The organism is Bacteroidota bacterium (assembly GCA_016718825.1).
Lineage (GTDB): Bacteria > Bacteroidota > Bacteroidia > J057 > JADKCL01 > JADKCL01.
The window spans coordinates 1-57,671 of sequence record JADKCL010000027.1 but is presented as its reverse complement, the minus strand read 5'-3'; the positions used below and the strand labels follow the sequence as shown (position 1 = coordinate 57,671).

The following is a 57,671-nucleotide window of genomic DNA, read 5'->3' as shown; positions in this document are numbered from 1 at the left end:
GTTGGGGCAAGTTTTGCCGGAATAATTCAGCGGAATGAAGAATGCGACAACATTGTTGACTCCAGCCAAATCCGATGAGGAAAGGGATCGCGTCGCGCAAGCATGGGAGGCCGCAGGTGGGCGCGTGCGACGCGTCGAGAAGTTTTGGGTGAAGCCGGACTTGGCCGACAATGAAGCTGTGGCGATTTACGGCAACGATACCTTTGCCCAAGTTTTGGCGCAGGTGTTGGGATTGAAATTGCTTTCGCCGGACGATGCCTTGATCGGGCGCATTTCCAAGGAATGGACGAAACGCACAGTATTGCAGCGCGATCTTGCCGAACTGGTGGAAAGCGATTTTCCCTTGTTTGTGAAGCCGGTCATTCCAAAACAATTCGTAGCAGCCGTGTACCAAAGCCTTTCGGAATTGCAGGCAGCTACTTTGGATTTGCCGGGCAAGGAAGCTGTTTTGACTTCTGAAAAGGTGGAGATTTCTGCGGAGTCACGGTTTTTTGTTTTGGATGGTGAGGTTCAAGCTTCCGCGATTTATGAAGGGGAAGGCGATTTGGCAGAAGCCGAATTGCTGGTCTCCGCCTTTGCGCAAGCGCATGCAAGCGACTTGCCTCGCACCTACGTAGTTGATCTAGCGTTCAATCCTGATTTGGGATGGTTTATGCTTGAATTCAATTCGGCATGGGGTGCTGGATTGAATGGATGTGATCCCCAAAAGGTCCTGCATTGCATTGCCGCTGCGACAGCGAAGACCTGAGCATTTTTGCAATCACTTGCGGAATAGGCTAGCCATTCATAAACCTCAACTCCACAACCGTTCCGACGCCCAATTCGCTGGAAATGAGCATTGTTCCGCCCATTTTATCGAGCGATTTCTGTACAAGGTAAAGCCCCAGACCTCCGCCGGGAACTTTTTCGGTTGCACGGAAAAACATCTCGGTGACACGGCCGATTTCTGTGGCTGGAATGCCGAGACCGTTGTCTGTGATTTGAAGCAATATTTCACCGTCTTCCTTAGTCGCTGCAATGCAAATTTCCGGCTTTCTTCCCGTTTTTGCGGAGTATTGGAGGGCATTGTCAAGCACATTTTCGAAGGCCACACGGAGCAAAAAAAACGGATCCGCATTGACCATGAGATCCGCGGAAATTTCAACCTGAAGGCCACTTTCTGACTTCTGGGTTTCCGTCATCCGGTCCGCGAGAATCGCGTTGCAAAAGTTCAGGACCTCAATGTTTTCCGTCGTGGATGTGCGACCGTCAATTTCGCTTACGAGAATGAGTTTATGCAACATTTGGTCCATCAGCGCCGTGCTGCGGTCGATATGGTCCTGCATCGCCAATGCTGTGGGGATATTCTCAGGCTCGGACCGCAAAATCGAAACCAGCCCCATAATCCGTGCTACGGGCCGCCGCAGGGCATGCGCAGCTTCGTAGAGAAAGGTATCAAGTTCCTTTTTAGCCTGCTGCAATTTCTCCGTTCGGGAGGCGACCTTCAATTCCAAGTTGGCGTTGGTGTTGACGATGCGGGTATTGCTCTCGCGCAATGCCTCCCTTTGCAGCTCCACTTCAAGCTTGCGGTAGGCAAGGTCGGCATTCAATTCGTCGAGCTGTCGAATGGTGCGTTCTCTGGAGACCTCATAAATCAGCAAAATCATAAAAATATAGGCCATCAGACCAAGCTGGACAATCAAATTCAGTAGCTGCGTGTATTGAAGGTCATATAGTCTGGGGAGCTCCATTCCCTTGGCCTTCAAAACGTAGAGTATGACTATTTCGATCAAGCAAACCAGTGACATCATCAAGCCGCGTCTCCAGCCGTAAAAGACAAATCCAGAAGCCGGGACGATCGCCAACCACGGGACGATGCTCGAATTGATGCCGCCCGTTCCGTAAATCAGGATGGAAAACATGACAATGGCATTGAAGTCGAAGACCGCCGTTGTGATGCCAAAACTTCCGCTGCGGTGAAAGACAAAAAGGAGCAATGGAACCACCGCGGCACCGTAGGTGCAGGCCCAAACGCCCAAAGAATACCCGACCAAATGGTACAAGGCCGCAAAGGCGCCCAAAAAAATCGCCGTCGAAAGGTAAAAGAGCACCAACAGCCGTGCCTTGCGGAGACTGCGTTCGTCGCTAAGGTAATTAACCGGAATCAGCATTTCTACCCAAAACTGAATGCCTTTTTGATTTTCAAGGAGTCGATCCATCTTTCAAATACTTTAATAATCCTACTTTCCGCAAGGTATTTACGCAAGCCACGGTCGTTTTGGATCACTGGGCAACATCATGAGCAGAATTTACAGAATCTTTAGATCAGCGAAGCTAATTTGCCGAATCAAGTTGCGTGTTGAATTCGTCTTTGAGTCCGCGGCATCCTGCCGCAGGACATCGAACATTTGCCTCCGGCGAAAAGCGTTCCTAATCAAAAACTTCATACCTCCTACGCCAAAGGCAAACGTTCAGATCCGTGCGGAAGTATGGCGCCGACTCCCCCGGATTGTTACACACCCAATCCCTTCGAATGCGAAACGGCGCAAAAACAGAGTTTTGACTCCATTTTCGCGCCGTTTTGTATTAGGATTTTTTACCAGGTAATGACGACCTGCCCGTGACCGGTGCGAACGCCACTGGTGCTGACGGGATTGGTTCCTGCATTGTAAGAGCCGCCACCGCCACCGACGCCAGCGGAACTGTTGCCACCGGAGCCACCGCCGGAATATCCGCCACCTGCGCCGCCGACGACGTAAGACGAACCCGATCCGCCGCCGCCAAAGCCGCCTCTTGCAAGGCTGTTGGCGGTGCCGCCGCTGCCGCCATTTACAAATGCCAATCCGCCTGTATTGGTCGTCCAGCCGTTCGTGCCATTCGTGAGCAAGCCACCGCCTGCACCCGATTGGAATCCGCTTGGGCCGATGGCCCCGCCGTTGCCGCCCGTGCCACCGGCGCCGCCACCAGCTGCGCCTAGTCCACCCGATTGGCCAGCTTGGCCATGCTTGTTGGGCGAGTCAGTCGTCTGCGCCGAACCGCCACCACCGCCGGCGATGATCAGCGGGGTATTGTTGGGAAGCGTGACGAAGGTCCCGCCGCCACCGCCGTTGCCGCCACCAAAGCTGGGCTTTTCGCCGACCAGAACTTTGAGTTTGCCGCCGGGAGCCAAGACAAATGTTCCCTTTTGGTAGGCACCCATGCCAGGTGCAACGGTTGAAGTCGTGTTGTTGCCGCCTTCGGCGCCCCAGACTTCGATCACCAACGAATCGGCGCAAGGGATCACGAAACTCGTGTCAATTGTGCCGGTGTAGGCGAAGGTCAATGTGCCATGGCCGCCACCTGCAACTGTGACGGTGACCGTATCTGTTCCGACGCAGCCATTGGAGTCGGTGACAGTGAGGCCATAAGCCGTCAATCCGCTGGGCGAAGCCCAAGGATTGGCAATCGCAGCATTGCTCAGATCGGTTGAGGGCGACCAGGAGAAGCTGTAAGGGGCTGCGCCACTTGTCGCTGCACCTGCCAATTGCGTCGAATCGCCACAAGCGATCGTGACGTCTGCACCTGCATTCGCGACCGGACTGTCATTGGCAGTCACCGTCATGGAATCGCTGCTGCTGCAGCCGTTGGTGTCGACGACAGTCAGCAAATAAGTCGTTGTGACAGCAGGCCCGGCATCGGGATTGGCGATGTTGGCGGCGGACAATCCTGTAGAAGGTGTCCAAGTATAGGTGTAGGGAGCAGTTCCGCCAGATGCTGCTGGACTGCCGCCAATGTTGACGGTGCCGCCTGCGCACAAACCATTGTCGGGACCCGCATCTGCAATTGGATTCGGATGAACCAGAATCTCAAGCGTGTCGGAATAAAAAGGGTTGCAGGTGCCTGAAGTCACCACGGCGCGGTAAAATCCGCTGCTATCCGGGAAAATGGAGGCACTGTCGCCCACCACGCCCGACAATGGCGTAAATGGGCCGCCGAGATTCGAGGAATATTCCCATTGGATCGTTCCCGTGTAACCGCTCAGGGTCAAAACCACCTCTTCGCCGTCACAAATTGCAGACTGGGAGTAGGCCTGCTGGAAAAGTCCACCCAGCAATATCCATCCGCATGTTATCCAAAATCCTTTGATATACTTTTTCATGTTGTTTCTTGTTGGATGTGGATGGATCATTGTGCTTTGACGATGCGACGGCTCATTTGCTTACCGTTTACCTCAAATACCAGTAAGTAGCTACCTGCAGCCAATCCGCTGCCGATGCGTTGCTGATAACTGCCAGCGGCCAGCGGGCCACTGACCACGGTCTGCATACGTGCACCGAGCAGGTTGTACACCGAAATGCTGATGTCAGCAGCCTCGGTCAGTGCATAATTCACCGCGGTCTGACCTGAAAATGGATTCGGCGCCACTTCGAAGGTCAATCCCGGAATCGCATTTTGCACGCCCACCACCAAGACCGAGTCGCAGCTGTTGCTCGTACAGTTGTTGATGTCGGTAATTCCCAGGCAGATGGTATAGTTGCCATCCGTCGCGTAAGTATGGGTGGGATTCTGAAGCGTGGACGTATTGCCATCGCCAAAGGTCCAACTGTAGGTGAGACCTGTACCCGAGCTCAGATCAGTGAAGGTATAGGTTGTGTTCTGAATCGTATAGGAAAACGACGAACTGGGTGCAGCAGGCTGATTGATGGTAAAGTTCACATAATTTTGGGCCTTCAACCCCGGCGAACTCATCAAACAGCCCAAGCAAAGTGCTAAAACGAAAGTAGAAATCTTCATGCGCTTTCTTTTTGGGTGAATGAACAATTGAAAGGTCAATTTACGATTTTTCAGCCCTGACAAGCCATTGTTGCCCCTTCGAATGAACTTTTAAGCTGACATTCATCCTTGGTTCTTCGCCCAAAGGATGATTTTCGAGTTGATAAGAAATGTTTGGACGTAAGATTTTTTTGTTCTAAAAGCATTCAGAATGGCATTGGAGAATGCTTTTGAGGATCAGTCCGCGTAAGAAGCTCGTAAGAACGCCCTTGCCGACCGCAAAAAGTCGCCTCATCTTTGTTTCAAGCAAGAGCAAGGGTTAGGGGACTCCCACAAGATGGTTGAGGCCCCTAATTTTTTTTTGAGCAGAATTTACAGAATTCTCAGAATCAGCCTTGGAGTTGAATTCTGCATGCTGATTGAATTCGATTCCAAACTAGATTCCGAAAATCGCGTGAATTCTTGCGGACCCCGCAAAAACAGCGCGATCAAGAGATTCTGGAAATTCTACAGTTTTGCAAGCCCAATCGCCCCAAAAACACCTTTGCCTTGAAGAATGGCGCGGTAGCTGCCGGTTGCTAGGCCTCCAAGATCCAATTCAGTTGTGGTTTCGTGGGCTGCCCAAGTCGATTGGTGTACGATGCGCCCTTGCAGGTCGATGATGGTGACCTGGAGGTCGGGTTTTACCGGCGATTTGGAATGGAGATGCAGCATTTGTCCCGGGCCGAAGGGGTTGGGAAAGGCGGTGACCACTTGGGCTATGTCCACGCCATTGGTTGTTTTCACAGCGTCAAGTTGCCCGAGCGTACTGTTGTAGCGGGTACCGAGAAACGGCTTGATCCCGTAGGGCGTATGTCCGTCGACCGTTCCGGTAAATCCCAATTCGAAGTCATTCAAATCATATCCGTAATCCAAGCTGCGAAAGGTGTCTGCCGGAACGAAGGGTAAAATCAATGCTTTCAAGGCGTCGATTTTGGGGAAAATGCTGTCGGGGCGCGTCACAAATCGGGTAATGCTGTCCAGTGCGGCATAATATTGCGCCCGAAAGGCCGGAACTGCCAGCAGTTTTGAAGCCAAGGGTCGCGGTTCGCTATGACTCAGCCAGTCAGCGCAATCGCGCGTCGCCCAGTCGCGATTCACCCAATCCACCCCAAACGTGTTGTCGGCGTCGTAGGTCACGAATTCGAATTGCCCGGAGGACTGTCGGTGATAGAGGTAATAGTTGTTTTTGTTGTAGCCGTAGCTGTCCCAATTGCCCGTCGCCACGTCGATTGCCAAGGCCTTCAGATAGCCCTGCACATTCAAATACTGCGGGATTTCGGCAGCGAATTGCGCATTGGGAATCCGGTTGAGTTGCGTGATCAATTCGACGAGATCGGTGTAGTCATCGAGGGTTTCATTGGTTTGGAGGTCGTAGGCGCGACCCGTGGAACCCGCAATATTTTTGTAGGTCTGCTGATTCCCGTTGATGTAGACCAGATCCGCCGGATAAATGCACTTGTAGAGGTTGCCCGTATTCTCTGCGAATGTCGTGGTCAGCCAGTCCTTGTCCATTTCTTCGAGGTTGGAATACAGACCGTAATAGACCTGGTTGATGTAAACTTGAACGAAGGTTGTGCGGCGTGGAGGCATCCCGCATTGGTTCCAGACATCGTAAAAGAGCTTTTGCCGCACCATCGTCGGATCGTTGTGCGAGGCGATCAGGTTGAGTTTTTTGGTTCCCTGATACCGTCTTCCGGGGAGATATTCGTTAAAGCTCACCTTGAACGACTTTTTGTCTGCGGCTCGGGAGGTGTTGCCGCGTAGGCGCATACCCACCTCTGTCACGGTATCGCGCACGACACCGTCGTCAAACACAAGTTCTGCCGAATAATAATGATCGGAATAGATATTGGTATAGATCGAATCGAGCGAATCCGGATGAATGGTCAAATAGATCGCCGCAACGCGGCTGTCGTCCCAAAGCGCCGTCGAATTTTGGGCCTTAGCCCCAAAATGGACCAAAATGGCGGCTATTGCTAGAATGTAAACGTGTATTCTCATACGTGGTTTTTCCCGAGGGCTTCCTGCAAAGATAGTTACAGCGGTCGGAGGCTGCTTTAAAATCTCGTTTCATTCATTTTTTCATGCCCAAAAAGCACCTGAATGCGTAAGAATTTGGAAGCCTGAATGGATTCAGATGATTGATTTTTCAAGAATATGGGGATGATGGCAAGTAAGAAGCTCGTAAGATCGGCCTTGTGGTGCCGAAATTGTCGCTGCATCTTTACATCAAGCAAGAGCAAGGGTTAGGGGACTCCCACAAGATGGTTGAGGCCCCTAATTTTTTTTTGCCCCTATTCATGCTGTATGCAGTTAGGGAGACTCTCCGCCGCGGCGGATTGAGGCCCCTAATTTTTTTTGAGCAGAATTCTAGATCAGAATTTCCAGAATTCACAGAATTTCCAGAATCCTGTGTTCAGCGCAGCTAATCAGCAGAATCAACTTGGTGTTGAATTCTGGATTTTCACAAATGCTCACGGTACTGTCTCCAACTATTTTTTCCGACAAACTGCATTTTTCCATTTGCTTACAAAGCTATCCCGATGTTCACAACCCTTCTCTCAGCGTTTCGGTTGACCTCCATGGTACAGACCTGCCAACCCGAATGTTTTGATTTTTTGCATGGGCTTGATTAAGTTTCGGGATGAATACGGATTGTGGAAGGATGATTCAGCGCGGTTTGTTGGTTGTTTTCGTTTTGTTGGTGGGGTGCCAAGTGGTCTATTCCCAATGCCCGGACTGCGGCTCCGGCACGGTCGATCCGGGTGAAACGAATGTAAATTGCCCCCAAGACGTGCCCCATGGGGCTACGTGTACCAGTCCTTGTGCGCAGCCGAATGCGTTTGAAGCGACCGCCGGCATCCGCACCGCCTACGATTTTGCTGGAACCACCACTTGGTCCACGAGCGGATTGCCTGCAGGATGGTCCTTTGCGGGCGGACCTTCCGCAACCACGGCCGGCCCGCTTCCTGCCGCAGATGCCTACGGCGCCAAGGCCGGCCTCATTCAGCCCAATTGCAGCGGTTCTTGCACCGCCACCAACGGCTTTTGCATCGGCAATCTTGCGAGTACACAAGCCGTCGGAGGCGGTGGCGCAAGTGGCAAACTCGGCGCCAACTTCGACGGGCGCCCCAATGTCCCCTCCAACCTCAGCTACGCTGTGCTGCGTGGGCAAAACAGCCCTACACTCGTGTCTGAAACCTTCAACATGAGTGCCGTGGAGGCCTTCAAGGTCCAATTCTGGCTCTTTCCTTCCGAGACATCTTGCGGACAAATGAACAGCTGGGGAAGTTGTGTGGGCAACATCGCATTTCTTGACTTCTCGACCAACGGCGGCACGGCTTGGTCACAAGTCTTGCAGATGAATTTGAGCAGCACAAGCTCAGACATGTGTTTCAACAACACATCCAATACCAAATGGCTCACCGAAAGCGCTTGGTCGCGGGTCTGTGTGACCGTCTTCAAAAACACCACCTCGCCAGGCAATTTCTATACCGCCGCGTCGGGCAGCACCGCGGCCTCCGGAATCATGGTCAACAGCGCCTTTTTTACATCCGGCTTCAAATTCCGCATTCGCTACAGCCAAACGGCCTCCTGCACCTCGGGAATTACCACGACCAATCCCGGACGCTATTTGGCCATTGACTACCCCGTCATCACATCCGGCGACGAAGTCATACCCTGTGGCATCAGCTTTGCCAACATGTGTGGCTACGGAGCAGATGCCAATGACGACGGCGTTGGGAGTTCAACACTGACGAGTTTTGCAACGGCTTATGGCACCGTCCGGCGGGGCGTCAATCAAGCCGAACGCGGCGTTGAGATTTTGACTTCGCAGAATGGAACCTATGCCTCCCAAAACCTGAGCGGTTCGACATTTGCCACCAACTTTGACCTCTGCAACGCCGAGGGCGGCGACAAACAATGCATCGACTGGCGCACCAACAACAATTTCTATACGGTTGTCTACGAATGTATTGCAGACTGGGAAGCGACTTCCGGGACGGGCATCAACGTGCAATACTACGAAGGAACCACACCGCAATCTGTAGGTATGACCAAGGTGACGGCCATCGGAAAAACGGCTTTGCTGGGTTGGCGCTATTCTGCGAACCGGTTCGTGAGTTGCGGCAGTTTGACAGATCTCAATCCCGGCTGCAACGGCTATTATTTCCTGAGCGGCAGCCTTCCGACACAATTCGCGCGCGGGTTTTATGCCTTGTCTCATAACAGCACCGGCCAAAGCTGGTCCTACTACGGCGCCTCCTCTTGCAACCACTATTACAATGGACCCTTTTTCGCGCCGATTGCCGTGCCCGATACGCTCACAGGAAGTGGAAACTATACGATTTGCGTCAGCGGAAACCTCCTTTTCACTGGATTAAGCAGGTTTTGTTCCGATGCCTCAGGACTTTCAGGAAGCGGAAGCATCACGGTGACGGGGCCGAATGGATTCAATGAAGTCATCACCTCCGGCGGACAGGGCAGTACGCCGATCATCGATCCGGGAACCTACGTCGTTACGGCCAATACCCCGGCGAGCCCGACGCAATGCCTGAATTGCGCGCGACGGGTTTGCATCACGGTAAGTCCGGCCGACTTGTCGGGCTGCGGCATCGTGGCTTATCCTGGGCTGACTTTCTGGACAAATCTTGCGGATGCGAATGGCGTTGATGTCCAATGGAACATGCAACGGGACGGCGACGCGGAGGCCTACACGGTCGAAAGGAAATTTCCCGGCGGAGACTGGACGCCGCTGACCGAGGTCGCGCACATTCAAGGCCAACAAAATTACGGCTTCACCGACCGCAGCCATTGGGGCGGCGTGCGGACTTACCGTTTGAAGCTTCAAAAACCCGACGGTGAAATGGCCTATTCGGATGCGGTGGAGGTGAATTTGCCTGCAAAACGGTGGGTGCAGGTCGCGCCCAATCCGGCGAATGAGCGCGTGCAAGTGCGCGTGAGCTTGGACGTGCAAGGCTTTGCCGTGGACCTGTACGACTTGGCCGGCCGCGCCTTGCGGCATTGGAACGTGGCAGGCGTCTCCGCCGAATTGAGCCTTGGCGGCCTGGCCAAAGGCATTTATCTCATGCGGGTGCAGGTCGCAGGCGAGGTAGAGGTGTTGCGGTTGAGTGTGGAGTAGGTGTTTGAAATCCGGCTTTTGTCTTTCCCCGCGATAATTCCGAATTTGCATGAATTCCAGCTTTTTGGGATTTGGCATTGACTTGATTTGAACTTCGAATGAAACACCTCCGGTTCCTCCCTTTCATTTTTTGCTTGGTTTTGGCAGCCTGCAGTGGCAAAGACGCCGGCACGACTGCTGCCGAGGGCACTGCACAGTCGGTCGCCGAAGTCCAATTTGACTTGGAAAAGGCCTTTTACAAAAAAATGAAAGGCACGATCGGGGATAACATCGCCATCACGATGGACCTGATCAAGGACGATACCGCCTTCGCCGGGAACTATTACTACGACAAGGTCGGCCTTCCCCTTTCGGTCGACGGCAAACTCACTGGCGAAAAGGCTGTCGAATTGCGCGAAATGAACGAGAAGTACGAGGAAACAGGCTCTTTTTCGGGAAAATTCACTGCGGCAGATGTCTTCGAAGGCACATGGACCAATCCGAAAAAGACCAAATCCCTGCCTTTCAAGCTGACCGAGACGAAAGAAGGCGTCGCCGGGATTACATTCGAAGACCACCGTCAGGAAAATTGCCGCAACCGGGACAACAACCTGAAAAAGAACAAGCCGGAGGAGGAACTTTGGCTCACCGACACGATGTGCTCCTACATCGACTTGCGCCTGATCAAGGTTGCGACGGGCGATGCCGCTGTGAGCCAATCGATCAACGAAGCCATTGTCGATGAAGTCGCGGTCGGCGAAAAGGACTACGAAAACATCAAAGCCTACATGAATTCCATCAACGATGTCGCCGAGGACGAATACCTCTCGCTCGAGCAATACTGCGGTGTCGTCACCAACGACCGCAACGTGCTCTGCATCAGCGTCGGCGCCTTCGAATTTGCGGGCGGCGCCCATCCCAACAGCTGGGTCGGCTATTTGAATTTTGACATCCGCACCGGCAAAGTGCTGAAATTGGCCGACTTGTTGGTGCCTGGCGGCAAAGCCAAATTGGACCGCATCGGCGAACGCCTTTTCCTGAAAGACAACAGTGAAGCCGATGGCGAAGAACTCATGTGGGACTTCGAACCTGGCAATTTCAAGCTGAATGAAAACTTCGCCATCTCCACGGGAGGCCTGTTGTTCACGTTCAATCCCTACGAAATCGGCCCCTACGTGATGGGCGCGCCGCAGGTATTCATACCCTACAAGGAAATGAAGGACCTGATCAACAAAAACGGGCTGTTGGCGCAGTTCTGATCAGCTGAAACAGCCTTTTGGGTTCAGATTTTGGAAATTTCCATGATGATTGGATGGCTTTTGACGTAAGATTTTTTCGATGCTAATCGATTTAGAATGCAGTTGGAAAGCGAAAACACCATTCGATCCAAGTAAGAAGCCCGTAAGATCGGCCTTGTGCATCCCTGAATGTTGCCCCATCTTTGTTTCAAGCAAGAGCAAGGGTTAGGGCTGTTCTCCAATAGGATTGAGCGCCCTAATTTTTTTTGAGCAGAATTTGCAGAATCAGGGTTGGCTTTGAATTCTCGCGCTTCCCGAAAATTCACCACATCAAGTGTTTCCGCTAATTCTGAGAACCGTAAGTTCAACGAAGCTCATTCTGCTCCTTGCAGCACCATGCAAGTGAAATTCTCGCGCTTCCCGAAAATTCACCACATCAAGTGTTTCCGCTAATTCTGAGAACCGCAAGTTCAGCGAAGCTAATTCCGCTTCCATTTTTGATGATTTGTCTGTATTTTGTTGCCCAATTGCCTTAATCGTCAGTCAACATGAAAGTCAACGCCCCGGAAAATTCGGTATCGAAGGTCAATTCTGGCTTGGAAATGGGAGGGAAAAACTCCACCACTTCCATGGCTCCACCAGCATTCGGACTTACGGCCAGCCCTGCCAATGTGTCCCAAACGGCACAATTGCAGGAAAATGACCAGGATACGGAGCCGGGCGAACCGGTCGCGGATTCCCTGAACTACTACGTCGACAATGCGGATGCGACCATTCGCAACAACAGCAATCCGGCGACCTTCACCTCGGGAAAAATACCCGCAGGAACCAAAGTCAAGCGTCTGCGGACCTTCAACAATGGCACCGTTGCGCAGGTAGAGGCACTGTCGGGCGCCAATGTTGGCACCAAATACTGGACAACCTTTACCAACGTCACCGCCTCCGAAGCAGTCAGCGACAGCGGAAACCGTTATGTTTCCTATGCAGATACCTGGTTGTATGACGGGCCGTTTGGGAAGGTCTTGACGACCACCACCGGCAGCCAAACAACCAATCAAAGCCTTGCTGCGAGCAATGCAACGGCCTATACGATTACCGAACGCTGCGGTGGCTTTGCAAAAGTGAGTCAGGGCGGCGCAGAAATGGGCTGGATTCAGGAGGGTGCCCTGATGAATCAGACCACCCGCGATCGCGCGCAATACATGGCGGACCTCAAAGTGTGGCTCAATGCCCGCTACGCCGAGGTCAACGCGCTTGCCGGGGATGCAAAAAAAGACCGCATCAAAGGAATTTTGTCCTTGATGGAATCGGTTTGTCATCAATTGGAGGGCGGAACGTTCCCTGAAATCGCCGGATTGAGTACCTCGCCAGCCTACGAAGCGCATACCTACACGTCATTTATGCCGCCGGAGTTGACGTTGACGGTTCGGCAATTTATCGTGGCGCTTGAGGCCGGCGAACCCGTAGAAGGTGCAACGCCCGCGGCGGGGGATGAGATCGACTGGAATGCAAGATTGGGCGTGTCGCAGTACCGCACACAAAGCGACAATTTGGCGCCACCCGAGGTGACCTGCGGGCCGACGTCCTTCACGATGGGTGCAGAAAGACTGGGCTACAGCCGCGCCGATATGATCCAAGCGATCGACGACAAACTGCGCGAAACCATGGCTGCCGAAGCCACACAGGCCGAAGTCGAGACAAAATTTGAAGAGAAGGCCGAAGAATTTCTGGAGTCATTTGCAACTGCATCCAACGGATATCAGAAACTGCGTGGCAACAATGAGAGCTTGGGTGGCCACGAAGACGACCTCGCAGCGGGATTCCGCGAATGGGGTCAATATGAGGATTTGACCTATTTTTTTGCATGGCTCAACAACATTGACCGTGGCAATGTGGCAAGTGGCTCCTCCCAAACAGTGTTGGATTCGCTGCACGATGCCCATACCGGTGTCGACAACGCAGCAGGATCAAATTCATCGATTGTGAGTTTTGGCACGGGTGAAAAACTGACACTTGCGCATCGTCAAAGGATTCAGGATACACTCGCCGCAGGCGGTGCCGTGGTTTTGAGCCTCTACCACAAAGGAAATCAGGACGGTACGCACATTACCACCGTGCGGGAAGTGACTTCCGAAGGTCTTGCCATGGACGATCCTTATGGGCAGGTCAATCCCGCTTACCGCCATGGTGTCGCCGGCGATGCCTTCAAGGATGTCGGCGGATCGGGTGGTCGCGGGGATTATGACTGGCGAAATGAACCTGATTACGATGCTTCGGATCCCGATTATGCCGACCGCGACTTTACGCGCGAGGCTGCTGAGGAATTGGAAGCGGATGAAAGCCGAGGTCAAAACGAGGTGCTCACCTGGGCCCAAATGGAAAACAGTACCCATTTGCTCAACTATCTCAGGTTTTATACCCGCAGATGATGCTGCGAATGCGAGGCAAAAATTGGCGCGATTGCCTGTCCTTTCTTGGATATGCTTGCCTGCTGATGCTGGTTTTGGGGATGGAAACAGGTTGCAAGACCCGGGCAAATCGACCGCTGATGGGATCCGATGAATTGCGTGATTTTTTCAGGCATTTGCCGGATTCGATGCGGGAAAACCCATTCGGAGAAAGGCAAGGAATGGAGCTAAGTCAGGCCGAATTGGACGAATTGGTAGCGAAGGGTTCACTGGAAACCGCGCAAGGCTATACTTGGCGTCTGGACTTTGCCGACAGTGCCCAAACGCACCTCAAAATCAGCCGATCGGGACCCGAAGAGGCACTTCGCTACGAATTGCTCACGCTGCCGGGTCCAAGGCCCACAAAATGGGTGCTTGTGTTGCAAGGCTTGGAAGATCACTGCTGCAGCCATGGACGTTGGGCGTTGTACCTTGGGAAAAAGGGTGAATGGTACGACCAAACCGCCATTCGGATGCCGCATTTGGGGTGGGAGAACTTTTTTACGCCTGCACAACTAGGCGCGTCGCCTCCGCCCAGGCCGCGAGAGAATCGTTATCCCTTTTCGATGAAGCTCACCACGGAACCACGCGGGATCGAAATCCAGCTGGTAGCCGATTATTTGGAACTGAACTATCCCGAAAATCAGGTGAAAAGCATGTTGGCCAATTTCCCGACAGCACCCCTGCAGTTCGTGTGGTGGAGGGAGCATTTCATTGGGCAGAATGAGCAGAATTCTCAGAATTAATAGAATCGGGGTTGGTGTTGAATTCTCGGTTTGGCTTTGAATTCAACGTCCCGAGTTTTTCTGGAAATTCCGTTCTGAAATTCTGGGAATTCTGCTCCTCGGGGGAATATTTCCGGTGCATCTCGGCGATACGGTGGGCGATCCGATTGCGTAGGGTTTGCGGGGCAAGTACCTCGATCGTTTCTCCGAAGCCGATGATTTCGCGTTCAAGTTCGTAGTTGGGACGAACCGTAATTTCAACGAGAATGGAGCCGTCTTCGTGGCGATCGGTGATGCTTTGGCTGGAATGGATCGGCTTTGTCTCCACATAAGGAGCGTTGCGACGGTCCACGCGCAACAGCACTTTTACCGGACGGTCGCCTGTGTTTTTGGTCACGCCGATGATGTCACTGAAATAGGCTTCGCCATCGAAGCCCGGAAAAAACCGAAATGTTGTTTCCGGGGAAGGCTGCATGGCGAGGATGCGGTCCAATGCCAGTGTCGTGAGAAACTTTTCACTGCCTTTCAATCCGAGTAAAAACCATCGGTTCCGGTATTCTTTCAGCAGGCAAGGATGGAACAAAAACCGGTTCGCGGCTGCTGCCTTGAAACTCTGATAGTCCAATTGCACGACTTGATGCTGTTGGACCGCCTTGTACAACAGGTCCAAATACTCCAAGCCACGGAGGTCGTCATTCTTTTCGAAATGGATGGCGGAGGCAGAATGGGAACGTTCCCGCTGAATCTTGTCTTCGAATCGTTTGACAATTCCGCCGATTTCCGCAAAGTGTGTGAAGCCTTTGAATTGCGCGAGAATGCGCACCACCTCCTCCAAAGTGTCGAGGTCCTGATGGGTCAACGGAATCTGGGTGATGGAATAGCCCGGTTCCGCATAGGAATAGTACTTTTTGTCGGTCACGATGATCGGTGCATTGTAGCCGAGTTTGTCACTGCGCATGGCTTGGATATCCAATTGTACGCTGCGTTTGCTGATGCCCTTGGCAATTCCTTCATATTCGTACAGCGCCTCCGAGCAGGCAGCAATCAGATCCTCCAACGTCCATTTTCGAAACCTGTTTTGCAAGCAACGGTCAATCGTGCGGTAGCGAATCAAGGCATTCCGGTTGATGGGCATGAAATTTATCGTATTGAAAAACAGCTGATTAAGAAATTATTTGACAAAGCTGCAAAATTATTTTCTACTGCGCAAATACGTTGCGCAGTATGGATTTTGCTTTGCATCGTGTTCAGCATTACGCTTTGCACGGGTTCAACTTTTAGCAAAAGTTTATGAAATTCAATCGCAAATTCAGTCTTCAAGCATAAAATTTCATACTGCATCCGGTGCCGTAGCTGTTTCTTACTTCGTTCCAAGAAAAAAAGGAAACAGTGGCCATTGCCCGGGTTGCATTTTAAAACTTATTGGAAAGCAACAGCGTGCCGTAGGGCAGACATACTTCGTCGCCTGATCGGGGAGGTGGTGAGGCCAAGGCCTTATCCCGGGTTCGAATCCCGGCATTGACATGCCCCATTGTTTGCCCGCTTTTTGCCGCTTGTTTTCCGATTTCTTGAGCCTCTTTAGCATAAAAGGCAGTGCGGTGGTAAAATTGGGACCACGTCATGTCGGGAAGATGCCGTCCAACCTTTGCGGATGGATGGATAGAGTTTACAGTGCACCGAACCACGCAATCGCGTCAGTAGGGAAGCGTATTTACAGCCTGACTACCCGGGAAACCGGGCGTCCCGGTTCGAATCCGGGAAGAGGAACCATTTTGAGTTTGTGTGCGAGCGCGCGTCGGAAGGGCAATCGATTTGCAGCAGCTTGTTTCCGACGCATCCTGGAGATTTTACCAAACAAAAAGCACACGTGCGGCGTCGGAGCCTACGTGTGCTTATGAGGTTCTATAATTGGGCCTAGCTAATCGACACCGCTCCGCCGCCCTCTGTCGATGGCGCGCTGACACCGTGTTCATGTGGCGTGGCAGGCATTTCTTCGGTGGGAATGACATCAAATTCGCTGCCATCCTTTACGACCTCTTCATCGCGCTTGTCAGGTCCCTTTTGTTCCTTCACCGCCGGCTTTGCGGGTGGCGTAAAAACTGGTTCCTTGGTAACCTTTTCGGTCGCAGGGGTTTTTGTGGATGGCGTTTTCTTTCCTTTGGTGGGCTTTTTCATATTCAATTCACGTTATATTCTTGTGATGACAGGATGTCGAAAGCTGTTGTAAATGCAGCAAACTTGCCTTGTAATTCGGCTCGAATAAGTTGCATCAAGCACTTATGTTGAGCAACGGGTCCGGCAAACCGTGGCTCAGGTGACCGGCTTTGTCAAATCTTCGCCGGGGATCAAGTCGCCCAAGATCGCGTGAAGCGCTTCGTCGGTGAGCCTCACCTTGGCCGCTACACGTTTGAGCGTCGCAGCCTCGTTTCCAGGCTCACATTTCAGGTCCTCATCTGTGATGCTCGGGTAGAGCTCCTTGATCATGTCCATTTGCTGGACCCAGTTTCTTTTTTTCGAAGTTTCCATCATCCCTTTGTTGAATTCGCATTTTAACCTTGCAATACTCCGCAGGACTGCAACGCCTTGCCTTACACCTTGCTGTCTGTTGTTTGTATATTTTGCGGTATTGAGTCAAACTCAAGTTGGTGGGCTCCTTGGCCTGCGAAGGACGAAGGGAGGTTCATTTCGGAAAAATGGGCCACGTCACAAATGAAAATCAGGCTTTTTTGCGTATGATTTCTCTCTTTTGACGTAAGAAAATTCCAAGGCAAAACGATTTAGAATTCATTTGGGAACAGAAAAATGCATTCAAGCCACGTAAGAAGCCCGTAAGATCGGCCTTGTGCAGCGTGAAATGTTAACCCATTTTTGTTTCAAGCAAGAGCAAGGGTTAGGGCTGTTCTCCGATAGGATTGAGCGCCCTAATTTTTTTTTGAGCAGAATTAGCTTCGCTGAACTTGCGTTTCTCAGAATTGGCAGAATCAGTATTGGTGCTGAATTTCCAGAATTGAAGTCCATGTTTCATCGCATCGCAATGCCTCAGGAGTTTTGATTCCGCAGGTTCAGAGAAAGGCAATTCATGTAAGGCATTTAGCTGTCCTAAAATGGAATCGGAAAATACACGTATCTATATAAGGAGAATGCTATTGTTTGCCTGTCGAATGGAGGTCATAAGTTTACTGTCGGCGTATGTGAATGGCTGCGGTATGCGGTTCGCGGGGCAAGAAATGTGGATCTTCAGACATTTTTGAAAGTGCTTCCCAATTCACTGTGCTGCAAAACCCATTCGTAAATCGACATTGGCTTTACCTCAACGCCAAGGAGATCGAAGTACTGTCGTTTCTTCGCTGAGATTTTTTGCTTATAGCTAATTGGGTCGTAGCTTGGAATGTTTGTCTTTATGATTATTTTTAGCATTGGAAAAGTGAAAAAAATGAAGCGATTTGTATTGTTTGCAATAATGCTGGCATTGGTATTTTTGGGGTGTTCCTCTAAAAAAGGCCCCGATAATGACTTAGTAAGCATAGCTCCTCATGGTAAGGTAAAGTCCATTCGAGAAATGAGTTTTAGTGCTATCGATAACTTTGGCAAAATAACTCCTGGTGAAAGGCGTTGGGAAAATCCGTATGAATCCACCGATCATTATGATGAATTTAATCCTGAAGGCAAAATGATTGAATCTAGCAGTTACGGTTCTGATGGTAATCTTGTGACAAAGGGCAAGATGGAGTACGATTCTTTAGGAAATCAAGTTGAAACGATTTGGTATGATTCAAATGGAAAGCAATTATTGAAGACGACGACTAAATTTGACACAAATGGAAATGGTATCGAAAGCATCCAATATCTTACGGATGGAACTCGGCCACTAAAAACCACTCGTAAGTTCAATGAAAGTGGAAATCTAGTTGAGATTTTAAATTACGATGGGAATGGAAATATTTTCGGTAAAATTGTTAATAATTTTGACGAAAGTGGAAATGTGATTGAGTCCACAATTTTTAACTCGATTGGTGCTCGAGAGAGTAAGTATAATTACAAATATGATAATGTCGGAAATAAAATCGAAGCCAATATAACAGTTGAAAAATTCGCCTTCGTTGCTGAAGAAAGTGGCAAATATACTTACGAATATGACAACGGCAATATGGTTTCTGAATGTGATTATGGCCCTAACGGAATATTAGAATTGAAAAGGACCTTCAAATATGAATTTGATGAAAAGGGAAATTGGATAAGAAAGACGATCTTTATAAATCAAATTCCAAGTTTTATTGTGGAGCGAGAATTGGAATATTATGAATAAATGAATTGTCATGATTATGAATTACTTCTGCCCGGTGGGTAGGGGAGCTCTTTAGAGTTTTGGCCTTGGCACCCTCATATTGTCAAGAGCTTCGTTAGCAAGTCCAGATTTTTTTTACAATTCCCATGCAAGCCTGTAAAGCGGAACTCCAGCCAAAGCAAGAATCTTAAAAGCCACGTAAGAAGCCCGTAAGATTGGCCTTGTGCATCCCTGAATGTTGCCCCATCTTTGTTTCAAGCAAGAGCAAGGGTTAGGGCTGTTCTCCGATAGGATTGAGCGCCCTAATTTTTTTTGAGCAGAATTAGCTTCGCTGAACTTGCGTTTCTCAGAATTGGCAGAATCAATGTTGGTGCTGAATTCACACGAGACCAACAAATTCAACATCATCCCGCTTTCTGGAAATTAGCTTCGCTGATCTAAAGATTCTGAAAATTCTGCTCCTCCCCGGACAAACTGCCCCCAAGCCCTCATTCAAAGCTACCAATCCCTAATTCAATTCCCGGTAATGCCATTTTCAGAATCCTTGAATGCGTAACTTCCTGTCCAAATCATTGCCGCATGTTTCAACGGTTCAGAAATTTTGCTAGTCTAGTGCTGCTGATGAGCTTCAATGTTTGGGGGATATCCCAAAGTGCGGTTGATCTGCGCGCGGATTCGCTGCGGAACCTGGCGATGCATGCCTCCTCCCCTGCCGAATCCAGTGACCGGTGGCTGGAACTCTCCAAACATTACCGTAAAAGCAACTTGGACTCCTCGCAAACAGCACTGACACAGGCAATGCGTGCGGCAAAGCTCTCTGGAGACAAGGACAGGCAACAACGCTGCAACATGTCGCAAGGTGCATTGAAGTGGATGCTGGGTGACTTGGAAGCTGCCGAGCAGCGCTATTTGGAGGCGATCAGATATTGGAGTGGCAAAAATGATACAATAGAAGTCACGCGTTGCCTTTTGAATCTTGGGTCTGTCTGCCAAGTTGGATTCAAGAACAAAGAGGCCGCAAAATACCTCAAGAAGTCCTTGCTCCTTGCCCAGCGGGCGGGCCAACAACTGATTGCTGCACAGGCGGCGGGAAGCGTTGCGATGGTCTTCTTTCAAATGGGCGAACCTGATAGCGTTGGAAAATATTCAGAAATCGCAAACCAAGGTTTCATCGCGCTGCATGACAGTGCAAATCTCGCCAGAGTGCATGCCAATCTTGGCTTCTTTTACCGCGATCTCGGGCTAAGTTACGAGGCGCGACAGCCTTATCTCCAAGCACTTGAATACCTGAAAGGTTCGGACGAAATAGGATTGAAAGGCGAAATTCATGATGGCATCGGCATTCTGGAAAATAAACTGGGCAATTTTCAGGAAGCCATCGATCACTACCTCATTGCAGGCGAATGCTTCCAACAATTGAAATGGCACAAAAAAATTGCCAACATCAACAATACTATCGGACTGGCATTCAAGACATTGGGGCGCAAGTCTACCGCTCAAGCGTATTTTGCCGAAGCATATCGCTTGGCAGACAGTATCGAAAATTACCCGGTTGCGGCGGGAGCCCTATCCAACCTTGCAAGTTTGGATCGCGAGGCGGGCAATTTTCTGCTCGCAGCAGCAAAATACAAGCAAGCGATTCGCCTGGAGTTGAAGGCCGCTTCTCCCGGGGATTTGTACAGCAACTATCTGGGGTTGGGGCTTTGCAATCAAGCAATGGGTCAGGTTGACTCGGCAAATCACTATTTGGAACTTGCCTTTTCGGCGGCACGCCGCAGCAAAAATGAATTACAAATCGCGGACTGCCATTTTCAGAAGGCGAAACAAATGCTTGCACTCCGTCAACATACCAACGCCTTGGCGGCATTGGATTCTGCTGGTCATTGGTACGCACAAATTCGCAATGCCGGCGGCATGCGGGAGACGTATGCACTGCGCAGCCAATGCCATGAAGCCCTGGGTGATTATCTATCCGCGCTGACGGACCAAAGAACAGCGAGCAGATGGCAAGACAGCATGCTTGTAATTTCCGCCAACTCCCAGTTGTTGGCCTTGGAGGCAAAATTCTGGTCAGAAAAGAAGCAACATGCCTTGGAAATTGCGCGACAGAATGAAGCATTGCAGGCCAAAGAGGCGGAACGCGCGCAGGAAGCAGGTGCCAAACTTGCTGCGCAACGCAACTTACTCGTAACGGCATTGGTACTTACCTTGGGATTTGGCATCGGCATTTATTGGATCAATCTCAAACGGCGCAGGACGCAACTGCATCGCAAATTGGCCGAGATGCGCATGACAGCTTTGCGTGCGCAGATGAACCCGCATTTTATTTTCAATGCGCTCGGATCCGTTCAATTATTGATCAATACAAGTGCCATCCGCGAAGCCAATCTCTACCTTTCAAAGTTTGCCCAGCTACTTCGAATTACCCTGGAAAGATCTGGCGCAGAAGACTCGACGTTGCAAGACGAAATTGATGCCCTCAAGTTGTACATCGATCTTGAGGCCCTGCGGTTCAAGTTTCGTTATGAAATTGAGCTGGATCCACAAATCGAAGCGGACGATATAGCATTCCCGACGCTCTTGCTGCAGCCAATCGTGGAAAACGCTGTCAAGCACGGACTTGCACCCAAGCAAACGGAGGGTTTATTGCATTTGCAATTCCGCAAGGTTGGCGATGAGCTTCTTTGCACCATACAAGACAATGGCGTTGGCAGGTTGGGTGCAAAAAAGCGCAATCTCCACCCCGACGATGGCCACAAAAGCATGGGCAATCAAATCACGCAGGAGCGGTTGCTCCTGCTCCAGCCTGTAAGGTCGGATCGGTTCAAAATTCTGGACCTCTCCGATGCCGATGGGAATGCGACGGGAACCCTCGTCGAAATTAGAATTCCAATCCAATTCATGTAATCCCAATTGCCAATATGGAAAAGGTACGTTGTGTCGTGATCGAAGATGAGCCTGACAACCGTCAAAACTTGCGCCTATTGATCGCCAACTATTGCCCGCAATTGGAAATTGTGGCCGAAGCCGAAAGTGTTGCGGAGGGATTGCGAATCGTGCGACAAACCAGGCCGGAATTGATCTTTTTGGATGTCGAACTTCAGGATGGCACAGGCTTTGACCTGCTTGCCGGCCTGCAAGGTTTGGATGTAAACATCATATTTGTAACGGCTTATACGCACTACGCGATCAAAGCGATCAAATTCAATGCGGTAGACTATATCATGAAACCGATCGACATCGGGGAGTTGTGTCAGGCGGTAGACAAGGCAAGCCGCAAAACCGAAGCCAAGGACAATCTGTTGAAGATTCGCAACCTCATTTCCAATTTGGGCACGCCGGAAAATGGAAATAAACGGATTGCATTGGCAAGTGTCGATGCACTCAAAATGGTCGAAGTGAAAAACATCCTGCGCCTCGAAGGAGAGAACAACTACACCCGTTTTTATTTCAAATCCGATCCTCCGACTTTGGTCAGTAGAACCATCAAGGAGTATGAAGCAATGCTGCAGGATTACGATTTTTTCCGTGTGCATCAGTCCCACCTTGTGAATATGGCCTATGTGGCTTCATACGTAAAAGGCGAAGGTGGCTACGTCGTAATGACCGATGGCGCACAAGTTGCTGTTTCGCGGCATCGGAAAGCTGAATTATTGGAACGGCTTTCCGGGTCATAAACACGGCCACCCCGGATTACCCGAGATGGCCGCATTTCACATTGCCATCTGAAATATTTAGCGCACCGCAATTTTTGTTGAATGCGTGAAATCCCCCGTGTTTACTTCAAGGATGTAAAGCCCGGACGACAGCTCCGAGAGATCCATTGGCACAATGGATATTCCCGCTTCAAGGCGATGGCCTGTCAATGGCAACGCAACAATTGCACCTTGCAAATTGCGCACAGTGACCGAAAGGATCGCTGCCGACGGCGATGACCATTGCATTTGCAAAGGCGCATCCTGCGTCAATGGATTGGGAAACAATTGGATTTCATAACCCTTCGACGACACCACGTTGGATTCCATTTTGGTGGCAGCGATACTCAGGATTTCGCCAGCGACCAATTGACGCTGCTGTGTACCGATCTGGAAGACGGGACTCCTGTTTTGGCTGTCATATTGATAGGTTCCTGTGCGTGTGCGTACGGTGACGATGCTACGCACGAGCTCGTTGAGAGGGTTGTTGAGCCAATTGGGATCATTGGGTTGCAGGACTTCGAAGTGGGCTTTACGGAGCCCTGTGGCACCTCCTTGCCGTGCTTGTCCCAAGATTTGGCCTGCAGTGACAGTGGTTCCATCATAGATGCCATACGCGGCATAGGATGCTGTGTCCATGTAGCTATAAATTGTGAAGATATTATTGCCATGCTCCACAATCATGGATTTGGGACCTGGACAATCTTCGTCGGGATGAGGAAAGGAATCATTGCAAAAACCCATGATACTCAGCTCGGGCAACAAATGCACAAGTCCCGAAGCAGCGGCGGCGATTTGCAATCCGCCACCACCGGGCACTTCGGAAAGCATGATTTGTCTGCGAAGCGGAAAATGGGTTTGCGCATCCATATCTACGCGAAATGTGGTGCCGCTTGCTACAGGAAGTTGCCAAACAGGCATGCCGGATTGGGCAATGCCGGGGGTGTTTACCAATAGCATTAAGAGGGCGAGGGTGATCAAAATCTTTTTCATGCGAAATAATTTAGTGGTGAATTGAAACATTGCCCCAAAGCTGCAATGCGAACCCACGGTTTGCATCTACCGATTAGGATTCTGCGGTTTTGATCAAGGGCTTGGCGGTTTTGAGTTCAGAACTTGACAAAAGCGACAACAATGGTCCGATTGAAATTTTGGATTCTCCAACCTTTTTCCGACCTTCACGTATTGGTTTGTGTACAATTTACACAAAGATCGCTTTAGGCACATGGAAATCCTCAAAACCCTGCGCAATTTGCGCCTCAGCCCCGAAACGGATGCACAATTGGACCAACTGCGCCAAGAAAAATGGGCGCGCTATACCCCGCCTGATCCTATTCAGGTTTTCGTCCAAGGCAAGGCATTCGATTTCCGGCCCGGACTCACACTTACGCCCTTTGCGAATGCTGTTCCTTGCACGGCACATTGCCGATTTTGCTCCGAGGAATTGCAGCGAAAATCGGATCACCGCCTCACAGCGCATGCCTACATCCGCGACTATGACCGGTATTTTGAAGGATTGAAGCAGGCGCTGTTGAGCGTCAGAAGCCTGCCGATTGGCCTCAGCCTGTCGGGTTTGGAAGCAACGGCTGAACCGCGTTGGCTTTTGCGGCTCTTGGATCTATTCGAAGAAATCCGTCCAGAATTCCAATTTGATGAAAAAGTGCTTTACACCAACGGATCAGGTCTTCTGAAGCATCCGCAATTGGTGCCTGCATTGGAAAAGGCTGCTTTTGACCGCATCGAATTGTCACGATGCCACCCCGACCAAGCCACCAATCAGCGCATCATGTACATCAACCGCAACGAGCCGGTGTGGGAAAATGCCCACTACGAAGACCTCATTCGGAGTCTACAAGGGCGGTTGTTTGTGAAGAATTCCTGCATCCTCACGCAAGCTGGGGTCCAATCCTTGGCAGATATGGAGGCGTATCTCGATTGGGCGTCGGAACTTGGCGTCAAAGAGGTAGTCTTTCGCGAACTCAGCCGCTTGGATGACACCTACCTTCCCAATGCGACCGCGAAATGGGTGGAGCAAAATCGCGTGCCGATCGAGCCACTCTTGCGGGCGCTTGCGCCTACCCGCTCGGGCGTACGCGCGGGATGGCAATACCAAAGCAGTACGGTCGGCTACTACTATTACAATGAGCACTTCCTGTACCGCGGCAAAACAGAAGTAATCCTCGAAACGAGCAGTTATCCTGCATTGCAAGCAGCAAATGCCCAAGCGATTGCCCAAAAGCTCGTTTTCCACAGCAATGGCAACCTTTGCGCAGATTGGGATCCGGATGCATTTGTGATCGCCAAATTCTTTTGAACATGGAAGAATACCTCCCCATATTACGGTCCCTGCACGCACTCGGTGTAAAATTAGCGGTCATCGGAACTTGGGCATTGAAGGCCTACTTCCCGGAAAAGATGCGGGATTATGTATTGCAGGATTGTGATCTTGTGCTTGCGCCAGAAGAAGCCAATATTCGTCTGGCGATTGCAATCCTGAATCAAAAAAGTTGGACAACCACTGTTTGGGAGGAACATGTCGATGCCGGGACACCTTCGCCGGAATTTGTGGGCAAATATTATGTCCGGGCCAAACAAGCAAACTTGGTGCTCGATCTGACCTACGAATGCAAGCTGGATTGGCAACAGATGGAAGCAGGCATCCAATGGAAATTGGGACTGCCCTTGGCTTCCTTGGACAATATTGTGCAACTCAAACGTGCCAAGGGACTTGCTTCGGATTTTGCCCTTTTAGAAATGTTGGATGACAAGGCTGAATAACAAGGTATTCAACCCATTTTCAACGGGCACCTGAAGCAACTGCTTTGTGGCCATATCAAACCGCACCAATTCCATGCCTTTGCCCATAGAACAAAGAGAATCAGAAATTAGCTGCAATGGTTCTTAGATGCTGCTTTCAAGGCCAATGGGTACTTTTCAGGAACACCATTGGCCTTGGTTCACAGATTGCTGAGGTAAGCATCCCACCGGCTCAAAGTCTGGTCTCCGCCTTCGAAAACGCTAAACTTAAACATGCCATCTCTGAGTTCACCGGAAGCGAGGGTCACCCGCAATTTGACAGCTGTTTTATTGTCTCCCGCATCGGAAAAGGTGATTTCTCCGTGAAATGCATTCGGATCATCTGGCATCGCGCCGTGCGTATAAGCAATCCGCGTGAGCGGCTCGACAACGTCAAAGCGCATCCAATTGGGGTAGTCCGTGCCGTCGGGCCCGTGCATCGTATAAATCCATTCGCCGCCTGCCTTCAGTTCATGGTGCGTAATGGTATTGCGGAATCCATTGGGTCCCCACCATTTTTCCAAGTGTTTCGGATCGCTCCAAACCTTCCAAACCAATTCAAGTGGCGCATTGAGTGTGCGCAGATGAATGAATTCCCGCTCCGTGGCCAATGTTGCGAGCAAGCTTTCCATTTTGGCAAAACTTTGCCCCCATCCGATGACCGAACCCAATTGCAGGAACGCATCGCGGTCGACATTGTTGTCAAAGGACTGCGTGACCGTCAGTTTGGTTTTTCCATTTTCAGCTTCGAATCGTATTGTGGTCACAAGATTGGCGGGCTTTGCATCGGGTGCCACGCCGCGTGCTGCATTCACGATTTGGTGCCAAGCTTGGGTGTGATCGTCCGTGAACATGCGCAATACAATCTTCTCATTCGGCACAATCTCCAAAAATTCGCCGCGGAATGGATTGGCCTCACCCTCAGGACTTGTCATGACGACCAGGAATTTACCGCCGACTTTCAGGTCAATCTCGCATTGCGGATTGGTAAATGTATGCGGTCCCCACCACCGGGAGAATTGTTCGGCATCGGTCCATGCTTTGTACACCATTGCGACGGGTGCATCCAACATGCGTGTGAGTGTGAAAGCCTGCTCTTGGACATCCAAGGTGATGGCATTTTGATTTCCCATATTATGCCTTGTTTTGAAGGGTCTCCAAATAGGCTGCAAAGTTGTCATACATGCCGTTATTGCCTTGGGTCATTCCGCCGAATGCACTTTCAAACAGCGTATGTTCCTCTTCGTTGGCATTGAGCGGCGTATTGATGCTAACGATACGCGTTTTTCCAGCCTCTTCGGTGAAGGTCATCTCCGCCAAAACCTCCAACGGCCAATTGGCGGCCAAGGGATGCCGCGTGGGATTGCCATCTGCATCTGTGAAAGAGGTCACGAAAGACAATTTTTCGGGTGCGATGATTTCGCGATAGACCAACTTCCCAAAGGATTCACCACCGTCGGGTGTTTTCATTCCGTATCGAAAACTGCCTCCCGGACGCATATCAAAGTGGTAAACGTTGATCGGCATGTCTTTGGGGCCCCACCAATGTTGGAGATGCTCCGGTTGTGTATAGGCCGCAAATACCAGTTCACGGGGTGCGTTCAGTACGCGTTCGAAGACGAATTGCTGCCTTGCAGTTTCGCCGCTTTCATTTTGATTCATGTCCTTCTTCTGATTTTTTGAGTTCCTGTATTTCTTGGAGATAAGCCTCCAGAGCGTCCATTTTTTGTTCCCAGAATTGCTTGTATTGGGCCACCCAGTCATTGACTTCGCTGAGTTTTTCCAGTTGTGCCTCGCAAAAGTGTTCGCGGCCTTTGATTTTGATCTTGACCAAACCGCATTCCGTGAGAATCTTGATGTGTTTGGAAATCGCCGGTCGACTCACGTCAAATTGGTCAGCAACGGCATTCAGATTCAAAGGCTGTCGCGAAACCAAACGAATGATCTCTCGGCGCGTCGGATCGGCAATTGCCTGGAAGACATCTCTTCTGACCATCTGGATTTCTTAATTCGTAACTGAATGGTTACAAATATGAAAAGAAACCGAATGGTTACGCAATTGGGGATGGAGATATTTTCTACCTCCTTGGTAGCGAGGAGAATAAATTTTGGCGCTAAAAATGAATTCGAAGAATCTCAGACGAAAAACGGCACATCTCCCTTGATGCGCAACGTAACCATTGGGTTCATTTCCCAGGTTTGTTTGCCGGCGCGCGGGTCGAATTTTTGCAGGATCAAGGCCAGTAAAATGGTCATTTCCATCAAGGCGAAGCTGTTTCCGATGCACATCCTCGGTCCGCCGCCAAATGGGAAATAGGCATACTTGTGTTGCTCGGGATTGACGCGTTCGGGCAGGAACCGGTCAGGGTCAAACTTGTCGGGATTTTCCCAGAAGTCAGGATGACGGTGAATGAGGTAGGTCGATACAATGACATTGTAGCCCTTGGGAACGGCAAATCCGTGGATGACATCGTCTTCCAAAGCCTTGCGTCCGACAATCCAAGCGGGTGGATAAAGCCGGAGTCCCTCGTCAATCACGCGGCGGATGTAGGAGAGTTTACCCAGATCCTCCATTTGCATACGGCCTTGTCCCAACACGTTGGTCGCTTCCTTTTTGGCCCGCGCCAAGGCCTCTGGATTTTGAGACAGCAGGATCAACATCCATGTGAGCGATGTGGCAGAAGTTTCATGTCCAGCAAGAAACAGCGTCAAAATTTCGTCGCGCAATTGCAAGTCGGTCATACCTTCCCCGCCTTCCTCATCGGTGGCACTCATGAGCATCGCGAGCAAATCGTCGTGCTCACCGGGATGTTGGCGTCGGTCGGCGATGATTTTGTAAATGATGTCGTCGAGCGTCTTGCGGTCACGCTTGAATTGCAGGTTACGCGCCGTCGGCACCCAAGGCGGTGGCATCAGCGGATTGTTGATGCGGGCCGAAATGTAGCCATTGAGCAGGGCGATGCTTTTGCCGATCGCTTCCATCGACGTGTCCACATGCGTCCCGAACAGTGTTTTTGCCACGATGTTCACCGTGACAGCTGTCATTTCGGTGTTCAATTCCAAGGACTTGCCGCTGCCTTTGTAGCTTTCCCACCGTGCGACCATCTTCTCGCTTTCCTCAAGCATGGCGGTGAACATCCCTTCGATGCGCTTTTTGTGGAACGCCGGCTGTGCCAACCGTCGTTGCTTGCGCCAAAATTCGCCGTCGGAGCCGATCAAACCTTCGCCCAGGACGAGCTTCAGGATTTCGTAGTCAAAGCTTTTGTAGTAGTTTTTGTGGTTGTCGAGCAGCAGGTGCTTGGCGACATCGGGATGCGCGGCAAAAACGACCTTGTGCATCAAGGTATCGGCTTGGAACATGTCGCCAAACTTCGGCCGCTGGGCGATGATGTAATTCAACGGATTGGCGACCAAGGCGCGCATGTCGCCGATGAGCCAATGGCCCTTGCTTTTGGGGATCGGTGTGGCAATACTTTCCATTCGCTGCAATTTAAGGGTTGGCGACGCTGAATTCAAATCTGCATTCGACTGGCAATTTGGCAACAAAAATTTCAGTTTCCCTTCGCAAGACATAGATAACTCCGGACCCCGATTGCATTAACTTCGCAGCATGGAACCTCAGGAAAAAGTCCCTTTCACGATCGCGATCATTGCCCACGACGGCAAAAAAGCCGAAATGGTAGCCTTCATCCGCGACCACGCCGAATTGCTGCACCGCAACCACATCTTCCTGGTTGCAACGGGAACAACCGGCATGCACGTCGAGCGGGCGGGTTTTGTCGTGGAAAAATTGGCAAGTGGCCCCTTTGGTGGCGACGCCCAAATTGCCAGTCGCATCGTCGAAGGGCGTATCCAAATGGTGATTTTCTTCCGGGACCCCCTCGGCAAACACCCGCACGAGGTGGACGTGAACATGCTCATGCGCATCTGCGACGTACATGATGTCCCGCTCGCGACCAATCCCGCCACGGCAGCTTGTTTGTTCAAAAGCTTAGCCTCGAAGGAGGATTGAAAACTGCTCCTTCCAATAGGATATTCGGGCTTGACCTCTTGCGCGCGCTGGCAATTTTGAGCGTGGTGATTGGTCATGGCCTTCCCATTCTCGGCGCCGCCAACACCGAATTTCCTTGGATCCCCACCGGCGACGGCGTGGACATGTTTTTTGTGCTTTCCGGCTATTTGATCGGCGGAATTCTGATTTCCGAATTTGTTGTTCCGGGAAAAATCGGCTTCAAGGAATTGGGGCATTTCCTCAAGCGCCGCTGGTTTCGCACCCTTCCCAATTATTACCTCATCCTCGGTCTCAACGTGTTGTTTGCCTATTACGGTTGGAACATGGGCAAACTGGAATTTTTCTCTTGGAAATTCCTGCCCTTTCTTCAAAACCTGGCTTGGCCCTTCGAAGGGTTTTTCTGGGAATCGTGGAGCTTGGCGGTCGAGGAATGGTTTTATTTGAGTTTTCCGGTGGTGGTGCTGTTGCTATCCCTGTTGACGCGAGATGCGGAAAAGCGCAAATGGCTGTTTATGGGCGCTGTGATGCTGTTTTTGCTGCTGCCGATCTTCCTGCGGATGCTGCATTTCACCGAAACCATGGACCGCTACCGTTGGGATACCGGCGTACGCAAGGTGGTGATTCATCGACTGGACAGCATCGCTTACGGCTTGGCCGTGGTCTGTTTGGCCCGATTTGCGCCCGCTTTCTGGCGGAAGGCACGCTGGCCACTGTTTGTCGCTGGATTTGCTTTGTTCATTTTCTTGGTGAATTACCATCAGCCCGTGACGAGCCATTATGCCCAAATTTGGGTTTTCAGCTTGAATTCGGTGGCGTATGCTTTGTGGTTGCCGCTTCTGGCTCAAATTCGGTCAGCACCCGCGTGGTTGGCGCGGCCCATTCGACACATCAGCCTCATTTCCTACAGCATGTACCTCGTCCATTTGGGACTGGTTTCCGAGGTATTTCAAAAATGGGCCTTGCCGACGACCGCAAGCTCGGCTTGGTGGACTTACCTCGCCTATTTTAGTATTGTGATCGCCGTTTCGACCGTTTTATACTACCTCTGGGAGCGCCCGACGATGAACTTGCGGGATAAATTCTAGTTGGACTTGAAAAGGCTGGTGCATTCCTCAGCCCACATTGTTGTTCTGGGATCGGCTATTCACGGAAGGTGCGGTTTTTCAGCACACATAGCGGTTTAGGCATGAAGTGCTGTTGGAAAAACTGCAAGATGGGCGACAAAAGCACAAAATCAGCTTGCCTAAATCATTGGCTTTGAATAGATTTGATACATGCGAACAATAATTATCTTCACATGCTGCTTGCTTGTTTCATGTGCTGTTTATTCCCAAAACTGGCGTTTGTTTCATCCCTCCAGGGAGGCCTACTATGGCAGTGAGCTCTATTTGGGAACAACAGTATTCACAATGGATTATGCCCTCAGAATCGATTCGTTTGAAGTTTCCGGGAATGATACCGTTTGGTTCCCTAGCCGTGTGCACGCGCCGGATGTCACTTGGAACGATTCCTGCTGGATTTTTCAACCGATTCCGGGCGCCTTTGGTGAAAGCATTCGGCAAAAGCCCAATGGTGATTACGACATCTTGTATCCACATGGAGACACGGCACATTGGAAAATGAATGCGACTGCTCCTTGGCGCCTGCTGAACAACACCACGGGCGGCATCCCTGCAAGAATCGATGCCATCCCATTGGGGAAATCTTTGGGAACCACGCCTTTGGGAACGGTCGACAGCCTATACACGTTGGAGCTCAGGTATTACTACACCAATGGTGCCTTGTGCTGCTCGACACTGTGCCAAATCAGCAAAACCGAGGGCTTGACAAGTATTCCCTTTGTTCCTGAAAGCTATCCCTTTCAAGGAGTGGTGGACTATACCTGGGACACTACCGTGAATCTGGTGAGCATCTCCAATCCGGCGATCGGCCTTCAAAATATCCCTCGGGGGCGCTTCTTTTCCATGCAGGTTGGAGATACCCTACAAATCGAGGAATACTTCTACGACGACGGGGCTGAGACACAATTCTGGACGTGGCGTCAAGATATCTACCTCGACAGGTGGCAATCTACGCTTGGGGACACCATTTTCTTCCATATCGACCGATCCGAATTTTTCCAGACATGGGGGCTGCCAACACCTCCACCGAACCGAAGGCTGCTCTATGACACCATCCCCATCAACAGCACGCTGTACCAACGCCTGGACCGTGACCTTGGCGAAGTCTGGCCCGCTGACGAAGACGCATCGTCCTGGTCTTATCAGTGGCGAAAAGACACCACTTTTCCAGACCGCCTGATGAAGCCATTGCATGTGCAGGAACCATTTGATTCCCTGCGCAATTGCCACTACAAAGTTTTGGTAGGAGGAAGCTTTTATGACGAGTGGCGGAAGTTTTACATGGATGGCCTTGGTGGGCCTTACTATTCAGAATATGACCAAGGGTGGTACCAAGCTTACCGCAAACCGATTTACTGTCACGTAGGAGCTGTGGTGGAAGGGACGCCCATTGACTTCCTGGCAGCCACTGCTATCGAACAAGCGGTAGCAGACCCCGTTTGGCAAATATTTCCCAACCCTGCCCAATCGGAAATCCATCTGGACCTGCGCGCATGGACAGACTTGGGCCAATTGGAAGTCAAGGTTTTAGCGTTGAATGGGCAGGTGATGCAACATGCCTCGGTAGAAGCAGGCATGATCAACCGACTGTCGGTTGCAGAATTGCCCAGGGGAATCTACTTTCTGCAGTTCGAGACGGCCAACGGCACGCAGGTAAAAAAAGTGGTCGTGCAATAGCCTGTTTACAAGTTGATTCCGCCGCTGACCTCGATGCGTTGGCCGTTGATCCAGCGGGCATCGTCTGAGCAGAGGAAGGCAACCACGCCGCCGATGTCGTCGGCATTTCCGACGCGGCCCAAGGCGGTATTGCCAGCCAAGTAGCCCTTCATCTGCGGATTGTTGCGAATCGCGGCTTCGTTGAAGTCCGTCTCGATCGGGCCGGGTGCGACGACATTGGCCGTGATGCCACGGCTGCCGAGTTCCTTGGCGAAGCTTTTGGTCAAGGTTTCCAGTCCGCCTTTCATCGCTGAATACACCGAGTAACCCGGAATCGCAAACCGCGTCGTGCCCGAAGAAATCGTGATGATGCGTCCGCCGTCGTTCATCATGCCGACCGACTTTTGCGTGAGGAAATACACGCCTTTGAAGTGCACGTTCATGAACCGGTCAAACATCTCTTCGGTCACTTGCGCGAAGGGAACCGTCGCGCCCATGCCGCCATTGTGGATCAGAAAGTCGAATTTGCCAGTGCCGAAGGCATTGTTGAGCACGGAGGATAATTCCTCCAGAAACAGGTCAAACGAGGCCAAATCGCCGACGTCAAGGCGCAATGCAGCAGCTTTGCGGCCCATGGCTTGCAATTCGGCGACGACTTTGTCGGCCTCTTCCTGTTGGCTGAAGTAGGTGATGACCACATCAAAACCTTTGCGCCCGAGCGCCAAAGCCATGTCTTTTCCGAGGCCGCGGCTGCCGCCTGTTACCAATCCGATTTTTGTCGTACTCATAAGCTTTCTGACCGCTTGGGGCCGCAATTGTTTTGGGTGAAGGGATGAATTTTGTGTTAAAGCACTTCGAAGTCAACAAAATACCCACTGAACCGCCGGATGTTGAGGACTTGGCCATCGGCCAGCATCAGGTATTGCCCGCGCAAACCGTTGACTTCGCCTTCGATGATGGGCGTTTTGTCAAAATTCAGGCTGTTGACCTTTGCCGGATATTGCCGCACGGGGTAAATGAACTCCATGATCTCGTCATTCTCCGAATAGTATTGGCCCAGTTCCTCGGGGAGTTCATTGAGCAGGCTTTCCTTCTCGGCAAGCAAATCGGTGGAAGTGTCCATCTCGTTTTTGAGCATGCGCTGCCAATTGGTTTTGTCGGTCACGTAGTCTTTGAGGAAGACCTCGATTTCACCGGCAAGGCGGCGGTAAGGCGTTTCAGCGAGGCGAATGACCTTCCAGGCGCCTTGGTCGATCCAGCGGTCGGGCACGTTGGCGACGCGGGTCACGCCCACCTTCACGCCGCTCGTGAGCGCGAGGTACACGATATGCGGCTGCACGTGCTTGTCCAGTTCCCACTGCGGATCGCGGCCCTTGCCAAGATGCCCTTCGCAGAGTTCCGGACGGATCACACATTCCGCATTCGAAGGCGCAGAAATAAAACACGGATAGCAATAACCCTCTCCGAATGCCTTTTTGGTCACCTTCCCGCAATTGACGCAGTTGATCACGCCATTGAAGCTCAGCCGAATGCGTTGCCCCAAAAGGTCGTTGATCCGGACGGTTTGGTCGCCAAATTCCAGATCGTACACGACCGGATTTTCAAAATGAACATGCATCTTCCCGAGATTGCCGCTGTATTTCATGCGGGCAATTTACGGGTTTTCTTTGTTTGGGAACTAAGACGGCTACTTGCGCCAGACCCAATTATGGGCTATTTTCGTATCTGGTGGATGGAGATGGCAGTATTCGCATTTTTAGAAATTGTTTGTTTGACTGATTTGGAAAGACAATGACGGAACTTCAAGAGAAATTGATTCGACGTATCTCCAAAACGGAGAATGAGGAAACGTTGTTGGAAATACAGATGATTTTGGATTTGGAAGAGCCAGGAACCGTAGAAATCCTATCTGAAGAACAGATTCGAGAGATTGAACTTTCGAAAGAAGAGATTCGAAAGGGTGATTTCATTACAAACGAAGAGGCAGATCGCGAAATCAAAGAATGGCTGAAAAACCTGTAGTTTGGTCCCGACGAGCACAAAAGTCTCGAATGGAAATACTCAAATATTGGGTCGAACGCAATGGAACATCCACGTATTCCGAAAAGTTGATTACAATGTTTGACAAGGTGGTCTCGGAAATAGCACGTGAGCCAAGCAGGGGTAATGCTACAAATTTCGGGAACGTGAGACGGAGGATGGTCAAAACCTACGCAGTTTATTATGAAGAGCTTGAAAAGAGCATTGAAATTCTTCTCGTCTGGGACCAACGAAGGAATCCATCGCAATTGAATGAAATATTGGGTGCGTTCAGGAAGTGATGATCGGGAGCCGTTGAATTTACCAACCTACTCCATCACCAACCTCAAATTCTGCACTTTTCCTTTGATCCGCACTTGCACCAAATACATCCCGGCAGCCCATCCTTCGGTGCTGATATAGGCCATTCCTGCATTAGAAAGCACATCCTCCCGTAGCACACGCCCATCTAGATCAAAGATTCGCAACAGTACTTTGGATTCTGACCTCCCAAACTGAACCTGAAAAGCATCACCCGCAGCCACCGGATTTGGACTTAGCAAACAAGAAAAGTTTTCCTGATCCCTCGCGAATTCCACAACATTGGAAAATTGCCCTTCGCCGTCAGATGAAAGCGCGACGATCTGATAGCGGCCGGATTGAAGCCCTTCATTGGGTTGCCATTCTAGCTGATTCCCATCAAGTTCGGCTTCTGAATGCCATTCACCATTTTCCTCGCGAAGCACATTGAAAGCGTTTGCCTGCGTCGGCTGCTCCCAAGTCCAGCGCAAATACGCTTCCTTCTCGCTTTCATCGACCGACAATACAAAATCCGCTGTCGGCAAGACCGTCGAAGGCTGCACATAGACATTGAAGTCTTCGATGTCGCCCACATTGGTGATCGCGCAAGGCCCCGAGGTCGGACCTCCGGAAAAAGTCTTGACGTACACGCGCATCCTTGTCTGCCCGAGCAAGGCGGTAGACGGCACGCTGAGCGTCGTGGTTTTGGTTCCTCCGAAACTCGGGTACCAGCTCCCGCTAGGAGCGACGATGGCCTCTCCAGTGTCAAAAAAGTCGCCATCTTGATTCCAATCCACCCAAACCGCAGGCGCAACACTGCCACTGAAACTCACTCGCAAAACATAGCTGCTGTCTCTCCGGAAAATGGTGCTGTCTGTTGCCAAAACATAACCCTCCCCAATTCCCGACGTGCGGTTCAGTGTCTTGACCTGCACATTGATGGCCCCGACGGCAGCAGGGACACCCAACACAGGCACGCACCAAAACGCCGAAGTTCCGTCTTGATTGATCGTGACCGTGCGGGTGAGGCTCCCGCGCGAGAACACGACCGTACCTGTGCGCAAACCCGCACCCGGATTGCTCGCAATCGTGATGCCGACGCTGCCATTTCCGACGCCTGCACCCGGCGCGTAGCTGATCCAAACATCCGCGAATGTCACCACCCAATTGCTGTCACAATTGACGGTAATGGTACGCGAACCACCTGCGGCTCCTTCGACGATCGGACTCGGTGTCGCAGATAGCCTCGGCGTGATCCCTGCCTGCCGCACCCAAACGGTGTCGCGCAACAATCCGCGCTGAAAGGCCACATAACCCAAACGTGGTGCATAGCCTGGATTCGCAGTCGCCGTCAAAATGGGCTTGAAATAACCCTCGGTCCCTGAATAAATCGAGCTTGTGATCCACGCTGCCGAAGCAGCCGCAGTCCAGTTGCTGTCTCCAGCGACTTCGATGGAGGCGGTGCCGCCATTCTCCCCGAAAATTGCCGAATCACCCTCCACTTCAAACGGCCCGACAGGCTTTAATCCGACAATGCAACTCACCGTCGAAAAGGTCAAACTCCCCGGATTGAGGCTGTTTTGGGCGTAATAGCCATTGTAGGTCCCTCCCCAACCCCAATTCATGTGGTAGAGGTCGGGACTTGTTTGGTAGCCATCGCAAACCCAAATATGCGCGCCGCCATTGTAAGGAACGACACGCCCTGCATCGAGCTCGGTGCGGAGGACGACGTCCCATTGGGCATCGGTATGTGTAAGTTTGCCGCGGCCTTGGGTGCTGAGGCTGTACCGAAAATACTCCTTGAATGAATTGTTGAGTTCGCTGAAAAAGCAGGTGCTTTCCGTGGTTCCATAGTTCATGTCCAGCGAAATCCCGGCGTGGTGCATCAATTGCGCGACGGCTGGATTGGCGGACGAAACATTGTTGGGCATGGAGCCAAAAGGTAGGTGGAAACACCAAAATTGGCCGATTGCAGCGAATAGGAAGGGGGCGCCATCGCGGTGGCGCCGCAGCCCGTCCATACGCGTCCACAACTACCGCCACCGTCAGCCGGGCAATTGGCGTTGTAATTGCAGCCTTGGTTCCAAGTGGTGGTGAGCAAGGGAGATACGATGACAACCGGCAATAACGGTTTGGGTGCGTGCAAGGGTGTGCTTTCTTCGGCGCAGGCCGTGAGCCATTCTTGCGGAGAATGCCATTTTGCCCATTCTTGCTTGATTTTTTCGGTTGCGGGGATTTGATTGCGGACAATGTGGTGGATTTGGCGGGACCATTCCTCCATTTGCCATTCGAAGGCAGGAACATGGATTTTGGGATCGAATGCACCTTCGCGGCAAATTCCAAGGACGGGTCGCGCGCGGTCGTCGGCACTGAGCAGGACAAATCCGCCTTCGCTAAAATTCACTGCGTAGATGACGGGCAGCCCTTGCCATTTCTGGACAATCACGCCAGATATTTCAGCGGCATCGGGTGCAAATTCATCGCCTGCAGAGAAGACATTGCGCGCGATTTGTTGAGCTGCTTGTCGCGAGACAGGCGCAGCCAAAGACGATCCGACCGACAAGCAGGCAAGGAGGAAAACAACTATGTACCGACGCATTTTTCTGCGAATTGAAAGCTCAAGATAGGAAAAAACCCTTTTCCATCAAACGCCGTTCGCCGATTCATTCTTGCCGATGGACGAAGTAGCATGACTTTAAAGCCAGCAATTTACATCTTTGTAGGCACGACAATTCATTCAAGAATCGGCATTGATATTGGGAGCGTGATTATGGATGGGGAAAGCACCGTTCGCAGGAAAATTGTCAAAAATTCTCCAACTCATCTTCAAGTCCAAATCGATGTTGGAGGCAATTGTAGAGATCGCGGTTGGTTTCGGAAAGACACTGGGCGTCCGACGGATATTTTTCAATTAACGCCCGATAGAGTTCCAAATCTTTCCAGGTGCGTCCTACAAAAGTCTTGATATTGTAGAGCATCGCTTGGTCGTTGGTGGTGATGGCTTTGCGAAGCGATTCATAGAAGATTTTTTCCAATCGGTTGCGCTTGCCGCGCTGCTTCAGCTCCCATTCGACGCGTAAGGCGATGATGGAGTCCTGAATCAAGAATTTTGATTGGGCCTCCGGCACCAAGGCGAGAAGGCCTGGAAGGCCTCGCGCTGCTGCTGCCCGCAGCACTGTCGACACCTGATGCTTCGGAATTTTTGCCTCCTTCAGCAATTTTCGGACGGTTGGCTTCGATGCACCCCAGGCAGCGATGACAAGATGGATGTTTGCAATCTCTTGGGCGAGTTCGCTGTTGGGAGATGTTGCCCAAGCTTGCTGGATGCGGTTGGAAATCTTGAATATTTCTTTTCGATCCTTTGGGTCGGCATGTTCGACAAGTTTTGCAAGGAACTTCAGTTGGTTTTCCGTTGAAAATCGATGGTATAGCCCCAACTTCATCTGTGAGCATCCCCAAATTTCCCGCCATTCTTGGTCGGTTGTTGCGAAATCAGCCATTTGCGATCGTTACGACAGTGGCAATCATTGAATTCAGGCAATCCATCATTGGCGCCAAATTTAAGGGCGAGTTCGAAATCTCCCTTTTCACAAGCTGCTCTACTGCGGAATTACGAAGGCTCGCTTCGTCATGAGCTTCGGTCGTCATTGCAAAAAGTGCCCATGCCAGAATCTGTTTGTTGTGCAAAAGCAATGTGCGAAAGAGTCTATTTGTAAGTTGACCCCTTGAATGGCCAACGACGAGCGGAGGCAATTTCAAAGCCAATGCCTCAGCCTCTTGGTCATAACCCAGTTCGACAGCAAGACGCACAGCATCCATCCCGGCATCCCTTCCCGTTTGCAAGCTTGGCAACAGTTTCTTCAGGTGCCTTCGGAGCAATTCTTCCTCCTGTGTTCGTCCGAGCTTGCGAAAAACTTTTGCGAGTTCAAGGATATCCAGCTCCGGTGCATGCCAAAGCGGTATCTCCTCCACATTTGCGATCTCGGCCTCTAACTTCTTCAAGCTTCGCAACGCCCATTCTTCTGCGACATCGTTTTCCTCCCACCAAAGGGCCGAAATTGCAATCAAGAGCGCCGCTTGCGCCTCCTTGTCCTGCAGGAGGGTTTTTCCGAAAATCGCGATCGCCAAATGATGGGCGCCCACCCTCGCCAATTCCGTAGGATTGTAGATCCAATCATGTTCAATGGAAAGAGGTCTTTCTAGATGGATCGGAACCGGGGTATCCCAGTCGTTTCCATCTCCTTGCATGAGATGTGCTGCGAATTGGATTCTCGCCAGCATTCTTTTGACGGATTCGGTTTCAAGTTCAGTAAGTGGTTTCGGCATGGCAACAGGAATTGACTTCTAAGATAAGGAAGATTGTGGTTTTTCCGTTTGCAAGGGAGGAATTCAGGGAGATGAATGCTTTTGTCTAGGAACATTTTGGCAAGCTGCCCGCCGCTCGACTCAAGCCAGCCTATCAAAGTGCGCTCAAGAGCATTCGCAACAACCCATTCCAGTTTCTTCATTGTCCATTAGCTGCGCAGTTCTCCATTCGCTTCGCTGAACTTCCATTCTCCATTCAAATTTCCCCCGCGATTTTCCTATCTTTGCAGCCCGAATACGAAAAGGCGTATTCTGTTGATGTTCATCTTCATTCGTTAAAAGGCATGATCACAGTTTCCAATCTCGCGCTTCAGTATGGCAAACGCGTCCTCTTTGACGAGGCCAACCTCAAATTTGTAGAAGGCAATTGCTATGGCGTGATCGGTGCCAATGGCGCGGGCAAGTCCACCTTGATCAAGATCATTGCCGGCCAAATCGACCTACACGTGGCAATATCGCCATCGACAAGGGCAAACGAATGGCCATCCTCAAGCAAAACCACTTCGAATACGAAGAGGAGGAGGTCCTGAACACCGTGATCATGGGCCACGCGGAAATGTACCGCATCATGCGTGAAAAGGAAGCCATCTACATGGATCCCGATGCCACTGAGGAAGACATGATGCGCGCCACCGACATGGAAAATAAGTTCGGGGAAATGGGCGGATGGACGGCAGAAAACGACGCTGCCGAACTCCTCAGCAACATGGGCATCCGCGAAAACAGCCACCACAAGCTCGTCAAGGAACTCAGCGGACCCGAAAAAGTGAAGGTTTTGTTGGCGCAGGCGCTCTTCGGCAATCCCGACATGCTCCTCCTCGACGAACCGACCAACGACTTGGATGCCAAGACGATTGCTTGGCTTGCCGACTTCCTCGCCGACTTTAAGAACCTCGTGATCGTCGTTTCCCACGACCGTTATTTCCTCGACATGGTCTGTACCCACGTCGTGGACATTGACTACGGGCAGATTCGTATTTTTACCGGCAACTATACCTTCTGGTACGAATCCAGCCAATTGATCAAGCGGCAGCTGGCGGACAAAAACAAGAAAATGGAGGCCCGCAAGGCCGAATTGCAGGAATTTGTGCGCCGCTTCAGCGCCAATGCTTCAAAGAGCAAGCAAGCCACGAGCCGCAAGAAAGCACTGGAAAAGCTGGACTTCGAGGAAATGCGCGCAAGTACCCGGAAGTATCCTTACATCGGCTTCAAGGCTGAGCGTGAACCGGGTGGCCAAATCGTGACCGTCGAAAACCTCAGCAAGAAAAACGACAAAGGAGAATACTTCTTCAAGGATGTGAGCTTCACCGTCGGCAAGGGCGACAAAATCGGCCTCGTTTGCGACAAAAGCGCCAACATGACCGCATTCTTTGAGGTCATGAGCGGCAAAGTCGAGCCCGATTCCGGCACGATCAAATGGGGACAGACCATCACCATGGACTACCTCCCCAACGAAAACCACGAATACTTCGAAGGCAAAAACGACCTCAACCTCGTCGATTGGCTCTGGCAATACACCCGCGACACCGACGAACAATTTATCCGTGGCTTTTTGGGCCGGATGCTGTTTTCAGGCGAAGAAGTCCTCAAAAAGGTGAGCGTACTCTCCGGCGGCGAAAAAGTCAGGTGTATGCTCAGCAAGGTGATGCTCAGCCACCCCAACTTCATCCTGCTCGATGAACCCACCAACCACCTCGACATGGAAGCCGTGATCGCGCTGAGCAACGGCATGACGGAATTCACCGGCAACATGATCTTCACCACGCATGACTTTCACATCATGAACAGCGTGAGCAATCGCATCATCGAGTTGCGTCTGGACGGCGGAATTGTCGACAAAATGGTACCGTTTGAGGAGTATGTGAAGGAGATTCGGGTAAGGGATATGGTGAAATAGCCTTGGCTATTTCTCTCGTCTCTCACACTCGGACTCACACTGATCTAGGAGGCGCTGGCCTCCGGCCAAACGCCGATCGACAGCCCGCCTCTGGCGGAATTTGACTTTGTAGCTTAAAAAGGATAGGTTAGGATTGCGTTCAGAGATTTCCAGATCGAATGCTGGGTAGATCTTCGATTTGCTAGGCAGCCATCTTCTTCATTTTTGCACTCAAACGGTTGAATTCGATTCATGAGTACGTACATCCGGCTTCTGTTGCCCATTTTGTTTGCAATTGCCGTCGTGGCATTTCTGGTAAACCGATATCAGCTTGCCCAAAAGACGAAAATGGACACTTTCGATGATGAGGAAGATGCTGAATTTGAACGACAGCAACCTGCAGGGGACAGGCAACAGCAGCATTCTGATTCGCTTTCCAAGGCAGAGCTTCTAGATTCACTGGAAAAGCTAGGTTATTTTTCATTCACCGCCCGCAAACACCTAACAGCCGTGAAGGAAGCCATTGCAGAAGGCTATGAATCCCAGCGGTTCTTGACCTCCGAATTGGATGAAGAAACGTTGATCGGACAATGCGGACGTTATTATTTCTGCGATACGGAATCCCTCTTTGAAATCGGAGGTCTCGAAGAATACCTCTTGCAAGTCAAGCCCATTTTTGACAAACTGGGAATTCCCTTGAAATGGTCCGACGAATATTGGAGCGACGACATCACCTTGCACACGATCGTTTTGAACGGCAAGCAATACGATGCCTTCCGCGGAAATCCCAACGACAACAAAATCTGGGCCATCGCACTCAAGAACTTCGCTGAAATGCTCAAGGATCAGTTGGCTTTGCATGGTTCGGATGAGAAAATCTACCTCATGGGTGGAGGAAACGATGCGACTTTTTATGTCCTGACGGATGCGCAGTTTGCGTTTGTTCGGGCGTATTTCACTTCAGATGAGGTGCCGAGGACGGTTGGGGAGTGGTGGAAGAGGGGCGGATAGGATGGCGGGGCTTCCGCAGCGCTATCGGAAATCTAGCGATTGGCTTTAGAACTGATAATTTCCAAGAACATTTCGAAAAGGCGGTCTTCTGCCATCTTGAGCGCTTTATCCAGCATGAGGTTAGGAAACTGCTTTTGAATCCCGGAACCATCGAGACTTCTTACGTTTGAAAACACCTGAAGCTTTGGAAGTGTTTGCTCAGCATGTGTCCTCCCAGGACTCTCGAATGTAAAAGGAAGACTACAAATCACATCGAATTTTTTGTCTTCCTCGGTAAGCCAATGGGTGAGTTCTAGTGCTAAGTAGGCTCCAGTGGGATCACCCAGTCCCGAAAGAAGTACGTAATGGCAGTCATCTTGGAACAGTCTCTTGATTTCATCAGTTAGCATAGACTGTTGATCCCAATTTGCCCTTTCGGTTTTTACTCCCTTGATATTCCAAAAGGTTGTGCCGGGAGGAGTAAACTCAAAATAGGCAATATCTGGAGCAAATGAATGTTGATCTCGGTATGTGATACAAGTAAATTTCGCATCAATGTTTTGGCGATGAAAGTGCATCAAAGTGCTGCATCCCATTCCCCCTATACCAAACACATGTATTCTATTTTCGCTGGATTTCATATGATTTTATTGTTTCAACTTTAGAGGTTTGATGAACATGGTACTATCAAGTTAGGCAGCTGCAGGTGTCATTGCCAAACTTTTACCAAATTCCCAAATGAGGACGCTTTTTTGCTGAAATCATGTTCCTTGACTATTAAAAAGAGTGAACTCCCCATGCCTGCTGAACTTGGAAATCAGAAATTCTTCAAGGGCGGGAGCCAGAAATCCAGTGTCATTCTTTTCGATTGGCAGGCTTGTAATCATTTCAATCCTGTATGCAACGCCATCTTTGCCTTCTTGGTCAAGATTTCCCTGTTTAATTCTCCAGTTGAAATGTGTGTCGATACGCCTTCCTAAATTGGAATTGTTGGAAGCTTTGCCAACATACAAGGCTAATTTGGATGGATCGTCAACCGAAGATGCAAAATAAAAATATACACCAGGTCCACCACATCTAGGGTAGTAGGCAGTGTCCCATGTCTTTCCATTTAAGTTAAGGAAATAGGCGTCATTTTCAAGCTGTTGCAGATCCAACGCCTCGATTTGGTACTCCTCCTTTAGTAGATTGTTGAATTCCGAGATGAACTCATTGATCTTCTCAACAACTATTGTGTATTTACGCATGTTAATTCGATTTAAAGGCGGAAGTGATTTGAAACACTTCTCCAAGGTATGAATTTCCAGCAAACCGATGTTCAAAAATCTGTGATACCTCCCCTTGAATAATCAATTCGTTTGACCTAAACTTAAAAATAATTTTAACGCACCAATGAAAATCCCCCCAAATCCCACCACCCCGCAACTCGACAAAGCCCTCCAAGCCTTGGCCAAATCGCTGCCACAAACCCAACGTTTCGGCATCGACCCAGACAAGTCAACATTCACCGAGATATTCCAAAACAAGCTCTTTCTCGTACATGTGATCCGACAGGGCATCCCGTACAGCATATTTGAACTCATCGCAGCCCAAGCACCATTTGACTTCGTCGAATGGGCATCTTTTCTCGAGTTGTCACCAAGGTCATTGCAGCGTTACAAGGTGGAGAACCGCACCTTTGAGCCTATTCAATCAGAGAAAATTCTGGCGCTCGTGGAGGTGACGCAGTTTGGCTTGGAAGTTTTTGGTGACATGGAAACGCTCAGAATCTGGCTAAAAACGCCTTCTTTTGTTTTGGGGAGGATGGCACCAATCGAATTGGTGGCTTGTTCCTTTGGGAGGCATTTGGTGATGACGGAACTCGTTCACATTGAGCATGGCATTTTTGCCTGAACAAGTTGTGAATCCCGCACGAGATTCTCCGTGTGCCCCAAGTCCCCACCTACTCCGCAAGCAACTCCAACACCTCTTCCTTGGCACCCATCTCCCGTGCGAATTCAAGGTTAGATCCGGATTCGACTTTCACCTTGTGTTTGAGCAAAATCTTGATGCATTCGATGGAATTAAGTTCAATGGCAGACTCCATGGCGTTTCTGCCGGTTTGATTGGCAGGCGCGCCCAAGGCAAGCAAACATTCGACCATATCCGGCCGCTTTGCCCAAACGGCGTCACGAATATAGGACTCATCATTGTCAGGATGCCGGATATCCAAACCACGTTGCGCAAGGGCTTGCATACTGAGACAATCCCCGTCTCTAATTGCCTGTCGTGTAAAACTCCTTGCATCCCAGGTAATTTCCACGCCAGGCGCATCGTCCTGCTCAAATAGAAAATGCATGAATGCCCAGTCTTCCTTGGTGTTCAAATTCAGGCGATCTCCCTGCAAGGTGCCGTAGGGCTTTGGATTCTTGCTGATGAGATAGGCTGCCAACTTGCGGTCCCTGCCTACCAAGGCGGCATGCAGACCGATGCTTTCTGCAGGACAACCTAAAGCAAGCATTTTTTCGGCCATCTTTATGCTTCCCACATGGGCCAAATTTGCCTTTTGAGGATCAGCACCGAGCTTCACCAATTGGTCAACAGCTGCGAAATTGTCCGAGAAAATCGCATCATTGAGCACGTTGGGATGACCTCCTTGGCCGTTGAGGTTTGCGCCGTGCTGCGTGAGGAGCTTTACCAATTCCCAGTCGCCAGTTGCAATGGCCAATTCCAGCGGATCGGTGTCTTGCGTCACATAGTCACCATTGGAGACATGATCCTTGACAATCGGAATCTTGTTGAGCAGCCGATTCTTGTGGCTAAACACCTCGATCGCACAAAAGCAGTTGGGATTTGCTTCTGCCTTCGAAAGCAATGAATCGACAATGCTCCGGTCGGATTCTGCCTCATAGCCCGCCAATAACTCACAAAGTGCCACGTCCTGTGGACGACTGGAGGGACTTAGGTCGATTTCGTCAGACCCGCCCTGCGCAGCTGCCAGACTATCGGCGATCGCCAAGGCTGCATTGCGTTCGGCATGATCCCGGCCGCAACTCGCAAATAGCCCCGCAGCAAGCATTATCGCTTTGAACAATTGAAATTGCCGCGCAAAAGAAGATTTCATCCTCCAGAAATTTGAGTTGCAAAAAGCACCAATGCTGAATTGAAATCGGCAACGAATGCATTCAACGACACTCAATTAGCTTCGCTGAACACTCCGGCTTTACTGACGTGATGTGCTTCGCAGTTCTCAATTCTCAATTCTTCATTCTCAATTCTCACCGCACCATCGTCACCGGCCCCGTATAGTCCTTGTCGCCGATTGTCAAGCGATAGAAATACACGCCTTCCGTCACGGCATTGCCTTTGGTGTCGTTGCCTTTCCAGCCTTTGTTTTTGTTGTTGCCTTCGTAGAGCTTCACGCCCCAACGGTCGAAGATCTGCAAATTGAAAGGCTGCGAACCCGTGTACTGTACGATGAATTCGTCGTTGGAACCGTCATCATTGGGGCTGAAGACGTTCGGGGATGAACAAGCCGGGAACCAAAATCACAAACGGATGCCACCACTGTCGAAACACAACCATCGCGGTTGGTCACGCGCAAAGTGACATTGTAATTGCCCGGTTGCAAATACGTATGGATCGGATTGGCTTCGTCAGAATGCGTCCCGTCGCCAAAGTCCCAATCAAATGTGACGGCATTGGGCGAATCGTGGAAGAATTTCACAATCGTATTCGGCAAGGAAAGTTCGACCGGGAAGCTCGGATCGGAGGTGAAATCGACACGGGAGGTGTCGCTCACCACGACGGCTTGACCAGAGGTTGATGCAGAACATCCGCCGATGTTCACGCCCGTGAGCGTGACCGTGTAAGTGCCCGGCTGCGCATACACATGCAGCGGATTGTCTTCGTTGGAGACCGGCGTGCCGTCCCCAAAATTCCAGGTCAGGAAGATCGCATCCGCAACATCCTGCAAGAAATTGACACTCAGCGGCGCACAACCCGATGGCTGCGAATTCAAAAATGCCACGTCAGGCCGTGGGATGACATTGATCGTCACCGAGGCGCTGTCGAGGCAACCCGCACCTTCGGCCACCACCGTATAGGTCGTGGTATCGGTCGGCGCAAAATACGTCACGCCCGAGTCAGGATGCTCCACGCCCGTCGTTGGAGACCAGAGGAAATTGACCGACGAAACCGATGAAGTCGCACGAATCCAAACCACATCGCCTTCACAAATGACATTCGTATCCGCCTCCACGTTGAGTCCGATGCCCGGAATCACGGTGAGGATCATGCTGTCCTGCGTCTGACAAAGGCCGGTATACACCGTAAGGGTATAAAGTCCGGAGGCCGTCGGAGAAATGACAGGCGTCAAAGACGTCGAATCACTCATGCCCGCAGCAGGTGTCCAGTATTGCCAGACATTGCTGGGGTTGGCTGGATTCGTTGTCGTATAGGAATAACTTCCTTGGAATTCGAAGTCGGAACCAGCACAAACCGTCGCATTGGGGCCTGCATTGGCAATCGGCGAAGGCAACAAGGTCACCAAAACGCTGTCGCGGCTGCTGCCACATCCGTAGTTCGAAATCGCTTCGACATAATACATGGTGGTGCTGACCGGCCAAACGCTCGGGTCTTCCAAGTTTGCATTGGTGATCGAGGCGTTGGGTGTCCAAAGGAAGCTGTAGCTCGCCGTGGAGTCGCCACCTGCACTTGCATCGATGAGAATGCTGTCTCCAAGACACATTTCGCGGTCAGGACCGGCATCCACCGTTGGGATCGTATGCACAAACAAGGTCATTTGATCGCCGTAACTTGGGCAACCGTTGCTCGTCGCGACCAAGGTATAGGTGGTCGTGAGCGCAGGGGATGCCATGGTGATGCGGTCGGTAGGGTCAGAAAGGCCGTTGAATGGCGACCATTCGTAGGTGTAAAGCGGACCTGCATTCGTCCCGATTCCTTCCAATGTGGCTGAATCCCCGAAGCAAATATGCTGATCAGGACCTGCATCCGCGATGGGCACAGGATTGACATTCACCACGACCGTTGAAAGCGTATCGGTGGTGGTGAAAGTACTCGAGCAACCGTTTCCAGCTTCCACGACCAAGGCATAAATCGTGGTCGTATCGGGGCGTGCGCAAGGATTGGCAATAAAGGCGTCGTTCAATCCAGTCGAAGGAATCCATTGGTAGGCAAACGGCCCCGGAGCACCTGTCACCGTCGGAGTCAAAACCTGACAGGGCGCAGAATCACCGCAAAGGATCAGGTCAGCACCTGCATCCACAATCGGTTTGGGCAAAATCGTGAGGTAAACCGAATCGATGTTGCTCAAGCAACCGTTGCCATCCGTGATTTGTACATAATACCATCCGCTGACGGCGGGATTGGCCAAGGGGTCGTCGTCAAAGGTCGAATCCAATCCGCATGGTCCCATGGTGGCTTGACACCACCAGGTGTAATAATAAGGTAGAGCGCCACCGCTGCCTACGACGAGGAGCGTGTCACCGCCTTCACCTTCGCAGAAGGAAGGCGTGCCAACCGTGGCAGCTTGTACTCCGTTGCTTCCATTCACAGTAATGGACCCGGTACCTGTACAACCTTGCGCATCTGTCACGGTGACATAATAGCCGCCAGCTGCCAAATTTGTTGCTGTTTGCGTTGTTTGACCCCCAGGGCTCCACCCATAGGTGTACGCACCCGTGCCGCCAGAGGGATTCACGGTAGCCGAACCATTGTCGAGGTTACAAGTTGTCGCCATTGCGCTCATTGCCAATTGAATCGCAGCGGGCGAAGTCACGACCGTCGAAGCCGTTGCTGTGCAGCCATTGGCATCGGTGACGGTCACTGAATAGCTACCGGCTGCAAGCCCAATGGCGGTCGCAGTGGTCTGTCCACCAGGCATCCACACTAAGCTAAGGTCCGGTTCCGCCCGATGGCGTGGCGGTGGCAGTTCCGTTGTTGAGCGTGCAACTTGCAGGAGTGGAGGTCGCCGTGACTTGCACCGCCGGAGGTGTCCCGACCACGGCGGAACCCGTAATGGTGCAACCATTGTCATCGGTGACGGTGACGTTGTAGGTGCCGCTTGCAAGCCCGGTTGCCGTAGCGGTGGTTTGTCCGCCAGGGCTCCAAAGGTAAGTGAGCAGTCCTGTTCCGCCGCCCGCTGTCGCGGTTGCGGTGCCACTGTTGGTGCTGCAGCTTGTTGCAGTTGCGGTGGTCGTGAGCGTCAATGCTGGCGGATTGGTAATAAAAACCGAATCAGACGCTGCTGCGCCTGTGCTGTCGGTCACTGTGACAGCATAGGCGCCAGGGCAAAGTCCTGTGACTACTTGCGTCAATTGCCCGCCAGACCATGCATAAGTATAAGGTGGAATGCCGCCGTTGGGGGTGGCAGTTGCCGTACCCGTACATTGATTGTTGCAGAGGGGTGATGTTCCTGTTGCAGTCACCGTATACGGAGCCAATCCGCATGGACTGACTTGCGGATTCAGTTGCGAAACGGGATAGAGACGCACATGGTCGAGGGTCAATTCGGAGCAAGAACCACAAATATGCCCCAGTTGGTCCATTTGAAGTTGTGGGACGTGGAGGTGGCGTCAAAAATGACCACATAACGCTTGCCGATGTCGCCAAAGTCAGTCGGTACGGTTTCAAGCATGGTATAGCCAAATCCGATATCCAATCCGAATACACCATCGCCGGTGAATACGCCGAAGTCTTCGCCTCCGGTCCAGAACTCAAGGACGTAACGTGCACCGATGGTCAAGCCAGTGACGGTTTGGTCAAGGCTTAAGCCTAAAGCACCTCCATAATTGGGCTGGTTTTGCGGAAAACCTGGAGGAATGCCCGAAATTTCACAACCTGAACGGACAAAGCAACTGGTGTCGTTGACCGTTTGCGAACAGGGATTGCAGAAGCTGTTGCCAAAGTAGGCGGCACCCAGACCGTCTGGAATGGCAGAATAAAGGCTGGTAAAGATCTGGCAGTAGGTGCCTGATCCGCCGCCAGTGCAAGTCCAGTTGGTCAAATTGCACTGGTAAGCCGCCGAATTGGGGCAATAGGAGCTGCCGTTGGTGTTGGGCGTACAGTTGTGGTTTTCAAAGCTGCCGTTTTGAATCAGGTTCGTGACATTCGAACTGATCGAGTCGTTGGTGTCAAAACAGTAGATACAGACGATTTGTGCCGGGGCAACCGACGCAAACAAAACAAGTGCAATGACCAGAAGGAGAAATCTATTCATCAGTTTTCCGATGTGAGAATGGGCTATCATTTTTTCCTTTGCCTTTCGAAAACGGGGCCGCTAACGGCCTTTGAGCGCACATTCCATCTACAGAAGGGTGCACGCGCATGTAAGACGCCAAGATAGGAAATTTGCTCCGGACTACCGCCTATTCGCGCCAACCGCCAAAAAACGGGTTTGAAGCAGCGAATGGGCGCCATTTCATCCCCCCTTTTCCAGGTTGGGTTCTAACCTTCGACGCTTGCCGGGTGGGAAAAATGGGCAATTCCAACGCACTGACAAACAAAAATCCGCGAAGGCGCAGAGACCTTCGCGGATTTTTGACCTATGATACGACCAAATGCGAATCAGTTTTTCTGAAGTCTTTTGGTGGTCGATCCCGCTTCGGTGAGGACCCGCAGCAAATACATCCCGGATGCCATTTTGGTCAAATCGACAGATGCCATTTGGGAGCCGATGTTGGATTCCCAAACTTTCTGGCCATTCGCATTCCAAACCGTGAGAAGGGCCCCGTTGGGATGCGCATTTCCCAGCTTTACTTCAAACAAGCCGTTGCTTGGATTCGGGTAAACGCTGACTTCCTCTTCGATACGAGGCGCATTGGCGATAATGATCGTGGTGCTGTCCGTTCTGAAATCAACAAAGTCGATCGACCCGTAATCTGCACCCGCATAAATCGTGTCGCCAAGTGGACCTTCGAGGCGGAACCATCCAGCCCCAGGATTCACCCCGATCCCATCACCAAAGGAATCATACATCGAAAAGGTGAAGCAATCGTTCGTTCCAATTGCAACGGGAACGTTGATTTGTATCCGGTTTCCATCCGTATAGGGTCCGCCTGATCCGATGACTGCACCGAGACTGTTCTTGATGTCCCAAGTGATTTCCGAGCCGTAATTGTCGGGTTTGATCCGCACCATGTAGGTTCCTGCGTTGTTGAGGCTTGCCTCGGCCCAGGTTTTAGTGACGACGTCATTCCCAATGCTGGAATCGGAAGGAACAGAAATGGTGACCGTCAGTGTGTTGGTTGCCTGTGGCGCGAAGGAGATCGCAGGAAGTGTAACGTTGGCATACGCAAAGTAGGGTACCGTGCCGGTCCAATTGAAGACCATCGGTGTGCCACCGTTCATGTCATAGGTGATCGTGGCGGCGGTGAGGTCATTGGCGCCCATGTTGCGGATCACGACTTCGGGGGCAATGCTTGTGATGCAAGATTGTGAGGCAACGGTGTTGCCAATTTCCACGGCGGAGACATCCACGGCATGCGCCGCGGTCGAAAGGGTAATCATCCGTCCGTTGAAAATTTCCTTGGTGACGCTATTCTCGATCCAAATCACCAATTGCATTTCCTGCTGCACCCAAGACGGGTCAATCGCCATGCTGAATGTCTGTGTCACTGTTGGTCCACCTTGGGTGGTCGTGATGGCCGTGCCATTGTGATCAGGATACATCGCCCGGTTCACAAAATCGCATTTGGACAAACCTTGCCAGTTTACCATGATGTTGGACTCTGTCAATGCTGCTTGGAGCCTCAAATTGGAGCCAGAATAAGCTCCCAGTTGATCGACATTGACCGTGATGTCGATGTTTGCACCATTTTGTACCCAACTTCCGCTGAGCTCAAAGGGTGTGGCGACGATTTTTGCAGCATTGTAGCGTTGCTGGTAAGATGGGAATAGCGAAACCGTATGGCTGCCACCTACCAAAGCGTTTGCGCCGTCAAACCAAGCAGTAGGGAAGCCCGACACAGCATAGTAGTTGTTCCTGCCATCGGAAGCAGGGATCGTATACGCATCGCCGTTGTGATGCTCGACAATTCCGACGGCTGCGCCCGCAGCGGCCAATTCGTCAGCGCCCATCGCAGCTCCTGGACAATATTGGCACCAAGTACCGGTCGCGACTTCAAGAATCACATCGTGACGGACCGCCTGCGCTTGAAGGCTGATTTGCCAGCAAAAGAAAATGGCAAAAGCGCCAAAAAATGTACGTGTAAAAGTATTCATCATCAATTATTTAGTGGGTTTTCAGCAACAATCAAGGCATTGCATACTGCAAGATGGCGATTTGTCCTCAGACGTCAAAATCTATGGTGTGCCTCCTTCAGCAACTGATCGATCCATTGCGTCGACCGGTGAAAACGTTGGTTCCAATTGCCATCAATTTCAACAAATTCAATACCCTTCTCCCGCAGAACTTTCCGGTGCGAATCATCGAGTCGATCTCGACTTTGTTCCGAAAGTCTCGTTCCATCCTGAAAATAGGGGGCGTCCTTGCAGAGATAGAGGCAAAGGTCAGCCCTATTCGTGGCAACATCCGAAGCACTTACCTGCAATTCCTGCTCCAGCGAAAACAGGGAATACGACAGGGTCGTGTAGAGATTGGTGTCGATGACGATCAAAGGGCTGATGCCGCAGCTTGCTGCATGAATATTGCTCGTATGTGCCGTCACCACCGATTGCAAGTCTGAAAGTGAAAACGCATTCGAATTTTCAACGATCCCTCTTGCGGCTTCCAACACCAATCCACAACCATAATGCTTGGCCAAAGCGGTCGCCAAAGTCGTCTTCCCGGTGGATTCCGTTCCGAGAATCGCCACTTTGATGCAAAAATAGGGCTTGACGCTGTCGGGCAAATATTCCCAGTTGGCCAGAAGGTCGCTGCGAATGGCCGTCGCGGAGACGGGAAACAGCTGCTTCTGCAGATCAAAGGCGATATGCCGGATGCCCATGATGTTAGCCACCAATTCGCCATGAGGTTCGCGTCCTTTTGACGATCTGCCTTGCGTTCATTTCAACTCCTTCAGCTTTTCCTTGGCTACAGCACGAAACTCTTCTTCGCCCGAATCCTCCATCAATTTGTAGTAGCGAATGGCATTTTTCTTGTCGCCCTTGAGCCGGTAGCAATGGGCAATGTTGTTTACCACAATGTAATCATCGGGCACCAAGGCATGCGCCTTTAGCAACGGGACAAGTGCTTGGTCATATTCTTCTGCGTAGAGAAAGGTAATGGCGAGATTGGAAAGGCTTTCGATATGGTTGGGTTCGTATTTCAGGACCCTTTCAGAAATGCGGGCAATATTGTCAAGTAGCGCGGTGTTTTCTGTATTGTAGAGCGTCACGACATAGTCTTGAATGCAGCTGAGCATAAAGCGTTTGGCGTCTTCCTTTGGGGTATCGCTGGTCCAAAGCCATTTGTAGTCGATCGTGGCGCCGTAGTCGATGGCACGCAGAACCTCCTCGGTGAAGTTCTTGTAGTCTTTGGCCTCACCGAGAATGTAGATTTTGCCGAATCGCATATCGAGCCTGTTCGGGAATTTTGTGATGCCCGTGTCGATATGTGCAAGACCTTGATCGAGCAGGGTCGGATCATAGTAGGCGTCGCCGTAAAGGTAGCCGGCCGTTTCGCCTTTTTTGCCCTGCTCCTTGATCACCAACTGTTCACCACCCGAGGGGCCGGGTTTGGTGTCGAGCCGCAGAATTTCTTTTTTCGCGACCGTGGCAAAGTAGTTGAAGTTGGAGCAGTACCGCTCCGGATCCTCCGGTTTTTCTGCCTTCCATTGCTCCAAAATGGCCTTGCAGGTCGTGGTATCACGCTTTTGGATCGCCGCATTGAAGTCGTGGAAGAAGGACTGCGGAAATCCCGAAGCACTCAAGGCGAGCATCATCAACAGAAGCAAAAGTGAACGTTTGATCAGCATGGAAAGTTGAATTTGGGGTGAAATCGCATTTTGAAATTCGAAGGTGGCAAAAAAGTTTGAATGATGCTGCAAAACGTGCTTGAGAATCAGAATTCCGGCCCACGGGCATTGGTTTTGCAAATATTCCCCGTCGGCGTGAACCAAATCCCCATTCAGTCCGTTTATCTCGCAAATGTTTCCCAAAGCCATGTACACCTTGATATTCGGTTTGCTGATCACGAGCATCTTCACCGCTTGTAGTCCGCGGACTGCACCTGCTTCCACCGAAACGAGCGCCAACGCCAACACGACGACGATCGACCGGGACCTGAAATGGAATCCTGCAGACACCGTCTGGACGGAAAAAGTCTATAAATCCGACGACGAATGGCAAAAAATCCTGACCGACGACGAATTTGAAATCACCCGGCGCCAAGGCACCGAACGTGCTTTCAGCAGTGCGCTTTACGAAGTCGAAGACAAAGGCATCTACTATTGCACTTGCTGCGCCAATCCCCTTTTTACCAGCGAAACCAAGTTTCATTCCGGGACGGGATGGCCGAGCTATTGGAAGCCTTATTCGACCAAAAGTGTGGCCGTGGCCTTGGACAATTCGCATGGCATGACCCGCGACGAAGTGACTTGTGCGCGTTGCGACGCCCACCTCGGACACGTGTTTGACGATGGCCCCAAGCCCACCGGTCTCCGTTATTGCATGGACGGTGTCGCCCTTCACTTCGAAAAATCAAAGAAATAACCGCATGAAAATCGCTGCATTGATTTTTGCCGTTGCAGGTCTTGTTTCCGCTGGCGGATGTACCAATCCGACGTCCACCACGGCCGTAGCCGACGCGGGGAAAAAAGAAAAGCCGATGGCCCCCGCCACCAAGGCAGAACTCGCCCAATGGCAACATGCCACCTTTGCCGGAGGCTGTTTCTGGTGCGAGGAGGCCGTTTTTGAGAGCATCAAAGGCGTCAAAGAAGTGATTTCCGGTTATTCAGGCGGACATACGGAGAATCCGACCTACGAGGAAAGCGGGACAGGAAGGACGGGCCATGCCGAAGCCGTCGAAATTTATTTTGATTCGACCGTGGTCAGCTTTTCCAGTTTGGTGAAAGTTTTCATGGCCTCGATCGACCCTTATCAGGTCAATGGCCAAGGTCCTGATCGCGGTTCGCAGTACCGCACGATTATTTTCTACCGCAATCCTGCCGAAAAAGCGGTCGCAGAAAAGGCCCTCGCAGATCCGCGTCTGACCGGACAAGGAAAGGTTGCCGTGGAATTGAAGGCCTTTGAGAAATTCTGGGTTGGCGAAGACTACCATCAGGACTACGTCCCGCAGCATCCCGAAAATCCCTATGTGCAGCACGAATCCATTCCGCGCCTGAAACGCACCCAAGCCAAAGTGATGGATTTGGTCGATCCGGCGAAAGTCGCCCAGTAAGGCCGCTTCGCAGAATGTGACCAGGATCACCTGCGCAACTGCGAACGAAAGCCTTGGGATGTGATAGATGTATTACCTTTGCCGAATGAATTCTGCAACAGAAGACATTTGGAGCCTCGGCGGCAAGGAATTTCGTTCGCGGTTGATGATCGGCACCTCCGCCTATCCCAATCCTGACCTCATGTTTCGTGCCATTGCAGCGAGTGGCGCGGAAATCGTGACGGTGAGCATCCGCCGCCTAGACCTCCGCCATCCCGAACATACCTTTCTTTCGCACGACTTCCTCAAAGGCTACCAACTTTTGCCGAATACCAGCGGTTGCTACACCGCCAAGGAGGCCGTCCTCACCGCCGAACTCGCCCGCGAAGCCCTCGGTGTAAACTGGATCAAAGTCGAGGTGATCGGCGATGAAAAAACCCTGCTGCCGGATGGTTTGGAGCTGCTCAAGGCCTGCGAAACCTTGGTAGCCAAGGGCTTTGTGGTGTTGCCCTATTGCAACGACGACTTGATTTTGTGCAAGCGCCTCGCCAATATCGGTTGCGCAGCTGTGATGCCACTCGCTTCGCCGATTGGCACGGGATTGGGCATCCGCAACCCGCACAATTTGCAGTTGATTCGCGATGCGATTTCAATTCCATTGGTCATTGACGCAGGGATCGGCACCGCAAGCGATGCCGCCTTGGGCATGGAACTCGGCTACGACGCCATTTTGCTCAATACGGCAATTGCCCAAGCACAAGACCCTGTCATGATGGCCGAAGCCATGAACCTCGGCATCCAAGCCGGCCGCAAAGCCTTCCGCGCGGGCCGCATCCCCAAGGCCTATCACGCCAAGGCGAGTTCGCCTGTGGACGGGATGCTGTTTGGGGGGTAGTTTTGCGATTTGAATTCGCGGGATCGAAGTTGGATGCGGACTGAAAATTATTTTGATGCCCAACCCAATTGCTCGATTGCCCAAGGCTTGAGATAGGCCTGAATGCCATCCATCGCCACCAAAAACTCCTCCATGCCGGGGCCTTTGGTATAGTCGTCAAAACAGAGCACCATCCCATCCTTCCTGAAATGAAAATCGAGATCGTTGACCAAATCCTTCGGGTCGAGTTCTGAAGCCCGATCCGATTGCGCATCACCCATCACAAAGGCTGCTATGTTGCCTGAAAAGGACAGCACATCGAGCCGGATCCATTTGTGCGTGCGCATCGATGTTCATGCAGGGGTGAGGACAAATGTGCCGCCCCAAATAAAACTCTGCGCCAGGTAATGGATGCTCAACAAGTCGTGGCTCACGGTCACCGATGTCACCCATTGATCATACGACGAACTCTGGAAAATGTCCGCGCTGGGCTCAGGCTCATATTCCTTTGCTGTGGCTGCCAATGCCTTGCGAATCATTGCATTCAAGAGAGTGTCATGCGCTGATTGCGGGAAATAGAGTTTTGTCGAATGCTCTGTGAGGCTGTCCCATTCAGTGATCGAATCCAGATAATACCCTGTTGGCAGGGCCTGAAGCGGTTTCACAGGCAACGCAGTGGTGATTTCGGGAGGGTCCGGTATTGCTGCGGACGAATCTGGAAGCGAATCGATGGTGGTCAAGGTCGCCTTCGGATCACTTTGGCATCCCAGCAGCAATAGCCCAATCACGATCCCCAAACCGGCGCGAAATCTCATGCCCACTACTTCGGCAACAAATCCTCCCGCACCCCAATAAACAGCGCATCCAAGGCCTCGGTCTCGATCACGCTTGGGCTGTCGATCATCATGTCGCGTCCCATGTTGTTTTTGGGGAAGGCGATGTAGTCGCGGATGCTGTCGTCGCCACCAAACATCGCGCTCAGGCGGTCAAAGCCAAAGGCGATGCCGCCGTGAGGAGGTGCACCGTATTCGAAGGCACCCATCAGGAATCCGAATTGCGCTTGTGCTGATTCGGGCGTGAAGCCCAAAATCTCAAACATGCGTTCCTGAAGCTTGCGGTCGTGGATACGGATCGAACCGCCACCCAATTCGACGCCGTTCATCGTGAGGTCGTAGGCGTTGGCGAGCACGCTGCCGAGGTCTTCGCCCTTGATGAATTGCTCGAATTGCTCGGGTTTGGGCGAGGTGAACGGGTGGTGCATGGCTGACCAACGTTGTTTCTCTTCATCCCATTCCAAAAGCGGGAAGTCGATGACCCACAGCGGCTGGAATGTGTCTTTTGGACGCAATCCGAGGCGGTTGCCCATCTCGACGCGGAGGCTGCCGAGCTGCTTGCGGGTTTTTTCGTCCTTGCCGGTCAAAATCAATAGTAGGTCGCCCGGTTTTGCTTCCATGCGGGTCACCCATGCGCGCAGGTCGGCTTCGTCGTAAAATTTATCGACCGATGATTTTACCGATCCGTCGAGGTTGACCTTCACGTAAATCAAGCCTTTGGCACCGATTTGGGGCACTTTCACCCATTCCGTCAGGCCGTCGAGGTCCTTGCGGGTGTATTCGCTTGCGCCGGGGACGCAGATGCCCGCGACCAATTCGCTGTCGTTGAAGACCGCGAAGTCCTTGTGCTTGGCGAGGTCGCTGATGTCCCTGATTTCCATCCCAAAGCGGATGTCGGGTTTGTCGCTGCCGAAGCGGCGCATGGCCTCGCCGTAGGTCATGTGCGGGATTTCGGAGAATTCCAGGCCTTTGATTTCCTTGAAGAGGTGGCGGAACAACCCTTCGAAGGTCTTCAAGATATCGCTCTGCTCGACAAAGGCCATTTCGCAGTCGATCTGCGTGAACTCAGGCTGACGGTCGGCACGCAAGTCCTCGTCCCGGAAGCAGCGCACGATCTGGAAATAACGGTCATAGCCGCTCACCATCAGAATCTGCTTGAAGGTCTGCGGCGACTGCGGCAGGGCATAAAACTGCCCAGGGTTCATCCGCGAAGGGACGATGAAGTCACGCGCGCCCTCGGGCGTGCTCTTGATCATATAAGGTGTCTCGATTTCGAGGAAACCGAGGCTGTCGAGGAATTTCCGCGTTTCGATGCCGAGGCGGTGACGCAGCTGCATGTTGCGTTGGAGCGGCCCGCGGCGCAGGTCGAGGAAGCGGTATTTCATCCGCAGTTGGTCCTGACCGTCGGTTTCCTCTTCGATCATAAATGGCGGGACCTTGGATTCGTTCAGGACTTCGATGGATGTCGGCACGATTTCAATGTCGCCTGTGGGGATTTTGGGGTTTTTGCTGGTGCGTTCGGTGACGATGCCGGTGACTTTGACGACAAATTCGCGGCCAAGGGTTTGGGACACTTCGTAGAGGGCCGGGTTGTCGGCATGGACATTGACCTGCGTGATGCCGTAGCGGTCACGGATATCGACAAAGTTGAAGTGACCGTGGTCACGTGCTTTTTGGACCCATCCAGCGAGGGTGACTTCTTGACCGACATGTGCGAGGCGGAGTTCGCCGCAGGTATGTGAACGATGCATTTTCGATAGCTTTTTTTGGAGGTGCAAAGATAGGGAAATAGAAGGCACAGGAGAAAATGCGCCGGAGGCAAATGTTCGGATGCCTTGTGGCGAGGCGGCGGGACGGGCTCGAGGAGGCGGCGGCATCCTGCCGCACGCCGACCGAACATTTGCCTCCGGCGAAAAACCACTATCAGAACCTTACGATCGGGACCGGACATTCCGGGCAAGCCGACGAATAGCTCCAATCCTCAGACCGAAACACAAAACCTGCCCTCACGGGATTTTCATGGATGTAATGCTGCTTTTGCAAGAAAAATCATCTGTCCTGATCTCCTCTGGATAGTTTTCCCTGTCCCAAAATTGCCTTTGCGTATCCATTGCCAACGTCCGACCAAAGTAGGAAAATCGGTCCATCAGCCATTCCTTTCTGCTTTCGCGCGGGTTTTTCTCAATTGTTTCGAGCAGAAGTTTGCCCGTGTAGCTTTTGAAGGC

The 57,671-nt window shown here is 51.4% G+C and carries 52 protein-coding genes and 2 pseudogenes (1 of these 54 running past the window's edge); 23 read left to right on the top strand and 31 right to left on the bottom strand.

Translation table 11 applies throughout. The annotated features are described in order from the left end of the window. Nucleotides 1–25: the end of a hypothetical protein gene (locus IPN95_22665; GenBank protein MBK9452170.1), read on the top strand. The gene continues 1,145 nt to the left of window position 1, outside the view; only the last 25 of its 1,170 coding nucleotides appear in the window; its start codon lies beyond the left edge, outside the window; it ends in the stop codon at nucleotides 23–25. Nucleotides 26–34: 9 nt separating this feature from the next. After that, complete coding sequence (locus IPN95_22660) at nucleotides 35–748, top strand: ATP-grasp domain-containing protein (GenBank protein MBK9452169.1); 714 nt, start codon at nucleotides 35–37, stop codon at nucleotides 746–748. Nucleotides 749–776: 28 nt separating this feature from the next. Here IPN95_22660 and IPN95_22655 read toward each other — a convergent pair whose 3' ends face one another. From IPN95_22655 to IPN95_22640, 4 genes are all read right to left on the bottom strand, one after another. Then, nucleotides 777–2,198 (bottom strand): HAMP domain-containing histidine kinase, encoded by a 1,422-nt coding sequence (locus tag IPN95_22655; protein ID MBK9452168.1) that lies wholly within the window; start codon nucleotides 2,196–2,198, stop codon nucleotides 777–779. 377 nt (nucleotides 2,199–2,575) lie between these two features. Further along, nucleotides 2,576–4,117, bottom strand: coding sequence for a hypothetical protein (locus IPN95_22650; GenBank protein MBK9452167.1), 1,542 nt, complete (start codon nucleotides 4,115–4,117; stop codon nucleotides 2,576–2,578). A 26-nt stretch (nucleotides 4,118–4,143) separates the two neighbouring features. After that, on the bottom strand, nucleotides 4,144–4,752 hold the full coding sequence (locus IPN95_22645) for a PKD domain-containing protein (GenBank protein MBK9452166.1): 609 nt from the start codon (nucleotides 4,750–4,752) through the stop codon (nucleotides 4,144–4,146). 486 nt (nucleotides 4,753–5,238) lie between these two features. Further along, entirely contained in the window at nucleotides 5,239–6,774 is a 1,536-nt protein-coding gene (locus IPN95_22640) for a CotH kinase family protein (protein ID MBK9452165.1), read from the bottom strand. Between the two features lie 664 nt (nucleotides 6,775–7,438). On the opposite strand from IPN95_22640, the gene IPN95_22635 reads away from it, so the two are divergent. The 4 genes from IPN95_22635 (at nucleotide 7,439) to IPN95_22620 (ending at nucleotide 14,326) form a co-directional block, all read left to right on the top strand. Then, the gene (locus IPN95_22635) at nucleotides 7,439–9,916 is read left to right on the top strand and encodes a T9SS type A sorting domain-containing protein (GenBank protein MBK9452164.1); all 2,478 of its coding nucleotides are present in this window, start codon (nucleotides 7,439–7,441) and stop codon (nucleotides 9,914–9,916) included. Nucleotides 9,917–10,014: 98 nt separating this feature from the next. Next, entirely contained in the window at nucleotides 10,015–11,154 is a 1,140-nt protein-coding gene (locus tag IPN95_22630; protein MBK9452163.1) for a DUF3298 domain-containing protein, read from the top strand. Nucleotides 11,155–11,681: 527 nt separating this feature from the next. Continuing rightward, complete coding sequence (locus IPN95_22625) at nucleotides 11,682–13,562, top strand: hypothetical protein (protein MBK9452162.1); 1,881 nt, start codon at nucleotides 11,682–11,684, stop codon at nucleotides 13,560–13,562. Then, nucleotides 13,562–14,326, top strand: a complete 765-nt coding sequence (locus IPN95_22620) for a hypothetical protein (protein ID MBK9452161.1) — start codon at nucleotides 13,562–13,564, stop codon at nucleotides 14,324–14,326. The genes IPN95_22625 and IPN95_22620 overlap by 1 nt, the downstream gene beginning before the upstream one ends. On the opposite strand, the gene IPN95_22615 is transcribed toward IPN95_22620, so the two are convergent. From IPN95_22615 to IPN95_22605, 3 genes are all read right to left on the bottom strand, one after another. Next, nucleotides 14,292–15,440 (bottom strand): WYL domain-containing protein, encoded by a 1,149-nt coding sequence (locus IPN95_22615; GenBank protein MBK9452160.1) that lies wholly within the window; start codon nucleotides 15,438–15,440, stop codon nucleotides 14,292–14,294. The two genes, IPN95_22620 and IPN95_22615, sit on opposite strands and share 35 nt — an antisense overlap. Before the next feature lie 779 nt (nucleotides 15,441–16,219). Then, nucleotides 16,220–16,480, bottom strand: a complete 261-nt coding sequence (locus tag IPN95_22610; GenBank protein ID MBK9452159.1) for a hypothetical protein — start codon at nucleotides 16,478–16,480, stop codon at nucleotides 16,220–16,222. 135 nt (nucleotides 16,481–16,615) lie between these two features. Beyond that, the gene (locus IPN95_22605) at nucleotides 16,616–16,831 is read right to left on the bottom strand and encodes a hypothetical protein (GenBank protein MBK9452158.1); all 216 of its coding nucleotides are present in this window, start codon (nucleotides 16,829–16,831) and stop codon (nucleotides 16,616–16,618) included. Between the two features lie 907 nt (nucleotides 16,832–17,738). On the opposite strand from IPN95_22605, the gene IPN95_22600 reads away from it, so the two are divergent. The 3 genes from IPN95_22600 (at nucleotide 17,739) to IPN95_22590 (ending at nucleotide 22,267) form a co-directional block, all read left to right on the top strand. Then, a complete protein-coding gene (locus tag IPN95_22600) occupies nucleotides 17,739–18,611 on the top strand; it encodes an RHS repeat protein (GenBank protein ID MBK9452157.1) in 873 nt (290 codons plus the stop codon). Nucleotides 18,612–19,211: 600 nt separating this feature from the next. Further along, nucleotides 19,212–21,497, top strand: a complete 2,286-nt coding sequence (locus IPN95_22595; GenBank protein MBK9452156.1) for a histidine kinase — start codon at nucleotides 19,212–19,214, stop codon at nucleotides 21,495–21,497. A gap of 14 nt (nucleotides 21,498–21,511) precedes the next feature. Further along, the gene (locus IPN95_22590) at nucleotides 21,512–22,267 is read left to right on the top strand and encodes a response regulator transcription factor (protein ID MBK9452155.1); all 756 of its coding nucleotides are present in this window, start codon (nucleotides 21,512–21,514) and stop codon (nucleotides 22,265–22,267) included. A 57-nt stretch (nucleotides 22,268–22,324) separates the two neighbouring features. On the opposite strand, the gene IPN95_22585 is transcribed toward IPN95_22590, so the two are convergent. Then, nucleotides 22,325–23,278 (bottom strand): T9SS type A sorting domain-containing protein, encoded by a 954-nt coding sequence (locus IPN95_22585; protein ID MBK9452154.1) that lies wholly within the window; start codon nucleotides 23,276–23,278, stop codon nucleotides 22,325–22,327. A 232-nt stretch (nucleotides 23,279–23,510) separates the two neighbouring features. Between IPN95_22585 and IPN95_22580 the strand changes: the two genes are divergently transcribed. Both IPN95_22580 and IPN95_22575 read left to right on the top strand, forming a co-directional pair. Beyond that, nucleotides 23,511–24,599, top strand: coding sequence for a hypothetical protein (locus IPN95_22580; protein ID MBK9452153.1), 1,089 nt, complete (start codon nucleotides 23,511–23,513; stop codon nucleotides 24,597–24,599). Nucleotides 24,600–24,601: 2 nt separating this feature from the next. Next, nucleotides 24,602–25,063, top strand: coding sequence for a hypothetical protein (locus IPN95_22575; protein ID MBK9452152.1), 462 nt, complete (start codon nucleotides 24,602–24,604; stop codon nucleotides 25,061–25,063). A gap of 179 nt (nucleotides 25,064–25,242) precedes the next feature. On the opposite strand, the gene IPN95_22570 is transcribed toward IPN95_22575, so the two are convergent. From IPN95_22570 to IPN95_22555, 4 genes are all read right to left on the bottom strand, one after another. After that, nucleotides 25,243–26,214: an SRPBCC domain-containing protein gene (locus tag IPN95_22570; protein ID MBK9452151.1), complete on the bottom strand. Its 972-nt coding sequence runs from the start codon at nucleotides 26,212–26,214 to the stop codon at nucleotides 25,243–25,245. 1 nt (nucleotide 26,215) lies between these two features. After that, the gene (locus IPN95_22565) at nucleotides 26,216–26,743 is read right to left on the bottom strand and encodes an SRPBCC domain-containing protein (protein MBK9452150.1); all 528 of its coding nucleotides are present in this window, start codon (nucleotides 26,741–26,743) and stop codon (nucleotides 26,216–26,218) included. Beyond that, nucleotides 26,730–27,077 (bottom strand): metalloregulator ArsR/SmtB family transcription factor, encoded by a 348-nt coding sequence (locus tag IPN95_22560; GenBank protein ID MBK9452149.1) that lies wholly within the window; start codon nucleotides 27,075–27,077, stop codon nucleotides 26,730–26,732. Before IPN95_22560 ends, IPN95_22565 begins: the two co-directional genes overlap by 14 nt. 140 nt (nucleotides 27,078–27,217) lie before the next feature. Then, the gene (locus tag IPN95_22555; protein MBK9452148.1) at nucleotides 27,218–28,561 is read right to left on the bottom strand and encodes a cytochrome P450; all 1,344 of its coding nucleotides are present in this window, start codon (nucleotides 28,559–28,561) and stop codon (nucleotides 27,218–27,220) included. A 130-nt stretch (nucleotides 28,562–28,691) separates the two neighbouring features. Here IPN95_22555 and IPN95_22550 point away from each other — a divergent pair, with 130 nt between their 5' ends. The 3 genes from IPN95_22550 to IPN95_22540 all read left to right on the top strand — a co-directional run bounded on the left by IPN95_22550 (nucleotide 28,692) and on the right by IPN95_22540 (nucleotide 31,891). Continuing rightward, nucleotides 28,692–29,093: a methylglyoxal synthase gene (locus IPN95_22550; GenBank protein MBK9452147.1), complete on the top strand. Its 402-nt coding sequence runs from the start codon at nucleotides 28,692–28,694 to the stop codon at nucleotides 29,091–29,093. Next, nucleotides 29,090–30,178, top strand: coding sequence for an acyltransferase (locus IPN95_22545; protein MBK9452146.1), 1,089 nt, complete (start codon nucleotides 29,090–29,092; stop codon nucleotides 30,176–30,178). The genes IPN95_22550 and IPN95_22545 overlap by 4 nt, the downstream gene beginning before the upstream one ends. 324 nt (nucleotides 30,179–30,502) lie before the next feature. Further along, nucleotides 30,503–31,891 carry a T9SS type A sorting domain-containing protein gene (locus tag IPN95_22540; GenBank protein ID MBK9452145.1) on the top strand — a complete coding sequence of 463 codons (1,389 nt, stop codon included), beginning with the start codon at nucleotides 30,503–30,505 and terminating at the stop codon, nucleotides 31,889–31,891. A 5-nt stretch (nucleotides 31,892–31,896) separates the two neighbouring features. On the opposite strand, the gene IPN95_22535 is transcribed toward IPN95_22540, so the two are convergent. Both IPN95_22535 and IPN95_22530 read right to left on the bottom strand, forming a co-directional pair. Continuing rightward, complete coding sequence (locus IPN95_22535; GenBank protein ID MBK9452144.1) at nucleotides 31,897–32,658, bottom strand: SDR family oxidoreductase; 762 nt, start codon at nucleotides 32,656–32,658, stop codon at nucleotides 31,897–31,899. A gap of 56 nt (nucleotides 32,659–32,714) precedes the next feature. Further along, on the bottom strand, nucleotides 32,715–33,515 hold the full coding sequence (locus IPN95_22530) for a DUF2797 domain-containing protein (protein ID MBK9452143.1): 801 nt from the start codon (nucleotides 33,513–33,515) through the stop codon (nucleotides 32,715–32,717). 146 nt (nucleotides 33,516–33,661) lie between these two features. On the opposite strand from IPN95_22530, the gene IPN95_22525 reads away from it, so the two are divergent. After that, nucleotides 33,662–33,892, top strand: a complete 231-nt coding sequence (locus IPN95_22525) for a hypothetical protein (protein MBK9452142.1) — start codon at nucleotides 33,662–33,664, stop codon at nucleotides 33,890–33,892. 29 nt (nucleotides 33,893–33,921) lie between these two features. Beyond that, nucleotides 33,922–34,191, top strand: coding sequence for a type II toxin-antitoxin system RelE/ParE family toxin (locus IPN95_22520; protein MBK9452141.1), 270 nt, complete (start codon nucleotides 33,922–33,924; stop codon nucleotides 34,189–34,191). A gap of 27 nt (nucleotides 34,192–34,218) precedes the next feature. Here the strand turns inward: IPN95_22520 and IPN95_22515 are convergent, their stop codons facing one another. The 4 genes from IPN95_22515 to IPN95_22500 form a co-directional block, all read right to left on the bottom strand. Further along, nucleotides 34,219–36,120: a C10 family peptidase gene (locus IPN95_22515; GenBank protein MBK9452140.1), complete on the bottom strand. Its 1,902-nt coding sequence runs from the start codon at nucleotides 36,118–36,120 to the stop codon at nucleotides 34,219–34,221. Next, entirely contained in the window at nucleotides 36,075–36,788 is a 714-nt protein-coding gene (locus IPN95_22510; protein ID MBK9452139.1) for a Spi family protease inhibitor, read from the bottom strand. The genes IPN95_22515 and IPN95_22510 overlap by 46 nt, the downstream gene beginning before the upstream one ends. Before the next feature lie 205 nt (nucleotides 36,789–36,993). After that, nucleotides 36,994–37,689, bottom strand: a complete 696-nt coding sequence (locus IPN95_22505) for a hypothetical protein (protein MBK9452138.1) — start codon at nucleotides 37,687–37,689, stop codon at nucleotides 36,994–36,996. After that, complete coding sequence (locus IPN95_22500) at nucleotides 37,682–38,515, bottom strand: hypothetical protein (protein MBK9452137.1); 834 nt, start codon at nucleotides 38,513–38,515, stop codon at nucleotides 37,682–37,684. The genes IPN95_22505 and IPN95_22500 overlap by 8 nt, the downstream gene beginning before the upstream one ends. 323 nt (nucleotides 38,516–38,838) lie before the next feature. Here IPN95_22500 and IPN95_22495 point away from each other — a divergent pair. Continuing rightward, nucleotides 38,839–40,451 (top strand): annotated as a pseudogene (locus IPN95_22495) (ABC-F family ATP-binding cassette domain-containing protein). Nucleotides 40,452–40,682: 231 nt separating this feature from the next. Next, on the top strand, nucleotides 40,683–41,441 hold the full coding sequence (locus IPN95_22490; protein MBK9452136.1) for a hypothetical protein: 759 nt from the start codon (nucleotides 40,683–40,685) through the stop codon (nucleotides 41,439–41,441). Between the two features lie 32 nt (nucleotides 41,442–41,473). Here the strand turns inward: IPN95_22490 and IPN95_22485 are convergent, their stop codons facing one another. Both IPN95_22485 and IPN95_22480 read right to left on the bottom strand, forming a co-directional pair. Continuing rightward, nucleotides 41,474–42,061 (bottom strand): hypothetical protein, encoded by a 588-nt coding sequence (locus IPN95_22485; protein MBK9452135.1) that lies wholly within the window; start codon nucleotides 42,059–42,061, stop codon nucleotides 41,474–41,476. A 120-nt stretch (nucleotides 42,062–42,181) separates the two neighbouring features. Beyond that, nucleotides 42,182–42,667: a hypothetical protein gene (locus IPN95_22480; protein MBK9452134.1), complete on the bottom strand. Its 486-nt coding sequence runs from the start codon at nucleotides 42,665–42,667 to the stop codon at nucleotides 42,182–42,184. 145 nt (nucleotides 42,668–42,812) lie between these two features. Here IPN95_22480 and IPN95_22475 point away from each other — a divergent pair, with 145 nt between their 5' ends. After that, nucleotides 42,813–43,313 (top strand): DUF2384 domain-containing protein, encoded by a 501-nt coding sequence (locus IPN95_22475; protein ID MBK9452133.1) that lies wholly within the window; start codon nucleotides 42,813–42,815, stop codon nucleotides 43,311–43,313. Between the two features lie 49 nt (nucleotides 43,314–43,362). Here the strand turns inward: IPN95_22475 and IPN95_22470 are convergent, their stop codons facing one another. The 8 genes and pseudogenes from IPN95_22470 to IPN95_22435 all read right to left on the bottom strand — a co-directional run bounded on the left by IPN95_22470 (nucleotide 43,363) and on the right by IPN95_22435 (nucleotide 52,336). Then, on the bottom strand, nucleotides 43,363–44,523 hold the full coding sequence (locus tag IPN95_22470; GenBank protein MBK9452132.1) for a hypothetical protein: 1,161 nt from the start codon (nucleotides 44,521–44,523) through the stop codon (nucleotides 43,363–43,365). Between the two features lie 154 nt (nucleotides 44,524–44,677). After that, nucleotides 44,678–44,926: pseudogene (locus IPN95_22465) on the bottom strand (gliding motility-associated C-terminal domain-containing protein). Then, the gene (locus IPN95_22460) at nucleotides 44,818–47,304 is read right to left on the bottom strand and encodes a PKD domain-containing protein (GenBank protein MBK9452131.1); all 2,487 of its coding nucleotides are present in this window, start codon (nucleotides 47,302–47,304) and stop codon (nucleotides 44,818–44,820) included. The pseudogene IPN95_22465 and the gene IPN95_22460 overlap by 109 nt, the downstream one beginning before the upstream one ends. Nucleotides 47,305–47,314: 10 nt before the next feature. Then, nucleotides 47,315–47,968, bottom strand: coding sequence for a SprB repeat-containing protein (locus IPN95_22455; protein ID MBK9452130.1), 654 nt, complete (start codon nucleotides 47,966–47,968; stop codon nucleotides 47,315–47,317). Then, nucleotides 47,926–48,639 (bottom strand): hypothetical protein, encoded by a 714-nt coding sequence (locus IPN95_22450; GenBank protein MBK9452129.1) that lies wholly within the window; start codon nucleotides 48,637–48,639, stop codon nucleotides 47,926–47,928. Before IPN95_22450 ends, IPN95_22455 begins: the two co-directional genes overlap by 43 nt. Before the next feature lie 347 nt (nucleotides 48,640–48,986). Continuing rightward, nucleotides 48,987–50,642 carry a T9SS type A sorting domain-containing protein gene (locus IPN95_22445; protein MBK9452128.1) on the bottom strand — a complete coding sequence of 552 codons (1,656 nt, stop codon included), beginning with the start codon at nucleotides 50,640–50,642 and terminating at the stop codon, nucleotides 48,987–48,989. Between the two features lie 74 nt (nucleotides 50,643–50,716). Beyond that, nucleotides 50,717–51,379, bottom strand: coding sequence for an AAA family ATPase (locus IPN95_22440; protein ID MBK9452127.1), 663 nt, complete (start codon nucleotides 51,377–51,379; stop codon nucleotides 50,717–50,719). 45 nt (nucleotides 51,380–51,424) lie between these two features. After that, nucleotides 51,425–52,336, bottom strand: a complete 912-nt coding sequence (locus IPN95_22435; GenBank protein ID MBK9452126.1) for a tetratricopeptide repeat protein — start codon at nucleotides 52,334–52,336, stop codon at nucleotides 51,425–51,427. A gap of 187 nt (nucleotides 52,337–52,523) precedes the next feature. Between IPN95_22435 and msrB the strand changes: the two genes are divergently transcribed. The 3 genes from msrB to IPN95_22420 all read left to right on the top strand — a co-directional run bounded on the left by msrB (nucleotide 52,524) and on the right by IPN95_22420 (nucleotide 54,634). Beyond that, on the top strand, nucleotides 52,524–53,072 hold the full coding sequence (gene msrB / locus IPN95_22430) for a peptide-methionine (R)-S-oxide reductase MsrB (protein ID MBK9452125.1): 549 nt from the start codon (nucleotides 52,524–52,526) through the stop codon (nucleotides 53,070–53,072). Nucleotides 53,073–53,076: 4 nt separating this feature from the next. Beyond that, entirely contained in the window at nucleotides 53,077–53,760 is a 684-nt protein-coding gene (gene msrA / locus IPN95_22425; GenBank protein MBK9452124.1) for a peptide-methionine (S)-S-oxide reductase MsrA, read from the top strand. 85 nt (nucleotides 53,761–53,845) lie between these two features. After that, nucleotides 53,846–54,634 (top strand): thiazole synthase, encoded by a 789-nt coding sequence (locus IPN95_22420; protein ID MBK9452123.1) that lies wholly within the window; start codon nucleotides 53,846–53,848, stop codon nucleotides 54,632–54,634. A 47-nt stretch (nucleotides 54,635–54,681) separates the two neighbouring features. On the opposite strand, the gene IPN95_22415 is transcribed toward IPN95_22420, so the two are convergent. From IPN95_22415 to aspS, 3 genes are read right to left on the bottom strand one after another with little or no spacing between them, the layout of a single operon-like run. Continuing rightward, nucleotides 54,682–54,960 (bottom strand): hypothetical protein, encoded by a 279-nt coding sequence (locus IPN95_22415; GenBank protein ID MBK9452122.1) that lies wholly within the window; start codon nucleotides 54,958–54,960, stop codon nucleotides 54,682–54,684. 6 nt (nucleotides 54,961–54,966) lie between these two features. Further along, a complete protein-coding gene (locus tag IPN95_22410) occupies nucleotides 54,967–55,428 on the bottom strand; it encodes a hypothetical protein (GenBank protein ID MBK9452121.1) in 462 nt (153 codons plus the stop codon). A 5-nt stretch (nucleotides 55,429–55,433) separates the two neighbouring features. Next, complete coding sequence (gene aspS / locus IPN95_22405) at nucleotides 55,434–57,197, bottom strand: aspartate--tRNA ligase (protein MBK9452120.1); 1,764 nt, start codon at nucleotides 57,195–57,197, stop codon at nucleotides 55,434–55,436. A 56-nt stretch (nucleotides 57,198–57,253) separates the two neighbouring features. Here aspS and IPN95_22400 point away from each other — a divergent pair, with 56 nt between their 5' ends. Further along, the gene (locus tag IPN95_22400; protein MBK9452119.1) at nucleotides 57,254–57,418 is read left to right on the top strand and encodes a hypothetical protein; all 165 of its coding nucleotides are present in this window, start codon (nucleotides 57,254–57,256) and stop codon (nucleotides 57,416–57,418) included. Nucleotides 57,419–57,671 lie beyond the last annotated feature (253 nt).

Coding starts and splice junctions, on each gene's coding strand:
- IPN95_22525 (MBK9452142.1), top strand. CDS start 33,662: ATGACGGAACTTCAAGAGAAATTGATTCGACGTATCTCCAAAACGGAG.
- IPN95_22630 (MBK9452163.1), top strand. CDS start 10,015: ATGAAACACCTCCGGTTCCTCCCTTTCATTTTTTGCTTGGTTTTGGCA.
- IPN95_22620 (MBK9452161.1), top strand. CDS start 13,562: ATGCTGCGAATGCGAGGCAAAAATTGGCGCGATTGCCTGTCCTTTCTT.
- IPN95_22485 (MBK9452135.1), bottom strand. CDS start 42,061: ATGAAATCCAGCGAAAATAGAATACATGTGTTTGGTATAGGGGGAATG.
- IPN95_22570 (MBK9452151.1), bottom strand. CDS start 26,214: ATGGGAAATCAAAATGCCATCACCTTGGATGTCCAAGAGCAGGCTTTC.
- IPN95_22605 (MBK9452158.1), bottom strand. CDS start 16,831: ATGGAAACTTCGAAAAAAAGAAACTGGGTCCAGCAAATGGACATGATC.
- IPN95_22660 (MBK9452169.1), top strand. CDS start 35: ATGAAGAATGCGACAACATTGTTGACTCCAGCCAAATCCGATGAGGAA.
- IPN95_22505 (MBK9452138.1), bottom strand. CDS start 37,689: ATGGCTGATTTCGCAACAACCGACCAAGAATGGCGGGAAATTTGGGGA.
- IPN95_22590 (MBK9452155.1), top strand. CDS start 21,512: ATGGAAAAGGTACGTTGTGTCGTGATCGAAGATGAGCCTGACAACCGT.
- IPN95_22595 (MBK9452156.1), top strand. CDS start 19,212: ATGAGCTTCAATGTTTGGGGGATATCCCAAAGTGCGGTTGATCTGCGC.
- IPN95_22635 (MBK9452164.1), top strand. CDS start 7,439: ATGATTCAGCGCGGTTTGTTGGTTGTTTTCGTTTTGTTGGTGGGGTGC.
- IPN95_22435 (MBK9452126.1), bottom strand. CDS start 52,336: ATGCTGATCAAACGTTCACTTTTGCTTCTGTTGATGATGCTCGCCTTG.
- IPN95_22510 (MBK9452139.1), bottom strand. CDS start 36,788: ATGCGTCGGTACATAGTTGTTTTCCTCCTTGCCTGCTTGTCGGTCGGA.
- IPN95_22625 (MBK9452162.1), top strand. CDS start 11,682: ATGAAAGTCAACGCCCCGGAAAATTCGGTATCGAAGGTCAATTCTGGC.
- IPN95_22400 (MBK9452119.1), top strand. CDS start 57,254: ATGCGCCGGAGGCAAATGTTCGGATGCCTTGTGGCGAGGCGGCGGGAC.
- IPN95_22580 (MBK9452153.1), top strand. CDS start 23,511: ATGGAAATCCTCAAAACCCTGCGCAATTTGCGCCTCAGCCCCGAAACG.
- IPN95_22540 (MBK9452145.1), top strand. CDS start 30,503: ATGGATTATGCCCTCAGAATCGATTCGTTTGAAGTTTCCGGGAATGAT.
- IPN95_22615 (MBK9452160.1), bottom strand. CDS start 15,440: ATGCCCATCAACCGGAATGCCTTGATTCGCTACCGCACGATTGACCGT.
- IPN95_22475 (MBK9452133.1), top strand. CDS start 42,813: ATGAAAATCCCCCCAAATCCCACCACCCCGCAACTCGACAAAGCCCTC.
- IPN95_22480 (MBK9452134.1), bottom strand. CDS start 42,667: ATGCGTAAATACACAATAGTTGTTGAGAAGATCAATGAGTTCATCTCG.
- IPN95_22455 (MBK9452130.1), bottom strand. CDS start 47,968: ATGGACCAACTGGGGCATATTTGTGGTTCTTGCTCCGAATTGACCCTC.
- IPN95_22650 (MBK9452167.1), bottom strand. CDS start 4,117: ATGAAAAAGTATATCAAAGGATTTTGGATAACATGCGGATGGATATTG.
- IPN95_22610 (MBK9452159.1), bottom strand. CDS start 16,480: ATGAAAAAGCCCACCAAAGGAAAGAAAACGCCATCCACAAAAACCCCT.
- IPN95_22645 (MBK9452166.1), bottom strand. CDS start 4,752: ATGAAGATTTCTACTTTCGTTTTAGCACTTTGCTTGGGCTGTTTGATG.
- IPN95_22575 (MBK9452152.1), top strand. CDS start 24,602: ATGGAAGAATACCTCCCCATATTACGGTCCCTGCACGCACTCGGTGTA.
- IPN95_22490 (MBK9452136.1), top strand. CDS start 40,683: ATGAGTACGTACATCCGGCTTCTGTTGCCCATTTTGTTTGCAATTGCC.
- IPN95_22565 (MBK9452150.1), bottom strand. CDS start 26,743: ATGAATCAAAATGAAAGCGGCGAAACTGCAAGGCAGCAATTCGTCTTC.
- IPN95_22445 (MBK9452128.1), bottom strand. CDS start 50,642: ATGAATACTTTTACACGTACATTTTTTGGCGCTTTTGCCATTTTCTTT.
- IPN95_22560 (MBK9452149.1), bottom strand. CDS start 27,077: ATGGTCAGAAGAGATGTCTTCCAGGCAATTGCCGATCCGACGCGCCGA.
- IPN95_22450 (MBK9452129.1), bottom strand. CDS start 48,639: ATGAATAGATTTCTCCTTCTGGTCATTGCACTTGTTTTGTTTGCGTCG.
- IPN95_22470 (MBK9452132.1), bottom strand. CDS start 44,523: ATGAAATCTTCTTTTGCGCGGCAATTTCAATTGTTCAAAGCGATAATG.
- IPN95_22550 (MBK9452147.1), top strand. CDS start 28,692: ATGGAACCTCAGGAAAAAGTCCCTTTCACGATCGCGATCATTGCCCAC.
- IPN95_22655 (MBK9452168.1), bottom strand. CDS start 2,198: ATGGATCGACTCCTTGAAAATCAAAAAGGCATTCAGTTTTGGGTAGAA.
- IPN95_22460 (MBK9452131.1), bottom strand. CDS start 47,304: ATGCCTGGTGGACAGACCACTGCGACCGCCATTGGGCTTGCAGCCGGT.
- IPN95_22530 (MBK9452143.1), bottom strand. CDS start 33,515: ATGAAATACAGCGGCAATCTCGGGAAGATGCATGTTCATTTTGAAAAT.
- aspS (MBK9452120.1), bottom strand. CDS start 57,197: ATGCATCGTTCACATACCTGCGGCGAACTCCGCCTCGCACATGTCGGT.
- IPN95_22410 (MBK9452121.1), bottom strand. CDS start 55,428: ATGAGATTTCGCGCCGGTTTGGGGATCGTGATTGGGCTATTGCTGCTG.
- IPN95_22640 (MBK9452165.1), bottom strand. CDS start 6,774: ATGAGAATACACGTTTACATTCTAGCAATAGCCGCCATTTTGGTCCAT.
- IPN95_22535 (MBK9452144.1), bottom strand. CDS start 32,658: ATGAGTACGACAAAAATCGGATTGGTAACAGGCGGCAGCCGCGGCCTC.
- IPN95_22555 (MBK9452148.1), bottom strand. CDS start 28,561: ATGGAAAGTATTGCCACACCGATCCCCAAAAGCAAGGGCCATTGGCTC.
- IPN95_22520 (MBK9452141.1), top strand. CDS start 33,922: ATGGAAATACTCAAATATTGGGTCGAACGCAATGGAACATCCACGTAT.
- msrB (MBK9452125.1), top strand. CDS start 52,524: ATGTACACCTTGATATTCGGTTTGCTGATCACGAGCATCTTCACCGCT.
- IPN95_22420 (MBK9452123.1), top strand. CDS start 53,846: ATGAATTCTGCAACAGAAGACATTTGGAGCCTCGGCGGCAAGGAATTT.
- IPN95_22585 (MBK9452154.1), bottom strand. CDS start 23,278: ATGAAAAAGATTTTGATCACCCTCGCCCTCTTAATGCTATTGGTAAAC.
- msrA (MBK9452124.1), top strand. CDS start 53,077: ATGAAAATCGCTGCATTGATTTTTGCCGTTGCAGGTCTTGTTTCCGCT.
- IPN95_22500 (MBK9452137.1), bottom strand. CDS start 38,515: ATGCCGAAACCACTTACTGAACTTGAAACCGAATCCGTCAAAAGAATG.
- IPN95_22600 (MBK9452157.1), top strand. CDS start 17,739: ATGAAGCGATTTGTATTGTTTGCAATAATGCTGGCATTGGTATTTTTG.
- IPN95_22515 (MBK9452140.1), bottom strand. CDS start 36,120: ATGCCCAACAATGTTTCGTCCGCCAATCCAGCCGTCGCGCAATTGATG.
- IPN95_22415 (MBK9452122.1), bottom strand. CDS start 54,960: ATGCGCACGCACAAATGGATCCGGCTCGATGTGCTGTCCTTTTCAGGC.